General features: G+C 57.1%; 38 protein-coding genes and 2 pseudogenes. 22 read left to right on the top strand and 18 right to left on the bottom strand.

The window, feature by feature from the left end; all coding sequences use genetic code 11:
• Nucleotides 1–737 (top strand): transporter substrate-binding domain-containing protein (locus AUK77_RS12520; RefSeq protein WP_296130223.1); only part of this gene is annotated, 737 nt, incomplete at its 5' end.
• A 1-nt stretch (nucleotide 738) separates the two neighbouring features.
• Here the strand turns inward: AUK77_RS12520 and AUK77_RS12525 are convergent.
• Nucleotides 739–1,923: an NAD(P)/FAD-dependent oxidoreductase gene (locus AUK77_RS12525; protein ID WP_296130225.1), complete on the bottom strand. Its 1,185-nt coding sequence runs from the start codon at nucleotides 1,921–1,923 to the stop codon at nucleotides 739–741.
• A gap of 127 nt (nucleotides 1,924–2,050) precedes the next feature.
• On the opposite strand from AUK77_RS12525, the gene AUK77_RS12530 reads away from it, so the two are divergent.
• Complete coding sequence (locus AUK77_RS12530) at nucleotides 2,051–2,788, top strand: transporter substrate-binding domain-containing protein (RefSeq protein ID WP_296130226.1); 738 nt, start codon at nucleotides 2,051–2,053, stop codon at nucleotides 2,786–2,788.
• Here AUK77_RS12530 and AUK77_RS12535 read toward each other — a convergent pair whose 3' ends face one another.
• From AUK77_RS12535 to AUK77_RS12545, 3 genes and pseudogenes are all read right to left on the bottom strand, one after another.
• Nucleotides 2,789–4,024, bottom strand: a complete 1,236-nt coding sequence (locus tag AUK77_RS12535) for a diguanylate cyclase (protein ID WP_296130228.1) — start codon at nucleotides 4,022–4,024, stop codon at nucleotides 2,789–2,791.
• A gap of 66 nt (nucleotides 4,025–4,090) precedes the next feature.
• Nucleotides 4,091–5,470 carry an ATP-dependent RNA helicase DbpA gene (gene dbpA, locus AUK77_RS12540; RefSeq protein ID WP_296130230.1) on the bottom strand — a complete coding sequence of 460 codons (1,380 nt, stop codon included), beginning with the start codon at nucleotides 5,468–5,470 and terminating at the stop codon, nucleotides 4,091–4,093.
• A 97-nt stretch (nucleotides 5,471–5,567) separates the two neighbouring features.
• Nucleotides 5,568–7,750: pseudogene (locus AUK77_RS12545) on the bottom strand (primosomal protein N').
• A 171-nt stretch (nucleotides 7,751–7,921) separates the two neighbouring features.
• Here AUK77_RS12545 and rpmE point away from each other — a divergent pair.
• The 3 genes from rpmE (at nucleotide 7,922) to AUK77_RS12560 (ending at nucleotide 10,466) form a co-directional block, all read left to right on the top strand.
• Nucleotides 7,922–8,137 carry a 50S ribosomal protein L31 gene (gene rpmE / locus AUK77_RS12550; RefSeq protein ID WP_296130233.1) on the top strand — a complete coding sequence of 72 codons (216 nt, stop codon included), beginning with the start codon at nucleotides 7,922–7,924 and terminating at the stop codon, nucleotides 8,135–8,137.
• Between the two features lie 26 nt (nucleotides 8,138–8,163).
• Nucleotides 8,164–8,964, top strand: a complete 801-nt coding sequence (locus AUK77_RS12555) for a thermonuclease family protein (RefSeq protein ID WP_296130235.1) — start codon at nucleotides 8,164–8,166, stop codon at nucleotides 8,962–8,964.
• A gap of 233 nt (nucleotides 8,965–9,197) precedes the next feature.
• Nucleotides 9,198–10,466, top strand: a complete 1,269-nt coding sequence (locus tag AUK77_RS12560; RefSeq protein WP_296130236.1) for a malic enzyme-like NAD(P)-binding protein — start codon at nucleotides 9,198–9,200, stop codon at nucleotides 10,464–10,466.
• 114 nt (nucleotides 10,467–10,580) lie between these two features.
• Here AUK77_RS12560 and AUK77_RS12565 read toward each other — a convergent pair whose 3' ends face one another.
• Nucleotides 10,581–12,989 (bottom strand): penicillin-binding protein 1A, encoded by a 2,409-nt coding sequence (locus AUK77_RS12565; protein ID WP_296130237.1) that lies wholly within the window; start codon nucleotides 12,987–12,989, stop codon nucleotides 10,581–10,583.
• A 181-nt stretch (nucleotides 12,990–13,170) separates the two neighbouring features.
• Between AUK77_RS12565 and AUK77_RS12570 the strand changes: the two genes are divergently transcribed.
• The 12 genes from AUK77_RS12570 (at nucleotide 13,171) to AUK77_RS12625 (ending at nucleotide 29,667) form a co-directional block, all read left to right on the top strand.
• Nucleotides 13,171–14,235 (top strand): pilus assembly protein PilM, encoded by a 1,065-nt coding sequence (locus tag AUK77_RS12570; protein ID WP_296130238.1) that lies wholly within the window; start codon nucleotides 13,171–13,173, stop codon nucleotides 14,233–14,235.
• Entirely contained in the window at nucleotides 14,235–14,807 is a 573-nt protein-coding gene (locus tag AUK77_RS12575) for a PilN domain-containing protein (RefSeq protein WP_296130240.1), read from the top strand. Before AUK77_RS12570 ends, AUK77_RS12575 begins: the two co-directional genes overlap by 1 nt.
• On the top strand, nucleotides 14,804–15,427 hold the full coding sequence (gene pilO / locus AUK77_RS12580; RefSeq protein ID WP_296130242.1) for a type 4a pilus biogenesis protein PilO: 624 nt from the start codon (nucleotides 14,804–14,806) through the stop codon (nucleotides 15,425–15,427). The genes AUK77_RS12575 and pilO overlap by 4 nt, the downstream gene beginning before the upstream one ends.
• Entirely contained in the window at nucleotides 15,424–15,948 is a 525-nt protein-coding gene (gene pilP / locus AUK77_RS12585) for a type 4a pilus biogenesis lipoprotein PilP (RefSeq protein WP_296130243.1), read from the top strand. Before pilO ends, pilP begins: the two co-directional genes overlap by 4 nt.
• A 55-nt stretch (nucleotides 15,949–16,003) precedes the next feature.
• Nucleotides 16,004–18,079 carry a type IV pilus secretin PilQ family protein gene (locus tag AUK77_RS12590; RefSeq protein ID WP_296130245.1) on the top strand — a complete coding sequence of 692 codons (2,076 nt, stop codon included), beginning with the start codon at nucleotides 16,004–16,006 and terminating at the stop codon, nucleotides 18,077–18,079.
• A 4-nt stretch (nucleotides 18,080–18,083) separates the two neighbouring features.
• On the top strand, nucleotides 18,084–18,602 hold the full coding sequence (gene aroK / locus AUK77_RS12595; protein ID WP_296130247.1) for a shikimate kinase AroK: 519 nt from the start codon (nucleotides 18,084–18,086) through the stop codon (nucleotides 18,600–18,602).
• A 51-nt stretch (nucleotides 18,603–18,653) separates the two neighbouring features.
• A complete protein-coding gene (aroB, locus tag AUK77_RS12600) occupies nucleotides 18,654–19,757 on the top strand; it encodes a 3-dehydroquinate synthase (protein ID WP_296130248.1) in 1,104 nt (367 codons plus the stop codon).
• A 10-nt stretch (nucleotides 19,758–19,767) separates the two neighbouring features.
• The gene (locus AUK77_RS12605; RefSeq protein ID WP_296130250.1) at nucleotides 19,768–21,375 is read left to right on the top strand and encodes an AAA family ATPase; all 1,608 of its coding nucleotides are present in this window, start codon (nucleotides 19,768–19,770) and stop codon (nucleotides 21,373–21,375) included.
• Nucleotides 21,376–21,612: 237 nt separating this feature from the next.
• Nucleotides 21,613–26,061 (top strand): glutamate synthase large subunit, encoded by a 4,449-nt coding sequence (gene gltB / locus AUK77_RS12610; protein WP_296130251.1) that lies wholly within the window; start codon nucleotides 21,613–21,615, stop codon nucleotides 26,059–26,061.
• A 120-nt stretch (nucleotides 26,062–26,181) separates the two neighbouring features.
• Nucleotides 26,182–27,600: an FAD-dependent oxidoreductase gene (locus tag AUK77_RS12615; RefSeq protein ID WP_296130253.1), complete on the top strand. Its 1,419-nt coding sequence runs from the start codon at nucleotides 26,182–26,184 to the stop codon at nucleotides 27,598–27,600.
• Between the two features lie 143 nt (nucleotides 27,601–27,743).
• A complete protein-coding gene (gene hemE, locus AUK77_RS12620) occupies nucleotides 27,744–28,811 on the top strand; it encodes a uroporphyrinogen decarboxylase (RefSeq protein ID WP_296130255.1) in 1,068 nt (355 codons plus the stop codon).
• An 82-nt stretch (nucleotides 28,812–28,893) separates the two neighbouring features.
• Nucleotides 28,894–29,667 carry a ParA family protein gene (locus AUK77_RS12625; RefSeq protein WP_296130257.1) on the top strand — a complete coding sequence of 258 codons (774 nt, stop codon included), beginning with the start codon at nucleotides 28,894–28,896 and terminating at the stop codon, nucleotides 29,665–29,667.
• Between the two features lie 183 nt (nucleotides 29,668–29,850).
• On the opposite strand, the gene AUK77_RS12630 is transcribed toward AUK77_RS12625, so the two are convergent.
• The 10 genes from AUK77_RS12630 to AUK77_RS12675 form a co-directional block, all read right to left on the bottom strand.
• A complete protein-coding gene (locus tag AUK77_RS12630) occupies nucleotides 29,851–30,651 on the bottom strand; it encodes a universal stress protein (protein WP_296130259.1) in 801 nt (266 codons plus the stop codon).
• Between the two features lie 87 nt (nucleotides 30,652–30,738).
• Nucleotides 30,739–31,182, bottom strand: a complete 444-nt coding sequence (locus AUK77_RS12635) for a YiiD C-terminal domain-containing protein (RefSeq protein ID WP_296130261.1) — start codon at nucleotides 31,180–31,182, stop codon at nucleotides 30,739–30,741.
• A gap of 201 nt (nucleotides 31,183–31,383) precedes the next feature.
• Nucleotides 31,384–31,818: a thioredoxin TrxC gene (gene trxC / locus AUK77_RS12640; RefSeq protein WP_296130263.1), complete on the bottom strand. Its 435-nt coding sequence runs from the start codon at nucleotides 31,816–31,818 to the stop codon at nucleotides 31,384–31,386.
• A gap of 60 nt (nucleotides 31,819–31,878) precedes the next feature.
• Nucleotides 31,879–33,156, bottom strand: a complete 1,278-nt coding sequence (locus tag AUK77_RS12645; protein ID WP_296130264.1) for a bifunctional O-acetylhomoserine aminocarboxypropyltransferase/cysteine synthase — start codon at nucleotides 33,154–33,156, stop codon at nucleotides 31,879–31,881.
• Between the two features lie 129 nt (nucleotides 33,157–33,285).
• Nucleotides 33,286–34,266: a sulfite exporter TauE/SafE family protein gene (locus AUK77_RS12650; protein WP_296130266.1), complete on the bottom strand. Its 981-nt coding sequence runs from the start codon at nucleotides 34,264–34,266 to the stop codon at nucleotides 33,286–33,288.
• A 487-nt stretch (nucleotides 34,267–34,753) separates the two neighbouring features.
• Nucleotides 34,754–36,214 carry a protein adenylyltransferase SelO gene (gene selO / locus AUK77_RS12655; protein WP_296130268.1) on the bottom strand — a complete coding sequence of 487 codons (1,461 nt, stop codon included), beginning with the start codon at nucleotides 36,212–36,214 and terminating at the stop codon, nucleotides 34,754–34,756.
• Nucleotides 36,215–36,289: 75 nt separating this feature from the next.
• Nucleotides 36,290–39,646 (bottom strand): mechanosensitive channel MscK, encoded by a 3,357-nt coding sequence (gene mscK, locus AUK77_RS12660; protein ID WP_296130270.1) that lies wholly within the window; start codon nucleotides 39,644–39,646, stop codon nucleotides 36,290–36,292.
• Between the two features lie 177 nt (nucleotides 39,647–39,823).
• Nucleotides 39,824–41,569, bottom strand: coding sequence for a potassium/proton antiporter (locus tag AUK77_RS12665; RefSeq protein ID WP_296130288.1), 1,746 nt, complete (start codon nucleotides 41,567–41,569; stop codon nucleotides 39,824–39,826).
• 280 nt (nucleotides 41,570–41,849) lie between these two features.
• Complete coding sequence (locus AUK77_RS12670) at nucleotides 41,850–43,652, bottom strand: acyl-CoA dehydrogenase (RefSeq protein ID WP_296130272.1); 1,803 nt, start codon at nucleotides 43,650–43,652, stop codon at nucleotides 41,850–41,852.
• A gap of 294 nt (nucleotides 43,653–43,946) precedes the next feature.
• The gene (locus AUK77_RS12675) at nucleotides 43,947–44,990 is read right to left on the bottom strand and encodes a nitronate monooxygenase (protein WP_296130274.1); all 1,044 of its coding nucleotides are present in this window, start codon (nucleotides 44,988–44,990) and stop codon (nucleotides 43,947–43,949) included.
• 96 nt (nucleotides 44,991–45,086) lie between these two features.
• Between AUK77_RS12675 and rlmJ the strand changes: the two genes are divergently transcribed.
• Nucleotides 45,087–45,935: a 23S rRNA (adenine(2030)-N(6))-methyltransferase RlmJ gene (gene rlmJ, locus AUK77_RS12680; protein WP_296130276.1), complete on the top strand. Its 849-nt coding sequence runs from the start codon at nucleotides 45,087–45,089 to the stop codon at nucleotides 45,933–45,935.
• On the opposite strand, the gene AUK77_RS12685 is transcribed toward rlmJ, so the two are convergent.
• The gene (locus AUK77_RS12685; protein ID WP_296130278.1) at nucleotides 45,932–47,185 is read right to left on the bottom strand and encodes an HD domain-containing phosphohydrolase; all 1,254 of its coding nucleotides are present in this window, start codon (nucleotides 47,183–47,185) and stop codon (nucleotides 45,932–45,934) included. The genes rlmJ and AUK77_RS12685 overlap by 4 nt on opposite strands.
• 35 nt (nucleotides 47,186–47,220) lie before the next feature.
• On the bottom strand, nucleotides 47,221–47,787 hold the full coding sequence (locus AUK77_RS12690) for a PadR family transcriptional regulator (protein ID WP_296130279.1): 567 nt from the start codon (nucleotides 47,785–47,787) through the stop codon (nucleotides 47,221–47,223).
• Between the two features lie 127 nt (nucleotides 47,788–47,914).
• On the opposite strand from AUK77_RS12690, the gene AUK77_RS12695 reads away from it, so the two are divergent.
• Complete coding sequence (locus AUK77_RS12695; protein ID WP_296130281.1) at nucleotides 47,915–49,561, top strand: NAD(P)/FAD-dependent oxidoreductase; 1,647 nt, start codon at nucleotides 47,915–47,917, stop codon at nucleotides 49,559–49,561.
• A 12-nt stretch (nucleotides 49,562–49,573) separates the two neighbouring features.
• Here AUK77_RS12695 and AUK77_RS12700 read toward each other — a convergent pair.
• Nucleotides 49,574–49,837 (bottom strand): annotated as a pseudogene (locus AUK77_RS12700) (peptide-methionine (S)-S-oxide reductase); the annotation flags it as partial.
• A 270-nt stretch (nucleotides 49,838–50,107) separates the two neighbouring features.
• On the opposite strand from AUK77_RS12700, the gene AUK77_RS12705 reads away from it, so the two are divergent.
• From AUK77_RS12705 to AUK77_RS12715, 3 genes are read left to right on the top strand one after another with little or no spacing between them, the layout of a single operon-like run.
• Nucleotides 50,108–51,229 (top strand): site-specific integrase, encoded by a 1,122-nt coding sequence (locus AUK77_RS12705; protein ID WP_296130284.1) that lies wholly within the window; start codon nucleotides 50,108–50,110, stop codon nucleotides 51,227–51,229.
• Entirely contained in the window at nucleotides 51,222–53,282 is a 2,061-nt protein-coding gene (locus tag AUK77_RS12710) for a hypothetical protein (protein ID WP_296130285.1), read from the top strand. The genes AUK77_RS12705 and AUK77_RS12710 overlap by 8 nt, the downstream gene beginning before the upstream one ends.
• Entirely contained in the window at nucleotides 53,275–55,155 is a 1,881-nt protein-coding gene (locus tag AUK77_RS12715; protein ID WP_296130287.1) for a site-specific integrase, read from the top strand. Before AUK77_RS12710 ends, AUK77_RS12715 begins: the two co-directional genes overlap by 8 nt.
• Nucleotides 55,156–55,239: the final 84 nt, after the last annotated feature.

The raw sequence follows: 55,239 nt of genomic DNA on the forward strand, positions 1-55,239 counted from the left end.
TGGTCAGTGCATGGGGCGCTGCGCCGCAGGCCGAGCCGTTGCGGTTTTTTACCGAAGAATACCCGCCGATCAATTTTAGCCAGAACGGCAAACCCACCGGTTTGGCCACCGAAGTGGTCGAGGCCATCATGCAGCGCACCGGCCAGCAGGCCTCGATTAGCGTGGTGCCCTGGGCGCGTGGCTATCAGCAGGCGCTAAGCCGGGCCAATACCGGACTGTTTGTGACCATGCGCACCCGTGAGCGTGAGCCGCTGTTCAAATGGGTGGGGCCGATTACCCGCAACGTCACCGGCTTCTACGCCCTGCGCAGCTCTTATCTCTCGATCAGTCGGCTTGAGGACGCGCGCGAGTATGGAGAGATCGCCGTGCCGCGCGATTGGTACAGCCATCAACGCCTGTTGGCCGATGGGTTTTCCAGCCTGACGCCGGTCACCGGGCCGACACAAATGGTCAGCATGCTCAAGCGTGGACGGGTCAAGCTGATGGTGCTGGATAACCTCAGCCTGAACGCGCTACTGGCTCAGGGCGATATCCAGCCTGATGAGGTGCAGTTGCTGTTCGACTACATGCACAGCGACAGCTACATCGCTTTTTCCCTGCAGACCGACGATGCCTTGGTGCATCGCTGGCAACATGAGTTGGAACGCATGAAAGGCGATGGCAGCTTTGCCACCATTCATAACACCTGGTTGCCCGGTGAGCCCTTGCCACCACTGGAGCCTGCGCGAGCAGAGTGACTCAGGCGAATTGCGCCGCCGCATAGCCCGAGGCCCAGGCCCACTGGAAGTTGAAACCGCCCAGGTGGCCCGTCACATCCAGCACTTCACCGACAAAATACAGCCCCGGCGATTTCAGCGACTCCATGGTTTTTGACGACACCTCGCGGGTGTCCACACCGCCCAGGGTCACTTCCGCCGTGCGGTAGCCTTCTGTGCCCGCTGGCACCAGTTGCCAATCACCGAGCTGCTCGGCAATCGCCTTGAGCTCGGCATGGGTGTACTGCTTCATCGGTTTGGAGACAAACCAGTTATCGGCCAGCAGGCCAGCCATCTTCTTGGTGAACAACTCGGCCAGCAGGGTTTTCAGCTCGCTGTTGGGCCGCTCGCGCTGCTGCTCGGCCAGCCATTCGGGCAGGTCGATGTGCGGCAGCAGGTTGATGCTGATGGCATCGCCCGGTTGCCAGAAGGAAGAAATTTGCAAAATCGCCGGTCCGCTCAGTCCACGGTGGGTGAACAGAATGTTTTCCTTGAAGCTCTGCCCATTGCAGCTCACCACGCAGTCTTCCACCGAGGTGCCGGACAACTCCGTGCACAGCGCCTTGAGCGCCGGGTCGGTGAGGGTGAACGGCACCAGACCGGCGCGGGTTGGCAGCAGTTCATGGCCGAACTGCTTGGCCACTTGATAGCCAAAACCTGTAGCGCCCAGTGTCGGGATGGACAGGCCGCCAGTGGCGATCACCAGCGATTCACAGCGCACCGTGCCTGCACTGGTCTGCAATTGATAGCCGTTGGCGCTTTTGCTGATCTCGCTCACCGACGTATTCAGGCGTAACTCAACGCCAGCCTCGGCGCACTCGTTGAGCAGCATGTCGAGGATGTCGCTGGCCTTGTGATCGCAGAACAACTGGCCGAGTTTCTTCTCGTGGTACGGCACGCCGTGTTTGGTCACCAAGCCGATAAAATCCCACTGGCTGTAGCGCGCCAGCGCCGATTTGCAGAAATGCGGGTTTTCCGAGAGAAAGTTGCTCGGTTCGCAATACATATTGGTGAAATTGCAGCGCCCGCCGCCCGACATAAGGATTTTCTTGCCAGCTTTGTTGGCGTGATCCAGCAGCAGCACCTGACGCCCGCGCCCAGCAGCCGTCAGCGCGCACATAAGCCCGGCCGCACCGGCACCAATAATCACGACATGGGGCGTCAACACAGTTCAATCCTCAACACGGCTGCGCCAGCGGTGGCGCGAAGTGCGCGCATCTTAACTGATGGGTATACGGCTGTGGTTCGTCCGCTGATCGTCTAGGCTTACGGCTTGGGTTTTTGGACACTCAACGATGAATAGGCTGCGTTTCTTGCTGCTGCTCTGGGTGCTGCTACATCCCTTGAGTAGCCCCGCCGAGCAGGCCCTGCGTCTGGTGGCTGACCCGTGGCCGCCGTTCACCGATAAAAGCCTGCTCAACAACGGCGTGGCCTCCGATCTGGTGGTCAATGCACTGGCGCGCGCGGGTTACACCACTGTTTATGCTCAGGTGCCATGGGAGCGGGCCGTGCGGGGTTTGCAGCAAGGCACCTACGATGTGCTGATCAACGCCTGGTACAAAGAGGACCGCAAGGAATTTGGCTATTACTCGCAGTCCTATCTGATTAACCGCGTGCGTTTCTTGCAGCGCAAGGGCAGTGGCATTGCGTTCCGGCAGTTGCCTGACTTGTACCCTTACAGCATCGCTGTGGTGCGCGGCTATGCCTACGCTGATGCGTTTGATCAGGACGCGCGCCTGAGTAAGGTTGGTGTGGTGAGTTTTGAAGGCGCTGCGCGCATGTTGGCGGCGCAGCGTGTGCAGCTAACCTTGGAGGACGAACTGGTCGCGCGCCATCACCTGAGCCGCAGCCTGGCCGGAGTGCGCGACCAGTTGGAGTTTCTCCCGCAGCCGCTCAGTGAGAATGGGCTGCACATTTTGATCAGCCTGCGCCATCCCCGGCACAAGCAGATCGCTGACGACTTCAATCGAGAGATTGCCGCCATGCGTGCCGATGGCAGCTATGAACAGATATTGCGGCACCACGGCCTTTGACTACTGCCAGTAGTTGCGCCCACGGCCTTGGGTTTTGGCCTGATACAAGCGCTTATCCGCCAGGTGCAGAAGGTTTTCCAGGTCATCTGGGGTGCCGTAATAGATGCCCGCACTGAAAGACAGCGGCGTTGCACCGGTGGCGTAACGAATGCTGGCGCATTGCGTGCGCAACTGGTCGAGCGCCGCATTCAGGGTGTGGGCGTCCTGCTGGCTGACCATGGCAAATTCTTCGCCGCCCAAACGTCCCAGTAAGGCGTCCGGGAAAGCAGCGGCCAGAGCGCGGGCAAACCCCACCAGCGCGGCATCACCGCTGGCATGGCCGTGTTCGTCGTTAATCCGCTTGAAGAAATCCAGGTCGAGCATGGCCACGCTCAACTCGTGACCGCCGGAACGTGCTTTTACAAACAACTGCTGGCCGTGTTCATAAAATGCGCGGCGGTTGTTCAGGCCAGTCAGGGCGTCGTATTGCGCGGCTTTTTTCAGCGCGCGCATTAAATCGCGGCGCTCCAGAGTGGACATCACCCGGCAGTTAAGCTCTTCCGGGTAGAAGGGCTTGCGCAGGAAGTCATCGGCGCCGTGTTTGATGAACTTGGCGCTGAGCGAGCCTTTGGTGTCGGCAGACAAGCCCAGGATGATCAACTCATGGCGTTTCATTTTTTGCCGTAACAGCTTGACCAGATCGAAACCCGATAGGCCGGGCATGCTGTGGTCGACCACCAGTAAGTCAATGTCGTGCTGCTCTTGCAGCAGGCGCAGGGCGTCGTCCCCGTCGCAGGCTTCGAGAATCTGGTAGCGGTGGGGCGTCAGTACGTGGCGGATGTAATTGCGCGTGGCTTCCGAATCATCGGCAATCAGGATTTTTACCGCGCTATTACTTTCCAATCGGTGTAACAGACGGAAGGCGTATTCGTAAGAGTGCTGACTTTCTTTGAGAACGTAGTCCACCACGCCTTTGAGCAGCATCTGATCACGGCGTTGCTCGTCGTAGGTGCCGCTGAGCACGATGCAGGGCAGGTAATAGCTCATCACCAGATCGACGATCTCACCGTCGGGGGCATCGGGCAGGTTGAGGTCGACAAAGGCGGCAAAGAACAGCGAGGCCGAGGTTTCCAGCATCACCTGCGCCTCAGCATAGGAGGCGCAGAAGACGGGCTGAAAGCCGCTTTCCTTGCGAAACAGATGGTCGAGAATTTTCAGCACCAGTGGGCTGTCTTCGATCACCAGGATATTGCGCAAGTGAAACACTCCTCTACCGCTTGCCGCGCAGTCGCAACGGCTGATGTTATTGAGCAGGTTGTGGGTTTAAAGGGTGCGTACGCGCAGTGAACGGCCCTTGATCTTGCCTTCACTCAGGCATTTGAGCGCCTGCATGGCCACGACGCGCTCAACGGCGACATACGCTTGAAAATCGAAGATGGCGATCTTACCGACCTGTGCGCCCGGGATACCAGCGGCACCTGTGAGCGCACCGAGAATGTCGCCGGGACGCAATTTGTCTTTGCGCCCCGCACCGATGCACAGCGTGATCATCGTCGGTTGCAGCGGCGCGCCGCCTTGGTGCTTCAGGCTGCTCAGTGGATGCCAGTTGAGCGGTGCCCTTTGCAGGGTTTCGATGGCTTGCGCGCGATGGGCTTCGGCCGGAGCGACCAGGCTCATGGCCAGGCCTTTTTCGCCCGCACGACCGGTACGGCCGACGCGGTGAATGTGAATTTCCGAGTCGCGCGCCAGTTCGACGTTGATCACCATGTCCAGCGCGTCGATATCCAGACCGCGAGCGGCCACATCGGTGGCGACCAGTACCGAGAGGCTGCGGTTGGCAAACATGGCCAGCACTTGATCGCGATCACGCTGTTCCAGATCGCCGTGCAGGGCGGCGGCCGAGATGCCTTTGGCAGTCAGGTGGTCGACCACTTCCTGGCATTGCTGCTTGGTAAAGCAGAAAGCTACGCAGGACTGCGGGCGGTAGCAGTTGAGCAACTTGACCACCGCCTCCATGCGCTCTTCCGGGGCGATTTCGTAGAAGCGCTGTTCGATCTGCGTGTCGTCGTGAAAAGCCTCGGCTTTGACCTGCTGCGGATCGCGCATGAACTTCGCGGACAGCTGTTTGATGCTGCTCGGGTAGGTGGCGGAGAACAGCAGGGTTTGCCGGCGGCTCGGCGTCTGCTCAATGATCTCGGCGATGCTGTCGTAAAAACCCATGTCGAGCATGCGGTCGGCTTCGTCGAGTACCAGCGTATTGAGGCCGTCGAGTTTCAGCGTGCCCTTGCTCAGGTGCTGCTGGATACGTCCCGGCGTGCCGACGATGATCTGCGCGCCGTGCTCCAGCGAACCGATCTGCGGGCCAAATGGCACGCCGCCGCACAGGGTCAGAATTTTGATGTTGTCAGCCGAGCGCGCCAGGCGGCGCAGTTCTTTGGCCACCTGATCAGCCAGCTCGCGGGTCGGGCAGATCACCAATGCCTGGCAGCCAAAGTAGCGCGGGTTGAGCGGGTTCAGCAGGCCAATGCCAAAGGCTGCTGTCTTGCCGCTGCCGGTTTTGGCTTGAGCGATCAGGTCCATGCCCTTGAGCATGACAGGTAGGCTTTGTGCCTGAATCGGCGTCATCTCGCTGTAACCGAGGGATTCGAGGTTAGCCAGCATGGCGGCAGACAGTGGCAGCGAAGAAAAAGCGGTTTGAGTCACGGTACAGGCCTGCTAAACGAAATGGCGCGCAGTGTAACAGCCTGCACGTGGCGATTTGTTTGTAAAGCTTGACTGTCCGTCAGGGCGCGAGGGCCGCTTAGAACAGATCAATCGGGTCAACATCCAGCGACCAACGCACCGCACGCCCACTGGGCATCTGCTCCAGGCTCTGCATCCAGCGGTGCAGCAGGCGGTGCAGCGGCGCGCGTGCATTGGCTTGCACCAGCAGTTGCGCACTGGGCCGAGCAATTCGATGCCGTTGAGGTTCAGTTCAGCCAATAACGTCTCGGCTTCGCTGCAGGCATCGTCCAGAAATCCTTCAGCCTGCCCCGGTTTATGCGCTTCGGCGCGCAGCAGGGCGAGGTGACAGAAGGGCGGCAAGCCAGCGCTGCGTCGTTCGCTCAGGGCTTGTTCGGCAAAGGCGAAATAGCCTTGTTCTGTGAGCTGCACCAATAAAGGATGGTCGGCGAGGTGGCTTTGGATGATCACCTTACCTGGCTCTTCAGCGCGCCCGGCACGTCCGGCCACCTGCACAATCAACTGGGCCATGCGCTCACTGGCGCGGAAATCTGCAGAAAACAGCCCGCCATCAGCATCGAGAATGGCCACCAGCGTCACGCGCGGGAAATGGTGGCCTTTGGCGAGCATCTGTGTGCCGACCAGAATGCACGGTTCACCTTTTTGCACGGTGTTGAACAGGGTGGTCATGGCTTCTTTGCGCGAGGTGCTGTCGCGGTCGACGCGCAGCACCGGTACGTCGGGGAAGAGAATTTCCAGGCGTTCTTCAGCGCGCTCGGTGCCGGCGCCGACCGGTCGCAGGTCGACGTTGTTGCACTTCGGGCAGTTGCTCGGCTGGCGCTCGACGTGGCCGCAGTGGTGGCAGCGCAGCTCGCGTGAGCGCTGGTGCACGGTCATGCGTGCATCGCAGCGCGGGCACTCGGACAACCAGCCGCAGTCGTGGCAGAGCAGGGTCGGGGCGAAGCCGCGGCGGTTGAGGAACACCAACACTTGCTGCCCGGCCTGCAAAGTCTGGGCGATGGCCTGCTGCATAGGGCCGGAGATGCCGGAATCCAGCGGTCGGCTTTTCACGTCCAAGCGCAGAAAACGCGGCTGTTTGGCACCACCGGCGCGCTCACGCAGGTGCAGCAGGGCGTAGCGGCCATTGTGGGCGTTGTGCAGGCTTTCCAGCGACGGCGTAGCCGAGCCGAGCACAATCGGAATGTTGTCCTGCCGCGCGCGTACCACAGCCAGGTCGCGGGCGTGATAACGCAAGCCTTCCTGCTGTTTATAAGAGGCGTCGTGCTCTTCGTCGATGATGATCAGCCCCGGATTCTGCATCGGGGTGAACAGTGCTGAGCGCGTGCCAATGATAATGTCGGCCTCGCCATCGCGCGCCGCCAGCCATGCATCCAGGCGTTCGCGGTCATTCACTGCCGAATGCAGCAGGGCAATGCGCGCGTTAAAGCGTTGCTCGAAGCGCGCCAGGGTTTGCGGGCCGAGGTTGATCTCCGGGATCAGCACCAGGGCCTGCTTGCCGGCTTCCAGGGTTTCACGGATCAGCTGCAGGTACACCTCGGTCTTGCCGCTGCCGGTCACCCCTGCAAGTAGAAATGCATTGAAGCTGCCGAAGCCTGAGCGGATGGCTTCGGCGGCGGCGCGCTGCTCAGCATTCAGCGGCAACTCCGGCTGAGCCAGCCAGTTGGCGTGGCGTTTACTCGGTGCGTGGCGACGAACCTCGACCTGGACCAGGCCTTTTTCCAGCAGCAGGTCGAGGCTGTCTTTATTCAGCAGCAGTTTGCTTAGCAGTTGATGTGCGACGCCATGCGGGTGCTGAGCGAGGGTCTTCAGTGCGTCGCGCTGACGGGGCGCGCGGGATAGGCGTGGGTCATCCGGCTTGGCCCCGTCCGTCACCGACCAGAAGCGCTCCTGCCGCGCTTCAGCCGGTTCGCCTTGGCGCAGCAGCACCGGCAACGCCCAACTTAGGGTGTCGCCAAGGCTGTGCTGGTAATACTGGGCGGTCCACAGGCACAGCTTGAACAGTGATGTGGGCAGCGGCGACTGAGCGTCGAGCAGTTGCAAGGCCGGTTTGAGTTTATCCGCCGGCACCTCGCTGTGGTCTGCCACTTCAATCAAAATGCCGATCATCTCGCGGCGGCCAAAGGGTACACGCAGGCGTGCGCCCGGTTGCAGTGCGCTGCGGGGAATGCCGGGCGGCGCGCGGTAATCGAACAGGCGGCGCAGTGGTGAAGGCAGGGCGAGGCGCAGAATAACGTCGGGCAAGCGGGTGGCTCCTGATAGCGGCTGCGTGCTCAGCGAGGCGCGATCTTAGCATGTGACCGGTCGACGGCTGGTCTTGCTTCGCCGTGATGCTCTGGTATCATCGCCGGCCTAATTCCGTGCGGTACCTGACAATAGTGTCTGGTGGCGGCGCGATAGCCCTGAGGAATCACCATGAAAGCCGATATCCACCCGAACTATGTAGCCATCACCGCCACCTGCAGCTGTGGCAACGTGATCGAAACTCGCTCCACAATGGGCAAGCCGCTGGCTCTGGACGTGTGCAACGAGTGTCACCCGTTCTACACCGGCAAGCAGAAAATGCTGGATACCGGCGGCCGTGTTGATCGCTTCAAGCAGCGTTTCGGCATGTTCGGCGCCAAGCAGTAAGCTTGCGCGCAGCGACGCAGACCCCAATGGCTTGTATCGCACTGCTGAAAAAGGCGTCCCTAGTGGGCGCCTTTTTCGTTCTTGGCTTTGAGGCAAACCTGGCCTGGGCTTTTTGCCCTGTGCCAAAGGGCTTGCCAGAGGTCAAGGTGCAGCGGGTGGTCGACGGCGACACCTTGCGTCTGAACGACGGCCGCAGCGTGCGGCTGATCGGTTTGAATACGCCTGAGCTGGGGCGTCAGGGGCGCTCTGCCGAGCCATTTGCCGAGGCCGCGCGCGCTCGTCTGCAGGCCTTAGTGGATCAGGGCAATGGCCGTGTGCTGTTGCAGGTTGGTGAGCAAGGTAAAGATCACTATGGCCGTACACTTGCGCATGCTTATGGACGTGACGGCCGTAATCTTGAAGCGCAGCTTTTGAGCGAGGGCTTGGCTCACTTCGTCGCGGTTGCGCCGAACCTAGCGCTGGTGCAGTGCCAGCAAGTCGCCGAGCGGCAAGCACGCGAAGCACGTGCCGGCGTGTGGCAGCGGCCAGCCATCAAAACGCCCAAGCAGCTTAAAAGCGGTAGCTTCACCTTGCTCCAGGGGCGCGTTGAACGTGTGGAGCGCAACCGCGGGGGCGTATGGCTTGAGATGGCGGACGGTGTGGTGCTGCATATTGCCGCACGCACGTTAGCGCGATTTGACGCGTCAGCCCTGCAGGCACTTGAAGGTCGCCAGGTTGAGGCGCGCGGTTGGGTGATTGATCGCGCGAGGCGCGGCGGACTGCGCGAGGGACAGGCCCGTTGGATGCTTCCGCTCACAGCTCCGGCTATGTTGCAGGTTATGCCTTAAGCGTCCTCCACGCGATCATCTGCGTGAGCGGCAGCCTTGCTAATTTGCGTCGGTGGGCAGGCCTTAGGTTGATCACAAGTGCGGCTGCACTTGGTTTGCAATTGTCCACTCGTCCAATTGACGAGAACCAGCACGGGCGTTTCGCTACGGACTCACCAGTCTTGTGTAGCTGTGGGCAACTTGCGTATCCTCGGCCGCCTGCCTGTTCAACAGCCCAAAGCGGAAATGCCACTATGTCTGATTTTAAAACAGCCGCTCTCTACTATCACGCCTATCCCCGCCCAGGGAAACTGAGTGTCGAGCTCACAAAACCTACCGCAACCGCACGCGACCTGTCCTTGGCTTACAGCCCAGGTGTGGCTGAGCCCGTGCGCGAAATCGCGCGTGATCCAGAGCTGGCGTACCGCTACACAGGTAAAGGCAACCTGGTCGCCGTTATTTCTGATGGCACTGCCATTCTGGGCTTGGGCGACCTCGGCCCGCTGGCCTCCAAGCCGGTTATGGAAGGTAAAGGCGTGTTGTTCAAGCGCTTTGCTGGCATCGATGTGTTTGACATTGAGGTCGAGTCTGAGAGCCCGCAGGCTTTTATCGACACTGTGCGTCGTATCTCCATCACCTTCGGTGGCATCAACCTGGAAGACATCAAAGCACCAGAATGCTTTGAAATTGAACGCACGCTGATCGAACAGTGCGACATTCCGGTGTTCCACGATGACCAGCACGGCACCGCTATCGTGACTGCTGCCGGCATGCTTAACGCCCTGGAAATTGCCGGCAAGAACTTGTCGGAAGCCAAGATCGTTTGCTTGGGTGCTGGCGCAGCTGCCATCTCCTGCATGAAGTTGCTGGTGAGCATGGGCGCTAAGGTCGAGAACATCTTTATGATCGACCGCAAAGGCGTCATCCACGCCGGCCGCGACGACCTGAACCAGTACAAGGCTGTGTTCGCCAGCGAGACCAGTAAACGCACCCTGTCCGATGCTCTGGATGGTGCTGATGTGTTCGTCGGCCTGTCGGGTGCCAACCTGCTGGCGCCTGAAGACCTCAAGCGCATGGCGCCTAATCCAATCGTGTTCGCATGCTCCAACCCTGACCCGGAAATCAAGCCGGAGTTGGCTCGCGAAGTACGCAGCGACGTGATCATGGCCACTGGCCGTTCGGATTACCCGAACCAGGTTAACAACGTGTTGGGTTTCCCGTTCATCTTCCGTGGTGCGCTGGACGTTCGCGCTACCCGCATCAACGAAGAGATGAAAATCGCTGCAGCCCTGGCCCTGCGTGACTTGGCCAAGCTGCCAGTGCCCCAGGAAGTCTGTGACGCTTACGGCGGCATCAGTCTGTCGTTTGGCCCGGAATACATCATTCCAAAGCCGATGGATCCGCGTCTGATCACCGTGGTTTGCGATGCTGTTGCCAAGGCCGCCATCGAGAGCGGCGTGGCCACTCTGCCGTATCCGAAGCACTATCCGTTGCAGTCGGTTAACGACGTGTTCAACGGCTAAACTGATCAGCAATAAAAAACCCGCTTCGGCGGGTTTTTTATTTGGCGTTCAATTAATGCTTTTGTTGCCTGTTACCGCGTCACTCTGGGAATAACGGCGGTACGAATGTATCCGTCAGAACAGATCGATGGGTGCTGCTTCATCTGCCGGCAATGGGCTGCCGGGTATGTTCATGCCGGGGTCAAATTCGCCCATTGGCGGTGGCGAATCCTCGCTTTTGAATAACTCAAAGTAGGCATCTGGTGTGTCGGCCGTCGCTGCGCGTCCGCTGTGTGGATCAATGCGCAAGGTCAGCAGGCCGTCAGGCTCGGCAAGTAAATGGCTGGGCTTGTCCTTGAGTGCGACAGCCATGTAACTCATCCAGATGGGCAGGGCCACCGTTCCGCCATATTCATTGCGGCCCAGACTTTCCGGCTGATCAAAGCCAGCCCATACCGTGGTGATGTAATCAGCGTTGTAGCCGGAGAACCAGCTGTCTTTGGACTCGTTGGTGGTGCCGGTCTTGCCCGCCAGGTCGTCACGTCCCAGTGCCAATGCGCGTCGGCCGGTTCCTCGCTTGATAACGTCTTGCAGCATGCTGGTCATGATGAAGGCGGTGCGCTCGTCAATAATGCGCTCGGCTGCAATCGGTGCGTCGGTCAATGCCAAAGGCTCAGGTGATTCGACGAAGGTTTGTGCGCGCTTTTCAATGCCGGCCGGGGTTTGGGCAGGGTTGGCGTTGAATACCGTATTGCCGTTGCGGTCTTGAATGCGCTCAATCAGGTAGGGTTCGATTTTGTATCCGCCATTGGCAAATGTACTCCAGCCTTCGGTGATTTCCATCGGCGTCAGGCTGGCCGTACCCAGTGCCAACGAGAGGTTGGGCGGCAAGTCCTTGCGCTCAAAGCCGAACTTCTGGATGTAGCTAAGCGTGTTTTCAATGCCCAGATCTTGAAGCAAGCGGATCGAAACTAGGTTACGTGAGCGATACAGGGCCTCGCGCAGGCGAATCGGCCCGAGAAAGGTGTTGTTGTCATTTTTGGGTCGCCAAACTTGAGACAAGTCGTCTTCGGCAAATACGATCGGGGCGTCGTTGACCAGTGTTGCGGCGGTGTAGCCTTGATCCAATGCGGCACTGTAGATGAAGGGTTTAAAGCTGGAGCCTGGCTGGCGCTTGGCCTGAATGGCACGGTTGTAGTTGCTCTGCTCAAAGGAGAAGCCACCTACCAGTGCACGGATAGCGCCATCGTTCGGGTCGAGTGAAACAAGCGCGCTTTGCGCGGTTGGTATCTGGACAAATCGCAGGCTGCCATCTTCCAGGCGCTGCACACGAATCAGGTCGCCGACTTGGGTTACATCTGCAGGTTTTTGTGGTCGCGCGCCTTGGCTGTTGGTGTTGAGGAACGGACGTGCCCACTTCATGCTGTCCCACGCCACGGCCAGCTCTTCAGCATTTTTGAGTAAAACCAGAATGGCGCTTTTTTCGACGGCGGTGACAACTGCTGGCTCCAGGCCCCCTCGGGTCGTCAGCTTGCTGAGTTCAACGAGCCAGGAGTCTTTGTTCATGTCAGGGAAGCGGTTCTCTGGGCCGCGATAGCCATGACGCTGATCGTACGTAATCAGCCCGTCGCGCACGGCAGTGTTTGCAGCGGTCTGCAGGTCGCTGATTGCAGTGGTGGTGACATTGAATCCTTCGGTGTATGCGTCACTGCCAAATCGACCGACCATTTCAGCCCGGGCCATTTCAGCAACATAAGGGGCGATCAGCTCAGGTGGTGGAACGTGAAAACTCACATTAATCGGTTCAGCCAACGCCTGTTCATAACGACTTTTATCAATGCGGCCGAGGCCATACATGCGTCCCAAAATCCAGTCGCGGCGCTCAAGGGCGCGTTTAGGGTTGGCCAGTGGGTTAAAGCGTGAGGGCGCTTTGGGCAGGCCGGCAATCATGGCCATTTCAGCCAAGCTTACGTCACGGATTGACTTGCCATAATAGACTTGGGCCGCCGCCTCAATGCCATAGGCACGGTTACCGAGGTAAATCTTGTTCACATAAAGTTCAAGAATTTCGTTCTTGCTGAGTTCGCGCTCAATTTGTAGTGCCAGAAGTATCTCGTTGATCTTGCGTGAGAAACTTCTCTCGCTGGTCAAAAAGAAGTTCTTTGCGACCTGCATCGTAATGGTGCTGCCGCCGGTTTGAATTTGACCGCTCTTCAATAATTGCGTTGCAGCACGCATCAGGCTCTTGACGTCAACGCCATAATGATTGGCAAAGTTATCGTCTTCTGCCGCCAAAAGTGCGCTGATGAAGTCTTCCGGGATGTCGGCAAACGCGATGGGCGAACGCCTCATCTCGCCGAATTCAGCGATTAGTTTGGCATCGCTGCTGTAAACGCGCAGCGGTATCTGCAGTTGAACACTGCGTAAGGATTCGACGGATGGAAGGCTGGGGCTAAGATAGAGGAACGCCCCGCTGAAACTGAGCACCACGCCACAAAAAACGGCTAGGCAAGACCAGCAGAAAAAACGCAAAAGACGCATCAAGATTTTTGGATTTCCAGATAAAAGAACGAGTTAAGCAAGGCGTAAGGTTAAAAGAGAAAAACTGATCACATTATAAGCGTTTTTTTTGCCAGGTAGCCATTTGCGCTTCTGTCAAGACTGTTATTTAATGTGAAAAAACATAAATAGTCCGTAAGTCGCGGATGCCAATAGGAAATCGGTCGTGCTAGGGCTCTTCAACAAGAAAGCGAATACGCTACTGGGGATCGATATCAGCTCGACCTCCGTCAAGCTCCTCGAATTGAGTCGCTCAGGAAGCCGCTACAAGGTAGAGGCCTACGCTGTTGAGCCGCTCCCGCCAAACGCAGTTGTCGAAAAGAACATCGCCGAGCTCGAAGGGGTTGGGCAGGCGCTGTCGCGGGTACTGGCCAAGGCCAAGAGCGGCGTCAAAGTCGCTGCGGTGGCGGTGGCCGGTTCAGCAGTGATCACCAAGACAATTGAGATGGAGGCCGGCCTTTCAGATGATGAGCTGGAAAATCAGCTCAAGATCGAGGCCGACCAGTACATTCCCTACCCACTTGAAGAAGTGGCGATCGATTTTGAAGTCCAGGGCGTGTCTCCCCGCAATTCAGAGCGTGTCGAGGTTCTGCTTGCCGCCTGCCGTAAAGAAAACGTCGAGGTGCGCGAAGCCGCTCTTGCTTTAGCAGGGCTCACCGCCAAAGTGGTTGATGTGGAGGCGTACGCCCTTGAACGGGCATACAGCCTGCTGGTTGATCAGCTTGGCGGTGATCGCGATGAGCTGACCGTGGCAGTCGTCGACATCGGCGCAACCATGACCACTCTTAGCGTCTTGCACAACGGCCGCACTATTTACACCCGCGAGCAGCTATTCGGTGGTAAGCAACTGACCGAAGAAATTCAGCGTCGATATGGTTTGTCTTCCGAAGAGGCAGGCTTGGCCAAAAAACAGGGCGGCCTCCCTGATGACTACGATGCTGAAGTGCTGCAGCCTTTTAAAGAAGCCGTCGTTCAGCAAGTGGCGCGCTCTCTGCAATTCTTCTTTGCAGCCGGTCAGTTTAACGACGTTGACTATATTCTGCTGGCTGGCGGAACCGCATCTATTGCGGATCTCGACCGGCTGATTCAGCAGAAGATTGGTACGCAGACGTTGGTTGCTAACCCGTTCGCAGAAATGGCGCTAAGCAGCAAAGTCAATGCTGGTGCGCTGGCCAGTGATGCGCCTGCATTGATGATCGCGTGCGGTCTGGCGATGAGGAGTTTCGACTAATGGCACGTATCAACCTTCTTCCCTGGCGCGAGCAGTTACGTGAAGAGCGAAAGCAGCGTTTTCTGGTCACACTCTTTGGCGTATTCGTTGTAGCAGCGGGCGCGATTTTACTAGGTGATCAATACCTGAACGGCGCAATTGAGCAGCAGAACGCACGCAATCAGTTCATCAGCAAGGAGATTGCTGTACTGGATGCGCGGATCAAAGAGATCAGCGAACTCAAGACACGCCGCCAGCAACTTCTGGAACGTATGAAGATCATTCAGGATCTGCAAGGCAATCGGCCTATTATCGGTCGTGTCTTCGATCAGTTGGTCAGAACCCTGCCGGACGGTGTGCATTTTACCGGCGTCAAGATGACTGCTAAGAACATCGCCATTGTCGGTGCTGCTGAGTCGAACAATCGCGTTTCGAATCTGATGCGTAATCTGGACTCTTCGGAGTGGCTGACAGCGCCCAACCTGACAGAAGTTAAATCTGTTACTGCGGGGGCGGTCGATCAAGCCAACGTATTCCAGTTGACCGTACAGCAAACCCAGCCTGAGGTAGACGTTGTGGAGGGTAAGCAATGAACCTCAATGAATCCTTGGAAGGGTTGCGCAAGATAGACTTTAATAATCTTGATCTTAACAATATCGGCTCGTGGCCTGCTGCTGTCAAAGCCATAGCAGGCGTTATCATGTTTATTGTTGTTATTGCGCTGGGTTATAACTTTCACCTAAAGGACTTGCAGGTGCAGTTAGAGTCCCAGCAAGCTCAAGAGCTAACACTTAAAGAGCAATTTTCAAGTAAGGCTTTCCAAGCTGCTAATCTTGAGGCCTATAAAGAACAAATGCAGGAGATGGAAGTTTCATTTGGTGCGCTTTTGAAACAGTTGCCAAGTGATACTGAAGTTCCGGGTTTGTTGGAAGATATCACTCGCACCGGATTGGGCAGTGGTCTCGAATTTGAAGAAATTAAGCTGATGCCTGAGGCTATCCAGCAGTTTTATATTGAGCTACCAATTCAAATAAAGGTTGTCGGCTCTTACCATGACTTAGCAAGCTTTGTAAGTGGGGTTGCAAGTTTGCCGAGAATTGTAACCCTGCACGACTTTGATCTTGTTCCAATGAATGTTGACGGTGCTAGCTCTCTGCGGATGAGTATTCTGGCTAAGACCTATCGGTATAACGATAAGGGGCTTTCTAAGTGAAAAAGAATATCCTAGGTTTTAGTCTTGTCGTGGTTGTCACGAGCGGATGCGGTGCTTCTAATAACTTCAGCGACCTTCAGTCTTATATGGACGAAGTGCGCGCAAGGCCGAAGGGTTCTATTGAACCTTTACCAAAATTTCAGCCTTACGAAAGCTTTACGTACGGTGCAGCATCCCTGCGTAATCCTTTTCAGCCACCAATAACACTGGAATTGACTGCCCGTCAAAAGGGCTCAGTTGATGTTAAGCCAGACGAGTCGAGGGTGAGGCAGTTTCTGGAGGATTTCAATATTGAAACCTTCCAGATGGTTGGTACTCTCTCAAACAGTGGTGGCGTGTTTGCTCTGATAAGTGGCGCAAATGGTGTGCACCGCGTACGTGTAGGTGATTATCTCGGTCGTAACCATGGAAAAATTCAGTCCATTGACGATGGTAAAGTTGATGTGCTTGAGATTGTTCCCGATGGTGAAGGTGGCTGGTTGGAGCGTCCGCGCAGTCTCTCTCTCAAGGAGCGCTCTTAACGGAGCTCATCAGATTATGAAAATAAATAATTGGCCAGTACTTCGGGATAGCTCAATGAACCACTTTCTTGTACGTCTTACTATTTGTTTTGCCAGCGTGATAGCCGGTTCAGATATCTATGCTGCTAACCTCAACTCTTTGGATGTTGCAGCTTTGCCAGGCGATAGGGTTGAGTTGAAGCTGACTTTTGATGAGCCAGTCCTAGCTCCTCGCGGGTACACAATTGACCAGCCAGCCCGAATCGCTCTAGATCTACCTAGTGTTTCTAATAAGCTTGGGATTAAAAACAAGGAGCTTGGTGTTGGAAATGCTCGAAGTGTTACCGTTGTTGAGGCTAAGGATCGAACTCGCTTAATTGTTAATTTGACTAACTTGTCCCCCTACACTACCCGCACAGAGGGTAATGCTCTGTATGTTGTTGTAGGTGAGGGTGCAGCTGTAGCCCCAGGCTTTGCTAGCCCTGCTTCTGTAAAGCCATCGCCTATTCAGGCTTTTGCTCCTCAAGAGCGAGCGATTCGAAATATTGATTTTCAGCGTGGTGATCAAGGCGAGGGCAATGTTGTTATTACCTTGTCTGATGCTGCTTTGAGCCCTGATATTCAGGATCAAGGTGGCAAAATCAGGCTCAACTTCCCCAAAACATTGCTGCCCGAATCGCTTCGCGTGAAGCTTGATGTTAAAGATTTTGCCACGCCCGTTCAGCTCGTAAGTGCGACAGATATTAATGGTCAGGCGAGTATAGTTATTGAGCCAGTTGGTAGTTATGATTATTTGGCCTACCAGGCAGATGATAAGCTTACGCTGAGTGTTAAGCCTTTGACGCAGGACGAAGTTGATAAGAGGAAAAATGATGTGTTTGCCTATACGGGTGAAAAGCTATCATTAAATTTCCAAGATATCGATGTTCGTTCTGTGTTGCAGCTTATTGCTGATTTTACTGACCTTAATCTTGTGGCCAGTGATACTGTTAGCGGCAATATAACCCTTCGGTTGCAAAATGTTCCGTGGGATCAGGCGCTTGACTTGGTGCTTAAGACTAAGGGTTTGGATAAGCGTAAGGTGGGCAATGTTCTACTTGTGGCACCCGCTGATGAAATTGCAGCAAGAGAGCGGCAGGAGTTGGAAGCTCAAAAGCAGATCGCGGAACTCGCGCCCTTGCGTCGTGAATTGATTCAGGTTAATTACGCCAAGGCATCAGATATGGCCAAGTTGTTCCAGTCTGTTACCGGTACCGAAGGCAGTGCCGATGATCGGGGATCAATTACAGTAGACGATAGGACTAATAGTATTATCGCCTACCAGACTCAGGTGCGTTTGGATGAGCTCCGTCGAATCGTGACTCAGTTGGATATTCCTGTGCGTCAGGTCATGATTGAGGCCCGAATCGTTGAGGCCAATGTCGGCTATGATAAGGCTTTGGGTGTCAATTGGCGCGGCGCGCGCGTTGGTGATGGGAATCTTGTTGTAGGTGGTCAGGGGGGGGATCGCCCCGGTGCACCCGGTTATGGCCAGAATCTAGGCGTACAGAATCCGGAACCGTCACTTGGTAACTTTGTGGATATGGGAGTTGCGGGCTCTACAGGTATAGGTATCGGCTTTATTACAAATAACACTATTCTTGATCTTGAACTTTCTGCTTTGGAGGCATCGAATAATGGTGAAGTGGTTTCTCAACCAAAGGTTGTAACGTCAGATAAAGAAACCGCTAAAATTATTAAGGGTACCGAAATTCCTTATCAGGAGGCTAGCTCTAGCGGCGCAACGAGCACCTCGTTTAAGGAAGCGGCATTGTCCCTAGAGGTGACGCCGCAGATTACACCTGATAATCGTATACTGATGGAGGTTAAAGTTACAAAGGATGCACCTATAGGTGCGGGGGATGGTGTTCCGTCCATTGATAAAAATGAGGTGAATGCCAAAGTTTTGGTCAGTGATGGTGAAACTATCGTGTTGGGTGGTGTGTTCAGCAACACCCAGATTAAGGAAACTAACAAGGTGCCTTTCTTGGGAGACTTGCCTTTTGCTGGGCGACTTTTCCGTAGCGATGTTGTGCGGGATAACAAGTCTGAGCTGCTTATTTTTCTTACTCCTCGCATCATGGACAACAAAGCCGTTTCGGTGAGTCGCTGATTCAGTGCGAAATTTGATCTTGGTTGGCCCGATGGGGGCTGGTAAAAGCACCATCGGGCGGTTGCTGGCTAAAGAACTGCGCTTGCCGTTCAAAGACTCCGATAAGGAAATCGAGCAGCGAACCGGCGCAGATATCCCTTGGATCTTTGATGTTGAGGGTGAGCAGGGTTTTCGTGAGCGTGAGCAGGCTGTTATCGAAGACCTTTGTACTTCCGATGGGGTCGTATTGGCCACTGGCGGCGGTGCGGTAATGCGTTCGGAGAATCGAACTGCGCTTAGGGCAGGTGGTCGAGTGGTTTATTTGCATGCGTCTGTTGAGCAGCAGATAGACCGTACGTCACGTGATCGCAACCGTCCGCTTTTGCGCTCGGCCAACCCAGGTAAGGTTTTGGCTGATCTCTTTGCTCTGCGTGATCCGCTGTACAGAGAAATAGCCGATGTAGTGATTGAAACCGACGAGCGTCCGCCGCGTCTAGTGGTTCAGGAAATCCTCGATCGGCTTGCGGCACTATCTCCTCGTTAAAGCGCGGGCTGTTCTGCGCTATCCTAGCCTCCTTTGTTTTCTGGGGGCCTTATGCAGACTATTCATGTCGATCTTGCTGAGCGCAGCTATCCGATTTACATAGGTGCTGATTTGTTGGCGCGCGCCGACCTGCTGGCTGCGCATATTGCCGGTCGGCAAGTCGCAATCATTACCAATGAAACGGTCGCGCCATTCTATTTAGCTGGCCTTGAGCGACTTCTTGCAGGCTCAAGCGTCACCACTGTGATATTGCCTGACGGTGAACGTTTCAAGACGTGGGAAACACTGCAGCTCATTTTTGATGGTCTCCTCGGTGCTCGTCACGATCGCGGCACAACGGTCATAGCGCTTGGTGGTGGTGTTATCGGTGACATGGCGGGATTTGCTGCTGCCTGCTACCAGCGCGGGGTGAATTTCATTCAGGTGCCAACCACATTGCTCTCTCAGGTTGACTCCTCGGTGGGTGGCAAAACAGGCATCAATCACCCTCTGGGCAAGAACATGATTGGTGCGTTTTATCAGCCCCAGGCGGTGCTGATTGATACAGCAACGCTCTTGACCTTGCCCGCCCGAGAGCTTTCCGCGGGTTTGGCTGAGGTTATCAAGTATGGCTTGATATGCGATGAGCCTTTTTTGACTTGGCTTGAAGAGCATATGTCGGCATTGCGAGCGCTCGATCAGGTTGTTCTCGCTCAAGCTATTGAGCGCTCCTGCGCTGCCAAGGCGCGTGTGGTTGCAACCGATGAGCGTGAGTCAGGTGTGCGTGCCACGCTCAATCTGGGTCATACGTTTGGTCATGCGATTGAAACCCATCAGGGCTACGGCAACTGGCTGCATGGCGAGGCTGTTGCGGCGGGTACGGTCATGGCTTTGGATATGTCGGAGCGACTTGGTTGGATCACCACAGCAGAGCGTGAGCGCGTAGTACGCCTGTTTATCTCCGCAGGTTTACCTGTTGTACCGCCTCAGGATATGACTGCTGAGGACTTTATGGAGCACATGGCGGTCGATAAAAAGGTGATGAACGGAAAGTTACGCCTAGTGCTGTTGCAGGGTTTGGGTGAGGCCGTTGTTACGGGTGACTTCCCGCGTGAAATTTTGGATGCCACGCTAAGCGCTGATTACGCCGCGCAGTTGGCTTTGCTTAAAAACTAATGAGTGCCCCATGACCAGTTTGCATGCTGACGAGTCTTTTCTCGATCACTACCAGTTTACTCATGACCCTTTTGCAGCGCGCGTTCCGGGTTTTAAGTTCTTTCCCGCACAGCGAAAGCCGGTGCTCGGCCAACTGCACCATTTGGCTCGCTATAGCCAATTATTGCTTGTGGTCAGTGGGCCGGACGGCAGCGGAAAGACGCTGTTGCGACAGGCTTTGGTGGCCAGCACCAACAAGCAATCAGTGCTCAGTGTGGTTGTCTCGGCTAAAGGTGCATCTGATCCTGCCAGTATTTTGCGACAGGTGGCGCAAGGTCTGCAGGTGCAGCGTCCGGACTTACCGGCAGTTTTAGCCCAGATCGCGCAACTGGCATTGACCGGGCAAGATGTCTATATCCTGATTGATGACGCTGAAGACTTGAGTGATGCCGCGTTGACCATGCTCATGAGTCTGGCGGCGGGAAATGCCGAAGGGCGAGCGCACGTGTTCTTATTTGCTGAGTCGCAGTTGTTGCCAAGACTTGATCATGTATCGGCTGGTGATGAGCGATTTCATGTCATTGAGTTGCAGCCCTATAGCGAAGATGAGGCGCGCGAGTATCTTTCGCAGCGTCTTGAAGGGGCGGGTCAGGGTGTTGAGCTTCTGAGTGAGGAGCAGCTGGAAGAAATCCAAGAGCGTTCAGGTGGCTGGCCTGGCTTAATCAATGAAGTGGCGCGCGATGTTTTGGTCGACGGCATGCTGGCTCAGCGTGCGAAAGGGGCGCGTGGAGGTTTTGCGTTCAGTTTACCTCGCAAGCATCTGCTTGCTTTGTGCGTTGTGATTGTTGGTGTGATGGCCGCTTGGTTTATGCAAGATCGGGTGGCGGATGATGCTGAGGCGCCGGTTATTGCAGAGCTGCCTCTCGGTGAGGCTGCGCCTGTTGAAGTGCAGGCCGAGACTCCAGCGTCAGGCGCGCCTGCCATTCAATTCGAGGGGGCTAATCAGCCTCTGCCGCTTCCTTTGGTGGGGGAGGCGCAACCGGTTATTCGCGAGCCCTTGGCACAGGCGGCTGGGTTGGGCGGAGTCGAAGAGTCGGAGGGCGTAGGCGCAGCCGTTGCGCGCGGTATGACTGCTGATGCGGTTCCTGTTGTTCCTGTCGCACCAGTTGTGCAGGCTGCTCCTGCTCCTGCTCCTGCTCCTGCTCCTGCTCCTGCTCCTGCTCCTGCTGCGGTGCCGGTTGCCCCTGTCCCTAAGCCTGCTGTGCCTGTTGCTAGACCGGTTGCGCCGGCCGTTGCGCCGTCGCAGATCGCCAAGCCGCAAACGCCTGCTGCGCCGGTGAAGAGTGCAACTGCCGGTGGTTGGTATGCGACCCAAGCGGGCTCGCGGTTTACTCTGCAAATTCTGGGTGCGCGCCAGGAGAGCGGAGCGCAAGCTTTTGTTAAGGCGCACGGCTCGGAATACCGTTACTTCAAGAAGTTGCACCAGGGGCAGCCATTGTACGTGGTGACGTATGGCAGCTTTGCGACGCGTGATGCGGCGCAAGCGGCCTTGCGTTCGCTGCCTGCCAAGGTGCAGGCTGGGAAGCCCTGGCCACGAAACTTTGCGGGCATTCAGCAAGAAATTGCTCAGGCCAGGTAGCAGGCTCGTTGGTGCATCGCTGACTGGTTGGTCGCTACCACGACCTTCCAGTCTTATCCTTCGTTTTAGCGACATAAGTTTTCAAGGCTTCGTCACTAAGATTTGTGACCGCCTAGGTGGGTATGTACAATGACCACCCTTTCGCCTGCGCAAAGCTGGGGCACAGCCCTGCGCGATTGGTAAGTGGTTGAATTAGAAAGTAATTGCCTTGTGAAAGGCCGTCTGGTGAGAGTCCCTATGAAAGCAGGTTTGTACCGTCCTGATGAGTTCAAGGATAACTGCGGCTTCGGCCTGATCGCCCATATGCAGGGTGAGGCTAGCCATCACCTGCTGCAGACCGCGATTGAAGCCCTGACATGCATGACCCACCGCGGCGGGATTAACGCCGATGGTAAAACCGGTGACGGTTGCGGTCTGCTGATCCAGAAGCCTGATACTTTCCTGCGGGCCATGGCCCAGCAGCACTTTGCCGTTGAACTGCCTAAGCAGTACGCCGTGGGCATGGTGTTCCTCAACCAAGACCCGGTTAAAGCCGAAGCGGCGCGCGAAAACATGAATCGCGAGATTCTGGCGGCCGGTTTGCAACTGGTCGGCTGGCGCAAGGTACCGATCGACACCAGCGTGCTGGGTCGTCTTGCGCTTGAGCGTTTGCCGCAGATTGAGCAGGTGTTTATCGGGGGCGAAGGCCTTTCCGATCAGGAATTTGCGATCAAGCTGTTCAGTGCGCGGCGCCGTTCGTCGGTGGCCAATGCCGCTGATAGCGATCACTACATCTGCAGTTTTTCGCACAAGACCATCATCTACAAAGGCCTGATGATGCCGGCCGACCTTCAGCAGTTCTACCCAGACTTGGGTGATGAGCGCCTGCAGACCGCCATTTGCGTCTTCCACCAGCGTTTCTCCACCAACACCTTGCCGAAGTGGCCGCTGGCTCAGCCGTTCCGCTTTCTGGCGCACAACGGTGAAATCAACACCATCACCGGTAACCGCAACTGGGCCCAGGCACGTCGCCTGAAGTTCGCCAACGATCAGATCTTTGATTTGGACGAACTCGGTCCGCTGGTTAACCGCGTGGGTTCCGACTCTTCCAGCATGGACAACATGCTCGAGTTGATGGTCACCGGCGGCATCGACCTGTTCCGTGGCGTGCGCATGATTATTCCGCCAGCCTGGCAGAACGTTGAAACCATGGACGCCGACCTGCGTGCGTTCTACGAATACAACTCCATGCACATGGAGCCCTGGGATGGTCCGGCCGGTGTGGTGCTTACCGACGGCCGCCATGCTGTGTGCCTGCTCGACCGTAACGGTCTGCGTCCGGCGCGTTGGGTCACCACCAAAAATGGCTATATCACTCTGGCGTCGGAAATCGGCGTGTGGAACTACGCCCCTGAAGACGTATTGGCCAAAGGCCGCGTAGGCCCGGGGCAGATTCTCGCGGTGGACACCGAAACCGGGCAGATCCTCGGCAGCGATGACATCGATAACCGCCTGAAGTCGCGTCACCCCTACAAGCAGTGGATGCGCAAGAGTGCCCAGCGCATTCAGGCGACCTTGGAAGACCGCGACCATGGCTCGGCGTTCTATGACGTCGGCCAGCTCAAGCAGTACATGAAGATGTACCAGGTCACCTTCGAAGAGCGTGATCAGGTGCTGCGTCCGTTGGGCGAACAAGGCCAGGAAGCGGTCGGCTCCATGGGTGACGATACGCCGATGGCTGTGCTCAGCCAGCGCGTGCGTTCGCCTTATGACTACTTCCGTCAGCAGTTCGCGCAGGTCACCAACCCGCCAATCGACCCGCTGCGCGAAGCCATCGTCATGTCGCTGGAGATCTGCCTCGGTGCCGAGCGCAATATCTTCGAAGAGTCGCCGGAGCACGCCGCTCGGGTGATTCTCAGCAGCCCGGTGATCTCGCCGGCTAAGTGGCGCGCCTTGATGAACCTGGATCGCCCAGGCTTCGAGCGTCAACTGATCGACATGAACTACGACGAGTCGCTCGGTCTGGAAGCCGCTGTGCGCAATATGGCTGATCAGGCTGAAGAAGCCGTGCGCGCCGGTAAGGTGCTGCTGGTTCTGTCTGACCGCCACATTGCGCCAGGCAAACTGCCGGCTCACGCCTCGCTGGTTACCGGTGCGATTCACCACCGCCTGACCGAAAAAGGCCTGCGTTGCGACTGCAACATCTTGGTCGAGACGGCGACTGCCCGCGACCCGCACCACTATGCAGTGCTGCTCGGCTTCGGCGCGTCGGCGGTTTACCCGTTCCTCGCTTATGAGGTGCTGGGCGACCTGATTCGCACCGGCGAAGTGCTGGGCGATTTGTATGAAGTGTTCAAGCACTACCGCAAAGGCATCTCCAAAGGCCTGCTGAAGATCCTGTCGAAGATGGGGATCTCCACCGTGGCGTCCTACCGTGGTGCGCAGTTGTTCGAAGCCGTCGGCCTGGCCGATGACGTCACCGAACTGTGCTTCCGGGGTGTGGCCAGCCGCATCAAGGGCGCGCGCTTCGTCGATATCGAAAACGAGCAGAAGCTGCTCGCGGCCGAAGCCTGGAACGCGCGCAAGTCGATCCAGCAAGGCGGCTTGCTCAAGTTTGTTTACGGCGGCGAGTACCACGCCTACAACCCGGATGTGGTCAACACCCTGCAGGCGGCGGTGCAGCAAGGCAGCTACGAAAAATTCAAGGAATACACCACGCTGGTCGACACCCGTCCGGTCTCGATGCTGCGCGACCTGCTGAAACTGAAGTTGGCCGATCAGCCAATCGCACTGGATCAGGTTGAGCCGCTGGGTGAAATTCTCAAGCGCTTTGACTCTGCCGGGATTTCCCTCGGCGCGTTGTCGCCGGAAGCTCACGAAGCCATCGCCGAGGCGATGAACCGTCTGGGCGCGCGCTCTAACTCCGGTGAGGGCGGCGAAGACCCGGCCCGCTACGGCACCGTGCGCAGCTCGAAAATCAAGCAAGTCGCTACCGGCCGTTTCGGTGTAACCCCGGAATACCTGGTCAACGCCGAAGTGCTGCAGATTAAGGTGGCTCAAGGTGCCAAGCCTGGTGAGGGCGGCCAACTGCCGGGCGGTAAGGTCAACGGTTTGATCGCTAAATTGCGCTACGCCGTGCCGGGCGTGACGCTGATTTCGCCACCGCCGCACCATGACATCTATTCGATTGAAGACTTGGCGCAGCTGATTTTTGACCTTAAGCAGGTCAATCCGCAGGCGTTGGTCTCGGTCAAGCTGGTGGCGGAAGCCGGTGTCGGCACCATTGCCGCCGGCGTGGCCAAGGCCTATGCCGACCTGATCACCATCTCCGGTTACGACGGTGGTACCGGTGCATCGCCGCTGACCTCGATCAAGTATGCGGGCGCGCCGTGGGAGCTCGGCCTCGCTGAAACCCACCAGACCCTGCGCGGCAACGACCTGCGCGGCAAAGTGCGGGTACAGACTGACGGTGGTCTGAAGACCGGCCTCGACGTGATCAAAGCGGCGATCCTCGGTGCCGAAAGCTTTGGCTTTGGTACCGCGCCGATGATCGCGCTGGGCTGCAAATACCTGCGTATTTGCCACCTGAACAACTGCGCCACCGGTGTGGCCACGCAGAACGACAAGCTACGCAAGGACCACTTCATCGGCACCGTCGAAATGGTGATGAATTTCTTCACCTATGTCGCCGAAGAAACCCGTGAGTGGCTGGCCAAGTTGGGCGTGCGCAGCCTGGAAGAGCTGATCGGCCGTACCGATCTGCTGGAAATGCTGCCGGGCGAGACCGCCAAGCAGGGTCATCTGGACCTGACGCCGCTGCTCGGCAGCGACCACATTCCAGCGGACAAGCCGCAGTTCTGTTTGGTCGAGAAGAACCCGCCATTCGATGAAGGCCTGCTGGCCGAGAAGATGGTCGAGTTGGCCAGGTCTGCTATTGATGCGGCCAGCGGTGCCGAGTTTGAGTTGGACATCTGCAACTGCGACCGCTCCATTGGTGCTCGTGTCTCCGGCGAAATCGCCCGCAAGCACGGCAACCAGGGCATGGCCAAGGCGCCGATTACGTTCCGCTTCAAGGGCACGGCTGGCCAGAGCTTCGGCGTGTGGAACGCCGGTGGTCTGAACCTGTATTTGGAAGGCGATGCCAACGATTACGTCGGCAAGGGCATGACCGGTGGCAAGCTAGTGATCACCCCGCCGAAAGGCAGCCCGTTCAAGACGCAGGACAGCGCCATCATCGGTAACACCTGCTTGTACGGTGCCACTGGCGGCAAGCTGTTTGCTGCAGGTACTGCAGGCGAGCGTTTTGCTGTGCGGAACTCCGGCGCGCATACCGTCGTAGAAGGCACGGGCGATCATTGCTGCGAATACATGACTGGCGGCTTTGTCTGCGTGCTGGGTAAAACAGGCTACAACTTCGGCTCTGGCATGACCGGCGGTTTCGCCTATGTGCTTGATCTGGATAACAGCTTCTACGACCGTGTTAACCATGAGCTGGTGGAAATTCAGCGCATTAACAATGAGTCGATGGAGGCTTACCGTAGCCACCTGGAGCGCGTGCTCACTGAGTACGTCCAAGAAACATCGAGCGAGTGGGGCGCTACCCTGCTGGAAAACCTCGACGACTACCTGCGCAAGTTCTGGCTGGTCAAACCGAAGGCGGCAAGCCTGAAGTCGTTGCTCTCCAGCACACGTGCCAACCCGCAATAAAAGCAGTTGCAAGCGGTAAGCCTTAGGCTGCAGTCAGAAGCAACCAGGGCTTACCGGATCAACGTGATTGTCTTGCGGCGCAACGCTTGAAGCGTGCAGCTGCGGTTAAGAGGTAATGCAATGACTGAACGTCTGAATAACGACTTCCAGTTCATCGAAGTCGGGCGCAAAGACCCGAAGAAGAAACTGTTGCGTCAGCGTAAGAAAGAGTTCGTCGAGATCTACGACAACTTCAAGCCTGCCCAAGCGGCTGACCAGGCGCACCGTTGCCTGGGCTGCGGTAACCCCTATTGCGAATGGAAGTGCCCGGTGCACAACTTCATTCCCAACTGGCTCAAGCTGGTGTCCGAGGGCAACATCCTCGCCGCCGCCGAACTGTCGCACCAGACCAACACCCTGCCGGAAGTCTGCGGCCGCGTGTGTCCGCAGGACCGTCTGTGCGAGGGTGCGTGCACCCTGAACGACGGTTTTGGTGCAGTGACCATCGGTTCGGTGGAGAAATACATCACCGACACGGCCTTCGCCATGGGCTGGCGTCCGGATATGTCGGGCGTTGTGCCGACCGGCAAGCGCGTGGCGATTATTGGTTCGGGCCCTGCTGGCCTGGGCTGCGCCGACGTACTGGTGCGCAACGGTGTGACCCCGGTGGTGTTCGACAAGAACCCGGAAATCGGCGGCCTGCTGACCTTTGGTATTCCTGAGTTCAAGCTGGAAAAAACCGTGTTGAGCCACCGCCGTGAAGTTTTCACCGGCATGGGTGTCGAGTTCCGTCTGAACACCGAAATCGGCAAAGACGTGACCATGCAGCAACTGCTGGATGAGTACGACGCCGTGTTTATGGGCATGGGCACCTACACCTACATGAAGGGCGGCTTCCCTGGTGAAGACCTGCCGGGCGTCACCGATGCGCTGGACTTCCTGGTTGCCAACGTGAACCGCAACCTCGGTTTCGAGAAGTCGCCTGAAGACTTTATCGACATGAAAGGCAAGCGCATCGTCGTCCTCGGCGGTGGTGATACGGCGATGGACTGCAACCGTACGTCGATCCGTCAGGGGGCTAAGTCGGTCACCTGCGCTTACCGCCGCGACGAAGAGAACATGCCGGGCTCGCGCAAGGAAGTGAAAAACGCCAAGGAAGAAGGGGTGAAGTTCCTCTTCAACCGCCAACCCATCGCCATCGTCGGTGACGGCAAGGTTGAGGGCGTTAAAGTGGTCGAAACTCGCCTCGGTGAGCCGGATGCCCGTGGCCGTCGCAGCCCTGAGCCGATTCCGGGTTCTGAGGAAATCATCCCGGCGGAAGCCGTGCTGATCGCCTTCGGCTTCCGTCCAAGCCCAGCTGCCTGGTTCCCCGATTTCAAAATCGAAACCGACAACCAGGGCCGCGTCGTTGCGCCTGAGCAGAGCCAATTCAAGCACCAGACCAGCAACCCGAAAATCTTTGCGGGTGGCGATATGGTGCGCGGTTCTGACCTGGTGGTAACGGCGATCTTCGAAGGCCGTAATGCCGCCGAAGGTATCCTCGACTACCTCGGCGTGTAGGTTGGGTTGAGCGCAGCGAAGCCCAACGGCGGCCGCGACAAATTGACCCTATAGACAAAAGGCACGGCACTCGCCGTGCCTTTTGTTTTGCGCTCTGCGAAAATGCCCGCACTTTTTACTGCTGACTTAGATCGGGATCTGCCATGACCGTCTTGAAGAACGACCGCTTCCTTCGTGCCCTGCTCAAGCAACCGGTGGACGTTACCCCCGTGTGGATGATGCGTCAGGCTGGTCGTTACCTGCCGGAGTACCGCGCGACCCGCGCTAAAGCCGGTGATTTCGTCAAGCTGATGAAGAACCCGGAACTGGCCTGTGAAGTCACGATCCAGCCGCTGGACCGTTACCCGCAACTGGATGCGGCAATCCTCTTCTCCGACATCCTGACCATCCCTGATGCCATGGGCCAAGGCCTGTACTTTGAAACCGGCGAAGGCCCGCGCTTCAAGAAAGTGATCAGTTCGATGGCCGATATCGAGGCGCTACCCATTCCCGATCCCGAGCAGGACCTGGGTTATGTGATGGAGGCCGTACGCACCATTCGCCGCGAGCTAAACGGCCGTGTGCCGCTGATCGGCTTCTCCGGCAGCCCTTGGACGCTGGCCACGTATATGGTCGAAGGCGGCTCAAGCAAAGACTTCCGCAAATCCAAGGCCATGCTCTACGACAACCCGCAGGCCATGCATGCACTCCTCGATAAACTGGCGCAGTCAGTGACCAGTTACCTCAACGGGCAGATCAGAGCGGGTGCGCAAGCGGTGCAGATCTTCGACTCCTGGGGTGGCTCACTGTCGTCGGCGGCCTACCAAGAGTTTTCGCTGGCCTACATGAAGAAAATCGTCGATGGCCTGATTCGTGAGCACGACGGCCGCCGTGTACCGGTCATTCTGTTCACCAAGGGTGGCGGTCTGTGGTTGGAGTCCATGGCTGAAACCGGCGTTGAGGCACTGGGTTTGGACTGGACCTGCGACATCGGCAGCGCCCGCGCCCGCGTCGGCAACAAGGTGGCACTGCAAGGCAACATGGACCCTAGCGTGCTGTATGCCAACCCGGCAGCGATCCGCGCCGAAGTAGGGCGCATCCTCGCGGCGTATGGTCATGGCAGCGGCCATGTCTTCAACCTCGGCCACGGCATCACCCCGGAAGTGAACCCGGAGCACGCTCGCGCCTTCTTCGAAGCGGTGCATGAGTTGTCGGCGCAGTATCACGGCTGATCGGGAGGTTTGCTAAAGCCTCGCCCTTGTCACGTACTTTGCATAGAATCCAAGACCATTTCGGGGCTCAGGGAGGTGTTTCATGCGGCGCGTGATTTTTAACCAGAAGGGCGGGGTGGGTAAGTCCAGCATTGCCTGCAACCTGGCTGCGGTAAGCGCCTCTCAGGGCTATCGCACGCTGCTGATCGACCTTGATGCTCAGGCCAATTCGACCCATTACCTCACCGGTCTTACCGGCGAGGACATCCCCATGGGTATCGCTGAGTTCTTTAAAGGCACGTTGTCGTCAGCGCCGTTCGGTAAGAAGGGCGGCGTGGATATCTACGAAACGCCATTCGACAACCTGCATGTCGTCACCGCCACGGCTGAGCTGGCTGATTTGCAGCCCAAACTTGAGCAAAAGCACAAGATCAACAAGCTGCGCAAACTGCTCGAAGACCTCAGTGAAGATTACGAGCGGATTTATTTAGACACCCCGCCCGCGTTGAACTTCTACACGGTATCGGCATTGATCGCGGCGGATCGGGTGTTGATTCCTTTTGACTGCGACAGCTTTTCGCGTCAGGCGCTGTATGGCTTGTTGCGTGAAATCGAAGAACTCAAGGAAGACCACAATGAGGGCCTGGAAGTCGAAGGCATTGTGGTCAATCAATTCCAGCCGCGTGCCACGCTGCCGCAACAGTTGCTCGATGAGTTGATTGCCGAAGGGTTGCCGGTATTGCCGGTTAACTTGATGAGTTCGGTAAAGATGCGTGAGTCGCATCAAGCCTGCACACCGCTGATTTACCTGGATCGCAACCATAAGTTGACTCAACAGTTTGTTGAGCTGCATGACTTGCTCAACAGCGCTGACTGAGCAGAGCCTGGATAACAAAAAAGCTGCCTAGGCAGCTTTTTTATTTTCTGGTTCAGAGCCTATTGAAGATCTCGCGAGCTAGAGCCATGCAAGGCGAAAACAGGTGAGGAAGCGGAGTGTACTTTTGTACATGAGCATTCCGAACTTGTTTTCAACGCAGCAGGGCCGACGCGCAGCAGATCGTCAGCGGACGACGTAAATGTCACACGGCGCTTTGTGCAGGAAGTGCTGCGCCAAGCTGCCAAGCAGGGCTTGTGAGAGCGCGCTGCGGCCATGGCTGCCGAGCACCAGCAATTCAATGTCGTGGGTTTTCAGGTGGCTCTGCAGGCAGCGCAGGATTCCGCCTTGCTCGACCGAATGGGTCAGGCTGGGGCCAGTCGGTGGCAGGTTTTGAGCCTCATCTTCCAGTAGCTGGCTGATCAGGGCTTTCTGTGTGTCCAGTTGTGCTTCGACCTGTTTAGGTGTGCCTTTGTCCGGCTCAAACACATGCAGGGCGTGCAAGGTGGCGTTTTCTGGCAGCAGGCGGTAAGCCTGGCCCAAGGCGCTGCAGGCGCACAGCGAGAAGTCGATGGCCGAAAGTGCACGCTCGTAGGGGCGTGAATCATTGCGTGCAACCAGCAGCAGCGGCACCGGGCAGTTGCGCGCAATGCGGTCCAAGCTGGTGCCGGAGAAAAAGTCATGACGCTGGTGGTGACCGCCAAGTACCAGCAGGTCGCAGCCCAGTTCGTTAAGTTGTTGCAACACCACTTCCGAGGGTTTGATGCCGCTGCGAACCAGCAATTGTGTGCCGGGTGGCGCATATTGAGTGAGGCTGCGATCGAGCGCCTGTTTGGCGGCATCCTGTTCTTGGCTGGTCTTGTTGGGATCAAGCACATGAAGGATGGTCAGCTTGGCGTTGAATTGCTTGGCCAGTTGCGTGGCGCGGCACAGGGCCATGTCCGCAGTGTCGCGCAGGTCGTGGGCAATAAGGATGTGACTGGGCATGGGCGGCGCTCTCCTGCCGATGCATGTCGGCACATTTTTGTGACCTCGAGTCATAACTGCGCTTTTGACCCAGGGCAAGGTCAGGCGTCAGCGTTTGCGTAACTGGTACAAACCGCGACTCTGAGCCACTACTTCACCACTCTCGTCGATCAGCTGCAACTCTAAAACGTAGTCGGCTTTGCCTTCTTCTGTTGCCTGTTTTTGCAGGGCCTGAATTTGTGCGTCTTCCAGGCGTGCTTCTACGCGAATATCACCGGTTGCCGGGCGACGAAAGCGTAGGTTCATTTCCTTGATGATGGGGTAAAAGTGCTGCGCGTCGAAGCTGGTGAGAAAGAGTGCGCCGCCGGGAATTTCCGCCAGGGTGAACAGTGCGCCTGCGTACATGCTGCCGATGTGATTTTGGTTACCGGCCAGCGGCATCAGCAGGCTGACGTGTCCGGGTTCCAATATCTCGGCCTTGAGCCCGCTGCGTTTAACGAAGGCGATTTGTTCTTCGGTGAGTTGGCGTACCAACTCCAAGGGCATCGACATGAAGGGCTCCACGTTTATTGTTGTGGTGTCAGCCTAAAGGTTGGTTGTGACGGCGGTAATGACGGCGAGCTCAGCGGTCGATTGACCGATTCGCTCACCGGCCGTGCTGCGTAACCCGCGCGTAGCCCGGATGCAATCCAGGAGAAACGCGCGCGGGTTTCCCGGATTTCATCCGGGCTACGTCCTATAGCTTGGGGGATGTCAGATGCCGTGCTGACGCAACCAGCCGAACAACTGTGGCAGGGGCAGCGCGCCGCTTTGTCGGGCCACTTCAACACCGCCTTTGAGCAGGATCAGCGTCGGGATCGAGCGAATGCCCATTTCGCCGGCGAGTTGCGGGTTGGCTTCGCTGTCCAGTTTGCTCAACCGACAGTGGCCTTGCAGCTGGCGAGCGGCTTGTTCGTAGATGGGCGCAAAGCTGCGGCATGGGCCGCACCAGCTGGCCCATACATCGATCAGCAGCGGCAGGTCGCCTTTGTTCTGCGCCGCAAAGTTGGCCTGGGTCAGCTCAAACGGGCTATCGTGCAGCACTTCGCCTTTGCAGCGACCGCAGCGGGGAGAGTCGCTCAGGCGTTCAGCAGGGATGCGATTGAGTCCGTTGCAATGTGGGCAGGGGATGAGCAGGGGATTGGACATGGGCGACTCCAGAGGCGGTTATCCCTTATCTGGAGTCGCTTGCGCGGATATCAAGGGCGATTAGTGTGCCGCGGCGTCCAGCGCCTGCGCCAAGTCGGCGAGGATGTCGTCGCTGTGCTCAATACCAATGGACAGTCGCACCATGTCACGCGGCACGCCGGCGCGCTGCAGCTCTTCGTCATTGAGCTGGCGGTGGGTGGTCGAAGCCGGATGGCAGGCCAGCGATTTGGCATCGCCGATGTTGACCAGGCGCACCACCAACTGCAGCGCATCGATAAAGCGCGCGCCGGCTTCCTGACCGCCGACGATGCCGAACGAGAGGATCGAGGCCGGTTTGCCACCGCAGTAACGTTGCGCCAGTGCATGCTCGGGGTGATCCGGCAGGCCGGCGTATTTCACCCAAGCCACTTGCGGGTGATTTTGCAGGTAATGGGCGACCTTCAGTGCGTTCTCGCAGTGGCGCTCCATGCGCAGCGCCAGGGTTTCCAGGCCTTGCAGAATCAGGAAAGCGTTGAACGGCGAGAGTGCCGCGCCGGTGTTGCGCAGCGGCACTACGCGGCAGCGACCGATAAAGGCCGCCGGGCCGAAGGCTTCGGTGTAGGTCACGCCGTGGTAGGACGGGTCCGGCGTGTTGAGCAGGGGGAAGCGCGCCTTGTTGTCGGCCCAGGGGAATTTGCCGGAATCCACCACGATGCCGCCGATGCTGGTGCCGTGACCGCCGATGTATTTGGTCAGCGAGTGCACGACGATGTCCGCGCCGTGCTCGAACGGGCGGCAGAGGATCGGTGTGGCCACGGTGTTGTCGACGATCAATGGCACACCATGACGGTGTGCGGCGGCGGCCAGCGCGGCCAGGTCAACGATATTGCCCGCCGGGTTACCGATGGATTCGCAGAACACGGCTTTGGTTTTGTCGTCGATCAGCGCTTCGAGGGCGGCGATGTTGTCGTGGGCGGCGAAGCGTGTCTCGATGCCAAAACGCGGCAGGGTGTGGGCCAGCAGGTTATAGGTGCCGCCATACAGCTTGGCCACCGAAACGATGTTGTCGCCCGCTTCGGCGACGGTCTGGATGGCATAGGTGATGGCCGCCATGCCGGAGGCCACCGCCAGCGCACCGACGCCACCTTCCAGCGCCGCCACGCGCTCTTCGAGCACGGCGTTGGTTGGGTTCATGATCCGTGAATAGATATTGCCGGCGACCTTCAGGTCGAACAGATCGGCACCGTGCTGGGTGTCGTCGAAGGCAAAGGAGCTGGTCTGGTAGATCGGCACCGCCACCGCCTTGGTGGTCGGGTCGGGGCTGTAGCCGGCGTGGATGGCCAAGGTTTCCAATTTCATGCGCGCGTTCCTTCAGGGCAGTTTGAAAGACCCGCAGCATGGCCAAAGCAAGAAGGCCCGGTCAATGCGCTGGGGCAATGAAACGGGCCTTTGTTAGAACGTTTATTAGGCTTATGCCGAGTTGACTGTTCAGCTAAGTGCTTTGTAAATGTTATAGGCGCTGATCAGGGTGATGAGGCAGCCAACAATGGTTAACAGGGTGCGCGCAGAAAGCTTTTTGCACAGCAGTGCAGCAAAAGGCGCCGCAAACATGCCGCCAAAGACCAGGCCTGCAACCATCATCCACGTATCCGGTTGGCCCGCCAGCAGGATAAAGGAAGTGGCACTTGCGATGGTCAGGAAGAACTCGGCGAAGTTTACTGAGCCAATGGTGGTGCGAGGATCGCTCCCCGAACCCAGTAAGCTGCTGGTCACGACCGGTCCCCACCCGCCGCCGCCCGCCGCATCCACAAACCCTCCAAAAAGGGCCAGCTTGGCCACATGCTTAGGTTCGCGACGCTGTTGTTTCACATGACGATAGGCTTTGCTGAGGATGTAAAGCCCCATCAACAACAAGTAGGCGGAGATAAAAGGCTTTAAGACATCTCCATCAAAACTGGTGATCAGCAAGGCACCAAGAACGGCGCCAATGATGCCGGGCAACAGCAGGCGCAAGAACAGCGATTTATTCACGTTGCCCAGTTTGGCATGGGAAATCCCCGATAAACCGGTGGTGAATACCTCCGCAATGTGAACGCTTGCGCTCGCCGCGGCCGGAGATGCGCCGGCGCTTAGCAGGAAGGTGGTGGCCGTGATGCCGTAGGCCATCCCCAGAGCACCATCAATGACCTGGGCGAAGAAACCGACCGCCACGGCGCTCCAGAACGTTGGGCTGTGGAGGGTGGTTTCGATGATTTCAAGGCCGCTGTGGCCGTTGTTATCGCCAAAGAACAATCGCCACGCCAAGAACAGCAGCAGGCCGATCAATGTCAGTGCTGCGAACCATACGGCTGCGCGCAATACTGGGTGATTGTCCGGGTGGGTGACGAAGTCTTCTACGGGAGGTAGACCCAACGCTTGGTGCTCATCATTGAGCGTGCTCGGGCTGAGATCGAGATCACGAATTTTCATAACTAAAGTGCGCACCTGACAGCGGGTGGTAGAACAGGGCGTAAGCAGGCCGCGAAGATAATCGGCTTTTCTTAGATAGTCTAAGAATGTTTGGAAAGGTTTATATGCCTTTTCGGTTTAATAGATAAGGCTGTACTGGTCGCTCTGCCGCGCACTGTGTCTGTGCGTTGCCGTGTATCGGGAGCGTCTCGTGGGAGGCGCTTTAGCGGCGATTGTCGCGGTTAAAGCCTCTCCCTCTGTGCGCAACTGGCTACGACGAGCAGCTGATTTCCAAATGCTTGCCCCGCTCTGGGCGTTAGGCGTAGTGAGTAGGGGAGATGGCGCTCTATCCATCTACCGTGGCAGGTTTGGAGGATGAAAAAGGCGTCATCCATCCTATGGCTACCACGCACTGTGTCTGTGCGTTGCTGTGTATCGGGAGTGTCTTGTGGGAGGCGCTTTAGCGGCGAATGTCGCGGCTAAAGCCTCTCCCGCTGTGTGCAACTGGCTACGACGAGCAGCTGATTTCCAAATGCTTGCCCCACTCTGGCGGGCGCTGGGCGTAGCGTTCGAAGCCGGGTTGTTCATCGAAGGGCTGTGACAGCACCTGATGCAGTTCGCGCACGGGGGCGTAGTCGCCTTGTTCGGCGGCTTCAATCGCCTCTTGGGCCAGGTAATTGCGCAGGATGTAGTTGGGGTTGGCCGCGTGCATGCGTGTGCGGCGCTGCGTTTGATCGTTGCTATCCCGTGCGCTGCGCGTTAGGTAGTCGGCGGCCCAAGCGTCGAAGCCGGCGAGGTCAGTGAAGTCGTCGCGCAGGCGCGCCACGGCTTGCGCTGCCGGGCTGTCGCCGAGTTCGCGGAAGAATCGCGTGTAATCCACCGCGCTGCTTTGCATCAGTTGCAGCAGGCGTTGCACCAGGGCTTCGTCGCCGTCATCGGCGCTGAGCAGGCCCAGGCGCTTGCGCATCAGGTCGAGGTAATGCGCCTGATACAACGGCAGAAACAAGCCAAGGCATTCGCGCAGGGCATCAATTTCCACCAGCGGCACCAACGCTTGGCCGAGGGCCGCGAGGTTCCATTGGGCAATGGGCACCTGATTGCTGAAGCTGTAGCGGCCGCTGTCATCGGAGTGATTGCAGATGTGCCGGGCGTCGAAATCATCGAGGAAGGCGTAGGGGCCATAGTCGAAGGTGATGCCGAGGATCGACATGTTGTCGGTGTTCATCACGCCATGACAGAAACCATACGCTTGCCAGTAGGCGATCATGGCCGCGTTGCGCTCAAGGATTTCGCGGAACATGGCCAGGTATGGCTGCTCCTGTTGCGCGCAGTCGGCGTAATGCTGGTGCAGCACATGCTCGGCCAGTTGTTTGAGCTGGTCGTGCTGGCGGGTGTAGTAGAAGTACTCGAAGTGACCAAAGCGGATATGGCTGGGCGCCAGGCGCAGCACCATGGCGGCGCGCTCCTGTTTTTCGCGCCACACCGGGGTGCTGGAGCCGGTTACGCACAGCGCCCGTGAGCTGGGGATGCCGAGTGCATGCAGGTGTTCGCTGGCGAGAAATTCACGGATCGAGGAACGCAGCACCGCGCGGCCATCGCCGGAGCGTGAGTAGGGGGTTGGTCCGGCGCCCTTAAGGTGCAGGTCCCAATACTGGCCCGCGTTGTTGATGACTTCACCCAGCAGCAAACCGCGCCCGTCGCCTAGGCGTGGGCTGTAGCCGCCGAACTGGTGCCCCGAATAGACCATGGCGCGCGGCTCTGCTGTGCTCCACAGTTTATGCCCGGTGAAAATCTGCGCGAACAGTTCGCTGTCGGCTTCACTCGGGGCGAGGTCGAGCAGTGCCATGGCGGCCGGGCTGGCGACGATCAGGCGCGGGTCGGCAATCGGCTCGGGCAAAACGTGGGTGGAGAACGCGTCACCCAGGCGAGCGAAGCGGTTGTCGAAGTGCAGTTCGTTAAGCGATTTCACGATTTGGCTCCGGCCGGGCAGTTGTGCCCGGCAAAACTGAGACGCTAAGGCAACTCCTTCTAGTGGGGTGCCCTGTTACTGCGGATCTACGGCCGGCCCTGCCGGTGGCAATGCGCCTTGCTTGGACTCGGCGGCGGCAGTGGCTGCAACCATTTGCCCGGTGGTGAGGTTAAGCTCCTGGCCGTGCAGATTTTTGATCATCACTTCAACTTGGTTGAAGGCCATTTCAACCTTGTGTTCACGGAATGTAAGGGCAATGCGGGTCAGAATCTCGTCAGTCGCCGCGTTGCGATCAGCCAGTTCGCGTACATGAAAGCGCAGTTCGTAGTCGAACGTGCTGGCGCTGATGTTGAGGAAAAACAGCAGCGGTGCCGGGTCGCGCAGTACCCGTGGATTCTCTTCAGCCGCTTGCATCATCAGCTTACGTGCCAACGGCAGATCGGTTTCGTAGGCCACGCCAATCTTCACAATCACGCGGGTGACGGTGTCGTTGAGCGACCAGTTGATCAGTTGGTCGGTGACGAAGGTTTTGTTCGGCACGATGATTTCTTTGCGATCGAAATCGGTGATGGTGGTGGCGCGGATACGGATCTTGCTGACGGTGCCGGACAGGTTGCCAATGGTGACCACGTCGCCGATGCGCACCGGACGCTCGAACAGGATGATCAAGCCAGAGATAAAGTTGGCGAAGATTTCCTGCAGGCCAAACCCCAGCCCCACTGATAGCGCCGCGACCAGCCATTGCAGCTTGTCCCAGCTAACGCCCAGGGTCGACAGGGTGACGACGAAGCCGATAGCGACGATTGCATAGGACAGCAAGGTGGTGGTGGCATAGGCACTGCCCTGTGCCAGTTTCAGCCGTGACAGCACCAGTACTTCCAGCAGGCCAGGTAGGTTGCGCCCCAGGGCCACGGTAATGCCGACGATAATCAGGGCCCCTAGTACATCGCGCAGGCTGATGGGCACCAGTGTTGCGGTTTCACCCGAGCCGCTGCTGTACTCGTAGAGGGTGATGTTATCGAGGTAGGCCAGCACTGAAATCAGGTCCGCCCAGACCCAATACAGACCGGCGATAAAGGTGCCGAGCAAGGCCAGGCGGATCAGTCGCAAGGACTGTTGGTTGACTTGTTCGATGTCCAGTGTGGGTTCTTCCACCACACTTTCGCTGCCTTCTCCGCCTTCTTTGGCTTGGGCTTGGCGTTTTGTTGTGGCGCGCTGGAAGGCCAGGCGACGGGCCGCGACGCCGAGACCACGAATAAACGTCGCTTCAAGGATGACCCAGGCCACCACCAGATACAGCGTGTCGATAAGGCGCTCGCTGAGTTTCAGCGCGGTGTAGTAGTAGCCAAAGCCCACGGCAACGATCAATGCCAGTGGCAGCACGCAAAGGGCAATGCCGATCAGCATGCGCAGGGCTGAGGCGTGCTCGCGGATGGGGCCGCTGAGCAGCAACTTGTGCAGCAGCCAGACCATCAGTGCATAGCAGCTAAGCACCACGCTCAGGCCAATCACGTCGTCGCCCAACCCGGCGGGTTGATGCTTGGCCACGGTCACTACGGCCACCAGAGCCAACACAACCAAGCCCAGACGGCGCACCTGTTGATGCAGGAAGGCCACTTGTGTGCGGCCCCAGCGGAAGTGCAGTTCAGCTACACCGCCATCAGCAAAGACGCGGTACAGCGTGTAGAACACCAGCCACGCTTGTGCCATTTGGAACAGCGCTTCGCCCAAGTTGGTGTTTTGCCCGCGCGCATCCATTTGCAAGGCAAAACCACACAGCGCCAGAAACAGCGCGCCGGGCAGGGCCAACAGCAGGTTGAGCATGATCGCTAGGGGCGTGTGCAGTTGGCTGTCACGCTTGAAATGGCCGATGTCCTGGTGCAGTTCGCGCAGCTTGCGGTACAGGTAGCCCCGGCGCCACAACAGCACGGCAATCAGCAGCAGCAGCGGTAAAAATAACAACGGTCGTTCGGTCAGGCCGGCAGCCAGTTGGCGCAGGTTGGCCCCCCAGGGCAGCTCGGCTATTTGTCGTTCCAGCAGGCGCGGGACTGATTTAATCCACTCCAGATCGAGTGGCTTGTTGCTGGGGATCCAGAACATTTGCTCGTCAAGGGTAGCGCGCAGGGCTTCGGCCGTGGTTTTCAATTGTCGCTGACTGAGCTGCAGGGTGATGGACTCATTGAGCAGGGTATTGAGCTCACGGTTTAGTCGATCAATCAGCTCGCGACGTGTATCGATAAGGGCCACCAAGTCCGTGCGCAGGGCCTGATCAACGGAGTCGCTGGGCTGGCTGCTGAGCAATGAATCGACATACATGCTGGGATTGTTGATCGCCTCGCGTTGCTGATTCAGTTCGAACTGGTAAAGGCGCAGGTCGGCGATCTGATCAGGCAGATCACTGTCGATTTTCAGTACGGGCAAGGCTTGCTGTTGTTTGTAGAGAATGCGCGAGAGCAGCAGGCTGCCTTGCAGCACACTGATCTGCTCTTCGAGGGCTTGATCGCTCTGGCTCAGGCTGTCGAGCTGCTGTTTGGTTTGCAGATTCAAACGGGTCAGCTCGTTGAGCCGGTCGGTGGCGCGCAGCAGGTAGTCGGAGAGCTTTAGGTTGAGCGCACTTTCCTGCGCGAGCAGGCTGTCGGTGCCGGCTTTTTCAACCTCGCGTGATTGCTGCTCCAGGGTCTGCTCGGAGAGGCTGCGGCGCTTCTCGTTGATCAGGTTCTGCAAATCGAGCAGTTCTTGCTCAAGGCGCTTGATGCGCTCGTCAAGCAAGGTGCGGCGGCTGTTGCCGAGGTCTTGCAGGAGGCTGTTGCCGGCCAGCTCCTGACGGCGCAAGCGCGTTTGCGCCTCCAGCTTGGCTTGTTCGGCGAGCAATTGATTGCGGCGCTCGGTGCTGAGCGATTTATTGGCTTCGCGCCCGCTCTTGAGAATGTTGCTGATTTCAAGGCTGCGAGTCTGGTTGCTGCTGATTTCCGCCTGGGCGCGTTCTGGTCGGGTTTGCGCCGTGATCACCAGGCTGTTGGCGTCGATGATTTGCTTCTGCCACTCGCTCAATTGCGCATTGCGGTCGGCCAGCAGTTGCTCCAGTTGGGCCAAAGAGCTTTTGCCATAACGCTGTGTCACGGGCGTCGGCGTGCTGTTTTTCAGCCGCTCGTAATCGCGCTGCGCCTCACTAATCAGGCGCGGAGCTTGTTGTAGCTGTTTTTCCAGATCGACCAGGCGTTGTTGGCTGTCGGCCGCATCGTTGAGCAGCGTTAGGGTTTTTTCCAAGGTCTGCTTGATGGCCAGCTGTTCGGCTTCCGGCAGTTTGCGGTCGGCCAGTGCATCCAGGCTGTTTTGCACATCCGTGCGGCTGGGTGCATCCGCCGCCTGCAGGGGAGCGTTCAGGCAGAGACCGAACAGGGTGATAAACAGAACGTGACGAAGTAGGGACATGATGACGATCAATGGCTCGAAAAGAAGCTGAGTTTAACAGGCGTCTGGGCGCCTGCCTGTGCTGCGCATAACGGTGTTTGGGCTAACTTAAACTGGGTTTATACCTGCGCTGAACGACTAGCGTGCGCAGATATGCCCGTTGGGCTTTGCGGCGCGCAACGCTAACAGGCAGCCGTGTTAAAGGAACAGCCCGGGGCCTGGGCGACTGCCTTCGGGGAATCTGACGCCCACTTTGCGCACCTTGTTCCCGTCAATCGCGGCCACTGTCCAGGTCAGGCCCTGCCATTCAACCTGGTCACCGATCACCGGCGAGCCGCCAATCTTGTGTGCGATAAAGCGGCCAAGGTGCAACTGGCCTTCGGCCCCTTCCAGCTTGAGGCCATAGAGGGCGGCAATGGCAGCCAGTTCAGCATCGCCTTCGAGTACGAAGTCACCGAAGAAGCGCAAATCCTGACCCCGTGTCGGCGCTTGGCTGAAGAGTTTGCCAAGGGCGGGTAAGTCATGTTCATGGCCCACTACGCAGAGCAAGTCGCCAGCTTTCAGGGTGGTGCTGCCTGAGGGGTGGAGCAGTTGTTTGTCGCGAAACAATGCGCCAATGCGCGTGCCTTCGGGCATTTTAAGTTCGCGCAGCGGTGCGCCAATGCACCACTTTTCCGCGCCGAGGCGATAGATAAACAATTCCCACTGGCTGGTTGGGTGCACGTCCAGGCCCGCGCGTGATACGGGTGCTGGGTCTGGCGGTACGGTGACGCGCAGCAGTTTGGCCGCCCAGGGTAGGCTGGTGCCCTGCAGCACCAGTGACACCAGCACGATAAAGAACGCCACGTTGAAGAACAGTTGGGCATTCGGCAGGCCGGCCATCAGTGGGAACACCGCAAGAATAATCGGCACCGCTCCGCGCAGGCCGACCCAGGCGATAAAGGCGCGCTCGCGGTCATGGAAGGCCTTGAAGGGCAGTAGGCCGATAAAGATCGACAGCGGCCGTGCGAAGAGAATCATCCACAGCGCCAGGCCGAGTGCCGGCAGGGCGATGGGCAGCAGTTCATGTGGCGTGACCAGCAGGCCGAGGACCAGAAACATGCCAATCTGCGCCAGCCAGGTCAGGCCGTCGAGCATGTGCAAAATACTGTGCCGCGAGCGAATTGGCTGATTGCCCAGCAGCAGGCCGCACAGGTAAATCGACAAAATACCGCTGCCACCGACCGCGGTGGTGATGGCAAAGATGATCAAGCCGCCACTGACCACCAGCAGGGGATACAGGCCGTTGGCCAGGTCCATGCGGTTGACCAAATTCAGCAGCAGCCAACCGCCACCGAGGCCGAACAGCGCGCCAATGCCGAATTGTTGCAGCAACTGCACCAGCAGGTTCCAGCTCATGCCGTCCTGACCGCTGGCGAGCATGGCGATCAGGGTGACGGTAAGGAACACCGCCATCGGGTCGTTACTGCCGGATTCGATTTCCAGCGTCGCGCTGACCCGCTCATTGAGGCCGCGCCCGCCGAGCAGGCTGAACACTGCCGCAGCATCGGTGGAGCCGACGATGGCGCCGATCAGCAGGCCTTCCATCCAGGTCAGGTTGAACAGCCACGCCGCCGCCACGCCCGTTAACCCGGCGGTGATGAGCACGCCCACCGTGGCCAGTGACAGCGACGGCCACAGCGCCACGCGGAAACTCGATACCCGCGTGCGCATGCCGCCGTCGAGCAGGATGATGGCCAGCGCCAAGTTGCCGACCAGATAGGCCAGTGGGTAATTGTCGAACGCGATGCCGCCGGGACCGTCGGTGCCAGCGAGCATGCCGACCAGCAGAAAAACCACCAAGATGGGGATGCCGAAGCGCGAGCCGAACGCGCTGACCAGGATGCTCATTGCCACCAGCACGCCACCGATCAAAAACAGGTTGTTGATGGTGCTGGCATCCAAGGCGCGTACTCCGTGCGGGTTGGGGTGCGTGCCACTATGCATGGCGCGTGCCAGAGAGTCTAACCGCTGACCGGTTTCGCCGCAGGAAAAAAATCACCTCACACTGGTCGGACGTCGTGTAACGGCATGCGGTACGTTTAGAGCCTATTTACGATCTTGCGAGCTAGAGCCATGCAAGGCAAAAACAGGCGAGGAAGCGGAGTGTACGAGTTGTACATGAGCATTCCGAGCCTGTTTTTAACGCAGCAGGGCCGACGCGCAGCTGATCGTATATAGGTTCTTAGAACCAGGCGTCCTGCATGCCCAGACAGGTATCGTCGCGCGCTTCGAGGATGTCCAGATCGTGGTGGCAGCTCGGCACTTCCCAGGTCAGGAAGTAGCGTGCGGCCTGCAGTTTGCCTTGGTAGAAGTCGACATCGGCGGCATTGCCGCGCGCTAAGCCTTCCTCAGCGCGGATTGCTTGTTCCAGCCAGCGCCAGCCGATCACGGTATGGCCGAACACCTTGAGGTACAGCGCCGAGTTGGCCAGGCCTTCGTTGACCTTGCCGCTCATCAAATCGCCCAGCAGGGCAAGAGTCACGGATTGCAGGCGTGCCAGCAGTTGCTCCAGCGGCTGGCGCAGTGCTGTCAGCGAAGTATGTGCCTCGGCGCGCTGGCAGGTGCCGTGGATCAGCTTGAGCAGTTGCTTGAGCGCCGCGCCACCGTTCATCGACACCTTACGCCCGAGCAGGTCGAGCGATTGGATGCCGTGGGTGCCTTCATGGATCGGGTTGAGGCGGTTGTCGCGGTAGTACTGCTCCACCGGGTAATCGCGGGTGTAGCCGTGGCCGCCGAGAATCTGGATGGCCAGCTCGTTGGCCTTGAGGCAGAACTCCGATGGCCAGGATTTGACGATTGGGGTGAGCAGATCGAGCAACTCCAGGGCGATGCGGCGCTCGTCCTCGGTCTCCAGCGTCAGGGTGTCGTCGAACAGCCGTGCGGCGTACAGGCCGAGGTCGAACGAACCTTCCACGTAGGCTTTCTGGGTCAGCAGCATGCGCCGCACGTCAGCGTGCTCAATGATCGCCACTTGATTGGACATCGGGTCTTTGCCATCGGGCAGGCGGCCTTGCGGGCGCTGACGGGCGTAGTCCAGCGAGTACAGGTAGCCGGCGTAGCCGAGCATCACCGCGCCCATGCCGACGCCGATGCGCGCCTCATTCATCATCTGGAACATGTAGCTCAGGCCATGGTGCGGTTTGCCCACTAGGTAGCCGACGCAATCGCCGTTATCACCAAAGTTAAGTGCGGTGGAGGTGGTGCCGCGCCAGCCCATCTTGTGGAACAGACCGGCCAGCACCACGTCGTTGCGTTTGCCCAGGCTGCCGTCATCGTTGACCAGAAACTTCGGCACGATAAACAGGCTGATGCCTTTCACGCCCGGCGGGGCATCCGGCAGCTTGGCCAGCACCATGTGCACGATGTTTTCCGACAGCGGATGGTCGCCGCCGGAAATGAAAATCTTGTTGCCCTTGAGCCGGTAGGTGCCGTCTTCCGCGGGTTCGGCGCGGGTGCGGATGTCCGACAGCGAGGAGCCAGCGTGCGGTTCGGTCAGGGCCATGGTGCCGAAGAAACGGCCATCGATCATCGGCTGCAGAAAGCGCTGCTTCTGCTCGGCACTACCAAAATTTTCGATCAGGTTGGCCGCGCCCATGGTCAGGAACGGGTACGAGGTGGTCGCCGCGTTGGCCGACTGGAAGTGCGCAAAACACGCCTGCGACAGCAGGTTGGGCAACTGCATGCCGCCCACCTCGAACTCGCGGGTGGCGTTGAGGAAGCCCGCTTCGAGGAAGGCGTCCACCGCTGGTTTGACTTCGGGGATCAGCACCGCCGCGCCGTCGACATACTCTGGCTCGTGTTCGTCATTCTTGCGGTTGTGCGGGGCGAACAGGTTTTCCGCGATGCTACGGGCGGTGTCGATGGCCGCGTCAAAGGTTTCGCGGCTGTGTTCAGCGAAACGTTCACGCTGGGTCAGGCCTTCGGCGTCTAGCACTTCATACAGTTCGAAGGCCAGGTTGCGGGAACTGAGCAGAGACTCGGACATGGGGATACCTCCGGTGGCGATAAGCCGAGTCTAAGCAGCTGCTTGCGCGGCTCCCAGCACTATTAATAAGCGTGATAACGGGGCGTTGGCCGGGGCGGGTCGCCCTGAGAAGCCTGACCATAGGACCATGCTCATTGCTCCCCTCTCCCATTTATGGGAGAGGGGCTGGGGGATAGGGCTGAAAACACCGCACATCGGCCAGGTATCCCCTCTCCCTAACCCTCTCCCCGTAGGGGCGAGGGGATTGATCGCGTCCGGTCGCAGTCTAGTGTTTTTTTAGCAGGGCTCTGCTGTTTACCCGGCAAAGCCCAGGGCCAGCTCGCGGGTCAGTTCGGCGGCGCTTATCGCCTTGCAGCCGCTGACATTCTGCCCCGCCCAGAGTGGCGAGAAGTCGCCGCTGCCCTGGCTTTCTGCTTGAGTGCGCAGCGGGGCAATGGCGGCCGTGGCAAGCGGGAAGGCCGGTGCGTGGGGGCTGAGCGGCCCCAACTCGCGCATCACCCGGTTGACGATGCCGCGCGCCGGGCGGCCGCTGAACAGGTTGGTCAGCGCCGTGTGTTGCGCGGCGGTGCTTTGCAGGGCAGCACGGTGAATGGCGCTGGTGCTGGCCTCATCGCAGCACAGGTACGCGGTGCCGACTTGCACCCCCGCCGCCCCCAAAGCCATGGCCGCGCGCACCCCGGCGGCATCGGCAATCCCGCCGGCTGCAATCACCGGTAGCCTGACGGCTTGCACCATCTGCGGCAGCAGGGCAAAGGTGCCGAGCTGGCTGCTCAGCTCATCGGTAAGGAACATACCGCGATGGCCACCGGCTTCCAGCCCTTGGGCGATAATCGCGTCCGCGCCGTTGGCTTCGAGCCACAGCGCTTCGGTCACCGTGGTCGCCGAGCCGAGCACCTTGGCTCCGCAGGCCTTGACCCGTGCCAGCAGTGCAGCTGAAGGCAGGCCGAAGTGGAAGCTCACCACGGCCGGCCGGAACTCCTCCAGAAGATCGGCCATCTCAGCACTGAACGGCTGGCGACCGGGGCCGCTGGCGATGCTCGCCGGATCAATGCCGAACTCGGCGTAGTAAGGGCTCAGCGCCTCGCGCCAGGCTGCTTCGCGAGCGTTGTCTACGATCGGTGGTGTATGGCAGAAAAAGTTCAGGTTGTAGGGTTGGCGGGTTTTTTCGTGCAGCGATTGCAGCTCCTTGCGCAATCCGGCGGCATCAAGCATGGCGCAAGGCAGCGAACCCAGTGCGCCGGCATTCGATACAGCGGCGGCCAAACCATGCAACTGCACACCGGCCATCGGTGCCTGAATCAGCGGCAGCTGGGTGCCCAAGAGCGCGTGCAGTGACATGGCGGTTCTCCCTGGCCAGACGAGTCAGCCGTCACCGTACTGATCCATCCGGCGCCTGGCAAACTGGTAAACTGCCCGGCCACAGGAGCCCGCCCAATGAACTACCGCCACGCCTTCCATGCCGGCAACCATGCCGATGTGCTGAAACACTACGTTTTGAGCCGCCTAATTGCCTTGCTGTCTCGCAAGGAAGCGCCGTTCGCCTACCTCGACAGCCATGCCGGTATCGGCCTGTATGACCTGCGCGGCGATCAAGCCAGCCGCACCGGCGAGTGGCTGCAAGGCATCGCCCGGTTGTGGCAGGCCACCGACGTGCCGGACCCGCTGCTGGATTATCTGGAAGTGATCCGCGCCATGAACCCCGATGATGAGCTGCGCCACTACCCCGGCTCCCCCGAACTGGCGCGCCTGCTGACGCGCGAGCAAGACCGCCTGCACCTGAACGAAAAACACCCCGAAGACGGCCGCCTGCTCAAGGAAAACATGCACGGCGACCGCCGCGTGGCTGTGCACTTGGGCGAGGGCTGGTATGTGCCGCGCGCCCTGCTGCCGACCCGCGAAAAGCGCGCCCTAATGCTGATTGACCCGCCGTTTGAGCAAGTCGATGAAATGGAGCGCTGCGCCCAATCGCTGAGCGAAGCCATCAGCCGCATGCGTCAGGCGGTGGTGGCCATCTGGTACCCGATCAAAGACCTGCGCCAGCTCAAGCGCTTCTACAGCGATCTGCAAAAAAGCAAAGCGCCCAAGTTGCTGCGCGTTGAACTCTACGTCCACCCCACCGACGAAGCCGCGCGGCTTAACGGCTCCGGCCTGGTGATCAGCAACCCGCCGTGGGGTCTGGAAGATGAACTCAAGCAAATCCTGCCGTGGCTGGCGCAGCTGCTCGGGCAAAGCCAGGGCGGCTGGCGACTGGATTGGTTGATTGAGGAGAACAGCGGCGCTTAACGGCCCTGCGCCGGCTCGACGAAATAGCTCACCTGCTGACGCGGGTTGAGGTATTCCAGTGCAGCGGGCGGCAGTTGGGTGGGGCGCATGCAGGCGGCGATGCTCAGCGTGGGCTCTTGTTCAAGGTCGACGATCAGGGCTTCGGCTTTGGGGATGGTTTCGTCGTAGACGATCAGCGTCGGTTTGAGCGGAGTGTTGGGGTTCATGCCCAGCACCAGGCCGAAGCGCTCATCATCCAGCGCGACCAGGCTGCCGGGCGGGTAAACACCCATCACGCGAATAAAGGCTTTCAGGGCTACAGCATCGAAGCGAGATTGCTGGTGCTTGAACATTAACCCCAGGGCTTCGTGTGGTGTCAGTGCGTTGCGTGGGTTGAGCGGGTTGCACAGGTTGTCGAAGTGGTTGGTGATGCATACCAGCCGGCTCAGGCGGGCGATGCCGGCTTCGTGCAACTGGCGCGGGTAGCCGCTGCCGTCACAGTATTCGTGGTGCTCGTGGATGATGCGCAGCACCTCATCATCGAACATCAGTTTTTGCCCGATGCGCAGGCCGAATTCACAGTGCAGTTGCAGCAACTGTTGCTCCGGGCGGGTCAGTGGCTCGTTTTTCAGCAGCACTTTGCTGGGGATTTGCAGCTTGCCGATGTCGTGCAGCAGGGCGCCAAGCCCGAGGGTGTGGCAGTCCTCGCTATTCAGGCCGAGTTGCCGGCCCAGCAACAGGCTCAGCGTGGTGACATTCAGGGCGTGGTAGTAGTGCTCTTCGGCGGCTTTGCTGTTGATGCTGTGCAGCACGGCGCCGCTGCCCGTGAGCAGGGTGTCGACCATGTCGCCGACAATTTCGCCAGCCTGTTTTAGCGCCTCTTCGGGGCGGCTGCGCAGGGTCTGGTTGAGGGCTTTGATCTGCTGGCCGGCCTGAATAAAGCGACGATCCACCTGCGCCAGTCGCTTGCGCAACGCTTTGAGCTTTTCCGCACGCACAGCGGCGGCTTGTTGCTGCGGCGTCAGGTTGGCTGGCGCGCTCGGCTCGATGATCGGCGTGTGGCCATTGAGCGGCAATGGCTCGCAGTCGCTGCGCTCGGGGTCATAGCGCAAGCGCTGCAGGCCGAGGGCGCGCAGCGATTTGATTTGCCCCGAGTCTTTAATCTTGAAGTTGTTGAAGGCGAAGTTGTGCTCCCACCAGGCCAGATCCAGCTGGATATACAGGCCGACACACAGCTGGTCGGGGGATACATAGGCGTTAGGCTCTGACATGCGGGTGGCGGCGGTGGTGGCGAAAGGCCTGCAGTCTAACCCGTTGCAGCGTCGCTGGCAGCCGGCTGTTCGTTGTGCAGGGCGTGCTCGACTTCAGCGGCCCATTGCAACCAGGACTGCTCACCGAGAATGCCACGGCGCAGTGTCAGGTAGGGCATGCGCAGGGCGTGGCGCTGCTCGGCGGGCAGCGCGTGGTAGTCGCGTTCGATGGCCAGCAGGCTGTCCAGGGTTTTGCGGTGCACGACGACATGCCGCTGCATCTCATCGCGCAGGTTATCGGCACTGGTGTGCGCCCCGGCAAACAGCTTGACCAGCAACGCGTCGTTGATCGTATTGGGCTGCACCGGCTCGCTCAGCCAGCGCAGCAGTTCGGCATGTCCGGCAGGCGTGAGGCGGTAGATTTTTTTATCCGGACGGGTGCTTTGCTCGTGCGCCTCGAAAGCCAGCCAGCCGGCCTCGCTGAGTTTTTTCAGCTCCTGATACACCTGCTGATGCTTGGCATTCCAGAAGTAGCCCAGGCCCTCTTTGAAGCGTTTGAACAAGTCATACCCACTGCCGGGTTCGCTTTCCAGCAAGATCAGAATGGCGTGCTTGAGCGACATGGATGGGCTTCACCGGCAGTGTTTTGAGAGGGACGGCAGTATACGGCTTATGCAAACACTTGCAGGTCGTCGAATGCCTGCCTAGTATGCAAAAAATTGCATAACAAACATAACCCCGGAGCTGTCCATGAAACGCACAGGTACCCGCTTTCGTCCGCGTCTGGCGCGTAACGATTACGACGTCATCATCATCGGCTCCGGTATTGGTGGCCTCACCACGGCCGCGCTGCTGGCCAAACTCGGCAAGCGCGTGTGCGTGCTGGAGCAGCATTACACCGCCGGTGGCTACACCCACAGCTACGAGCGCGAAGGCTACGAATGGGACGTGGGCGTGCACTACATCGGTGAAGTGCATAAACCTTGGTCGACCATCCGCCGGGTGTTTGATGTGATCAGCGACGGGCAATTGCAGTGGGCACCGATGGATGCGCACTACGACCGCATCGTCATTGGCGAGCAAACCTACGACTACGTAGCTGGGCGCGAGGAATTCAAGGCCGAGATGCGCCGCCACTTCCCTGATGAGGGCGTCGCGCTGGATCGTTATGTCGATTTGCTCAGTGAGGTCAGCGCCAAGGTGCCGCGCTTCTTCGCCGGGCAAGCGCTGCCACGTTCAGTGGGTGTGCTGTACAGCAAGCTGCGCCGGTTGTGGCTGCCGGATTACTTCTTCAAAACCACCCGTGAAGTGCTCGAGGGGCTGACCTCTAATCAACAGTTGATCGGCGTACTCACCGCGCAGTGGGGCGACTATGGTTTGCCGCCCGCCGAAGCCGCGTTTGTCATGCATGCCATGGTGGCCAAGCACTACATCACCGGAGGCAATTACCCGGTAGGCGGCGCGAGCAAGATGGCTGAAACCATCATCCCGGTGATTGAGGCCGCGGGCGGGCATGTCTTCACCTATGCCGGGGTCGACAAGGTGCTGGTGGAGAACGATCGCGCCGTCGGTGTGCGCTTGCAAAAAGACGGCATCGAGATTCGCGCGCCGCAGATTGTCAGCTGCGCTGGCTTGGTGCCGACCTACACACGCCTGCTGGAGCCGCAGGTGGCCGAGCGCCACGGGCTGCTGACGCAACTGCCCAAGGCCAAACTGTCGGCCGCAACGCTGTGTCTGTATGCCGGCTTCAAAGGCAGTGCGGCCGAGCTGAAATTGCCGAAGACCAACTACTGGGTTTATCCGACCCACGACCACGACCACAACGTCAGCAGCTTTATGGCCAGGCAGAACCCGGCGATGCCGCTGATTTACATCAGCTTCCCGTCGGCCAAAGACCCGGCCTGGGATGCGCAGTACCCGAACAAGGCCACGGTGGAGATCGTCGCCCCGACGCAGCCCGATTGGTTTGCTAAATGGAAGGGCACCACCTGGGGCAAGCGCGGCGCGGACTATGACGCTTTCAAGGCCGAATTGACGGCGCAACTGCTGGAAACCCTCTACCAGCACCAACCGCAATTACGCGGTGCGCTGGACTTCTGCGAGTTGGGCACGCCTCTCTCCACTGAGTGGTTCCAGTGGAACGAGCAGGGCGAAATCTACGGCATAGATCACACGGTCGAGCGCTTTGAGCAGCACTGGATCCACACCCAGACGCCGATCAAAGGGCTGTACCTGACCGGTGCCGACACGGTGACGGCCGGGGTCGGCGGTGCGCTGATGGCCGGTGTGCTGACCGCGTCACGCCTGCTCGGCTGGCGCGGTTATCAGGTGGGTCAGTTACTGAAAAGCTGGAAACCAACGACCAGCGGGCAGGGCGCCGTGGCCGTTGAGTCCTGAACCTATCACCCGTTACTGCGGCAGGCAGACACCGGTGCCGCCCAGACCGCAGTAACCGCCGGGGTTTTTCGCCAGGTATTGCTGGTGATACGCCTCGGCGTAATAAAACGGCGGGGCCGGGCGTATTTCCGTGGTGATCGGGCCGAAGCCGGCCTGCTCCAGTGCGGCCTGGAACTGTGCCTGACTGGCCTGTGCGGCGGTCAGTTGCGCATCGCCGTAGCAGTAGATTGCCGAGCGGTATTGGGTGCCGATGTCGTTGCCCTGGCGCATGCCCTGTTAGTATGACTTGGCCTGGCAGCTATCTATGTAAACTGATATCACCGCCAGCCTAGCTTCTACGAATGGTCTGAGAAGGCCCTTTCTCGAAATATGCAGCCCAGCAACCATGAGTGTTGCAGATTAGCTATTTCGCGATACCGAGGGGTATTCGGCGTTTCCGCAAAGTTCCGAAGTTTTGTTTCTTAAAAAATTGAGTAACTGGATTTAGTCGCTCCGGGCTTATCTTTGTTTTGTACTGACTTTGCGACAGGTCACAGAGGAGAGTACATGGTTCTGGTTGTCAATGTTGACTTTCGCAGTAGTCACGATTCGAGGCTCTCACAGCTCTCACATAAAATTCCGCAATTTTTCAATAATTCAGCTGAACCATATAGCGAGGCAAATGCCTACATGCGGTTTTTGTCCCGCCGATTAATGCCGAAAAGTATGAAAACTATCGCGGAACATATTAAAGAGTTTTTGGTTTGGTCGGAAAACTCCGGGATTGAACTTATAGATATTACGGATGATGTCTTTGATAGCTACGTAGATGCGCTCTGTGGTTATCGAAAGGCATCTGGAGTGCCGCTTAGCTGGAATACTGTAAATGCAAGAGCTACAGGTGTTTATCGCTATCTTGTATGGTGTTATGAGAAAAGGCTATGCCCCGATTTGAATCCAGTTGAGGTCGCTAGCTCATACGGCGGGTTGCGGAAAAAATATAACACCAAAGGACATCACTCAAGAAAAATAAACGATCATACAAAATTTCTTATCTTGGAAACTGCCGTTAAGTTCATTGATACCCTTTCCGAGGTTTCGGGGTTCGCAAATTCAGAAGTAAGGCTAAGGAATAAGTTGATTGGAGCGTTTATGCTTCAGTCGGGCCTTAGGATATCTGAAGTAGTAGGATTTCCTTTAAAAGATCTGCCCGAGGTTAATCTAAGAGGGCACTCGACCCCAGCGAGGCTTATCGGCAAGGGTGAGAAAGCAAGACTGGTTTTGATACCCAATAAGCTGCTTGTTAAATTTTGGCAGTACGTAGATTTTGACAGGCAAAGAGTTGTAGAAAAAATAGAATCAATCGCTGGAAATGATGTTGTGGATGATGTGCTCTTCTTAAGTGAAAAAGGTCGAAGGTTGACAGCGAACTGGATAGAAAAGTTGTTTACCAGGGCAAGTGAGAGGCTTGGGGTTAAGACCGTACCTCATGTGTTAAGGCATACATACGGTACTTACCATTACCTTTTGAATAAAGATCTGGCGGGGCTGGCCAATTTAATGGGGCACTCCAATGAGAACACGACTCGGAATTTCTATGTCCATACGGCTTTACTGATTTCCTACGCTGGGACATATAGAGCTCTACAGGATGAGATTGATAGATTGATAGGGGCTGCTAATGGATGAAAACAGGTCTAGCTCTCTTCATTTCCTTACTGTAGCTGAGGAGCGTGCTGAAACAGAGCTTAAATTCACTGCAGAATGTAAGAACACGGCGAAAATATATGCATATGACTTAAGTGGCAAGCCATACTCTGATTCGTTTCGGGATGTGCTCGGAGTAGTGGTTTGGGCTATTTACCGGCGAAGAAATATGATGGGGCATTTAAGTCGGTTGGCGATCATCGAGATACTTCCAAGGTTCTTTAAATTTCTTGAAAATGTTCTGATATATAGGGCAGAGCAACTGTCAGGGGATACGCTGCGTTACTTTGCGGAATGGCTAAAAAAGGATAAGAGTTTAAGCTATTCAACTGCGGCCTCTATGTATCGAAAAATTTCACCCGTATTTTTGCAAATGAGTAACCATTATAAGGTTAGCGATAGTTTTGTTCCCGTTCGTAATGCCTTTCCCAAGTCAAGCTCGCTTGTCTCGTCCTGTGTTGGATATGATCAGAAAGAGTTGAAAAGTATTCTCAATACGGCTGTGCGCGGGATGCGTGAAAGTGCGTCTAGGTTTGAGAAGGCGTATCAGCCTAGATGGATAGGAATAGCTCCGCCATTAGAAGATGTGGCTCCTATTGGTCCGGGTGGCAATAGGTCATATTGGGCCAGTGAAGAATATAGAATCTGGTGGTGGGAGAATAATTGTGGATGTATGAGGCTTAATAGTAATGCACTGTACAAGCTGCCAAAAGGGCAGACTTTTTTTCAGTCTACGGCACTAGACGGTAAAAAAGGTACTGTTGAGTATTTAAACGAATTTTATGACCGCATAGGTGCTGGCCCTGATTATCAACCAAAGTATTTGGGGTTGCCTTGTCCTATCAATTACCGTACGCCATGGAAAAAGAAAGATTATCTTGTCTGGTACTGGGAAAACAAATTAGGTTGCAGAGCTCTATCTGGCGGTGAATTGAAGAAGATTGCGCCAGAGTTCTGGGGTGCCTTGAAAGAATATTTTGGGGGAAGGATAAAGGATTTTTACAAGGAGTTGGGTGTATATCGCTGGGTTCAAGCAGAGGATTTGATTCCATATTATTTGTTGCTCTTGATTAGAACGCAGCTGAATCCATCTACTATTCAGCGCCTGACATTAGACTGCCTAGTTCCTGACCCGTTGGATGATGGTCGTGTCATGATTGACTGGAAAAAGTATCGGTCTTTTAAGAAAGGAATGACCATTCCTGCTGATAAAGGCAGCGATGGCTGGCCTGCGATGATAATTAAACGGGTGATTGCTATTACTGAGTCTATTAGGGAAGACGGCCAAGAGGAGTTGTGGGTTGCAAACGCCAATCGTTTCAAAATTAGCCAGCCTCTAGGTGGCTCTGCATTTAAAAGGGCTCTTCAAGCGTTTTCAAAAAAACATGCATTAACAAGCTCTGATGGTAAGCCTTTATCTATTCAGGCGCGACTGATTCGTCCAGCAATGGCTTGGAGTGAATACTTAAGAACTGAAGATATGAACTATCTTCAGGCGTTATTAGGGCATGCTAGGCTTTCAACAACTGCTGATTATTTGAGGCGGTTAGATGATCCTATCTTTCTGACTCGACGGGCAGTTCATCAGGATGCAGTTTTTGTTCGGCTTTCTTCTGCTGAAGATGGCTCTTTAATTAGCGAATCTCTGGAAGTAAGTGAGAGTGCTCAAGGAATGCACGAGGCTCTTTTAAATCACTGCAAGAATCCGTTGAAGTCTCCTGTTTCTGGTCAAAAAACTGGGTCCTTCTGTAGTGCTAGTAGTGAGGTGTGTTTGGGGTGTCAGAATTTAATCATAACCTTTGTTGATATAAAGAAATATTTCTGCTTTATTGGCTTTTATGATTATCTTTTGCAAGTTGGTGATGTGACTGATTTGGAGCACAGGAAGGCTGTTTCTGAGAAGCGCTTCATTTGGGAGAATTATATACTTGTAAAGTATGACTCAGGCGTTGTTGAGAGAATAAGGTCTGAGGCTTTGGCTTCTCCAATTCCGGAGTGGGATATTTCCCTGTATGAGGAGAGAAAGCATGGGTGATCGTTTTGGCTCTCCTCTGTATTTATTAGCGAGAGACATTGTTCAGGAGTTGAATCATGAACTAGATTTTTATCCTAACCTCAAGGGTGTGTCGGAGTCGGCTAGAGCAAAAATTAAGATATCGGCGTTATCTTTCTATAGGGATAATGTCTGGGATTTTTCTACTGAGTATCCAAGTTTACGTTCAAGGGACGTTGTTCTTAAATTTAGCCAAATTCATTTTGGGGATGGCAGTGACATAACCATGTCGGGTTATGAAAATTATTTGAATTCGGTTAAGGAGTATTGCTATTCGTTATTGGTCGATCCTCCGTCGACATACCCTAAATGGTCGACTATTTGTGTTGCCATGAACAAGGGGGTTAGGACTCTTTTAAGGTTCATGAGAGAGTCTGGCATCGTTAGGTTTTCTGATGTTTTCGATATTGATTTTCAAGGTTTTCAAGACTGGGTGGCGGAGTCTGAGAATAAATATGGGGAGTTGATTACCAATAGAACACTTAACTCAAGGATCTATGGCCTTTCGTGGCTCTACGAACAGTCTGGAAAGCTTACTGATGGGTTAGTTGCTTGGCCTTTTGGAGATAGTCGCAGTGAGACTGAGTGGGCGAAGGATCGCGCACAAAAGAAACTGCCTAGAAAATATCAAACTACCCCTGAGATGCCGGACTCGGTAGCGAAGAAGTTAATTTTATGTGCGATTGATGATTTGTCTATTGCTGAAAAGCTGCAGGATTTAAGGGAGAAGCGTAAGGAATATAAGTCTAGGAAATCTGTTTCAAGGAAATTACTGCCATCTGGTGAGTATAGGTATTCTGTTGAGGTTCTGAATCCATTTCCATGGCATAGATATGGGGTTTCCTCGGCTAATCAAGTAAGAACGTTGGAGTCAAGGCTTCTTATAGCTGGTTATATTTTGATATCGATGTTTTCAGGTATGCGATTTCATGAGGTGGCTCATATTAAGTTTGGTCGTATTAATAATTGGAGTGTCCGGCAGGTAAGCGTTGACGGTGGCGTTAGGGATTTTTATTTTTTGGTGTCAAAGACCAATAAGTTGCAGCATGATGCTACCCGCTATCTCTGGCAAACGATTCCCTTTGTTGAGCGTGTTTTAGACGCGCTTGAGCAGGGTTTGGCTCATCGTTATACGCGAGGTAATTCTTTTCTTTTTTCAGGCTATGTAAATAATGGCGAAAGAATTGCGCTTTCTACTATAAATTGTGCCTTAAAAAAATATGCCGAATTTCATCATGTAGAGTTTAATGGTGAAGTGTGGTCAGTTGCGACACATCAGTTTAGAAAGAAGTTCTCACGACTTATGATTAGGAGTGGTCTTGGTTTGGTTGCGCTTCAAGATCAATTGAAGCACTTTGATATTGAGATGACGAAGAATTATGGTGACTTAAATCTCTACTCTGAATTGCAGCAGGAGAAATTTACCCTGTCTAGAGAGAAGTACGACGAAATTATGCTGACTCAGGTCCCTATTATTGGTGGTGGTGCTGATGAGGTTGAGGGGTATAGGAAGGCTTTTATGGGTATGCCTGCCGATGATAGAGAGCAGCTCTTGGATAATCTATCCAAGAAAGCGCTTATTGAGCAAATGGATGATGGCTTGTGTATGTTTAGAGCCAAGAAGGCGCTTTGTGGGGGAGATAGTGCAAACTGTCGACCGGCAGATTGTAATAACTCTATTATTCCTGCTGAAGGTATGAGGCGAACCTTGACCTGGCGTAAGAGCGAGAATCAAAGAATGAGAGACTTCTTTTCTGGTCAGCCATTAAAGGTGGCCCATTTAGATGACAGGATCTCTGAAATTGATAAATTGCTCAGTCAAATGGATGGCTTAAATTGTGACCTGAATTCATAGAATAAGTGCAACGCTTGAAACGATAGGCAGAGGGCCAGCCACCGGTAGAATCCAGGCTCTCACACCAAAGGATTCAAGCGCAGA

This window comes from Pseudomonas sp. Ga0074129, assembly GCA_001465025.1.
Classification (GTDB): Bacteria; Pseudomonadota; Gammaproteobacteria; order Pseudomonadales; family Pseudomonadaceae; genus Aquipseudomonas.

Coding starts and splice junctions, on each gene's coding strand:
- AUK77_RS12530 (WP_296130226.1), top strand. CDS start 2,051: ATGAATAGGCTGCGTTTCTTGCTGCTGCTCTGGGTGCTGCTACATCCC.
- rpmE (WP_296130233.1), top strand. CDS start 7,922: ATGAAAGCCGATATCCACCCGAACTATGTAGCCATCACCGCCACCTGC.
- AUK77_RS12555 (WP_296130235.1), top strand. CDS start 8,164: ATGGCTTGTATCGCACTGCTGAAAAAGGCGTCCCTAGTGGGCGCCTTT.
- AUK77_RS12560 (WP_296130236.1), top strand. CDS start 9,198: ATGTCTGATTTTAAAACAGCCGCTCTCTACTATCACGCCTATCCCCGC.
- AUK77_RS12575 (WP_296130240.1), top strand. CDS start 14,235: ATGGCACGTATCAACCTTCTTCCCTGGCGCGAGCAGTTACGTGAAGAG.
- pilO (WP_296130242.1), top strand. CDS start 14,804: ATGAACCTCAATGAATCCTTGGAAGGGTTGCGCAAGATAGACTTTAAT.
- AUK77_RS12590 (WP_296130245.1), top strand. CDS start 16,004: ATGAACCACTTTCTTGTACGTCTTACTATTTGTTTTGCCAGCGTGATA.
- aroB (WP_296130248.1), top strand. CDS start 18,654: ATGCAGACTATTCATGTCGATCTTGCTGAGCGCAGCTATCCGATTTAC.
- AUK77_RS12605 (WP_296130250.1), top strand. CDS start 19,768: ATGACCAGTTTGCATGCTGACGAGTCTTTTCTCGATCACTACCAGTTT.
- gltB (WP_296130251.1), top strand. CDS start 21,613: ATGAAAGCAGGTTTGTACCGTCCTGATGAGTTCAAGGATAACTGCGGC.
- AUK77_RS12615 (WP_296130253.1), top strand. CDS start 26,182: ATGACTGAACGTCTGAATAACGACTTCCAGTTCATCGAAGTCGGGCGC.
- hemE (WP_296130255.1), top strand. CDS start 27,744: ATGACCGTCTTGAAGAACGACCGCTTCCTTCGTGCCCTGCTCAAGCAA.
- AUK77_RS12625 (WP_296130257.1), top strand. CDS start 28,894: ATGCGGCGCGTGATTTTTAACCAGAAGGGCGGGGTGGGTAAGTCCAGC.
- AUK77_RS12630 (WP_296130259.1), bottom strand. CDS start 30,651: ATGCCCAGTCACATCCTTATTGCCCACGACCTGCGCGACACTGCGGAC.
- AUK77_RS12635 (WP_296130261.1), bottom strand. CDS start 31,182: ATGTCGATGCCCTTGGAGTTGGTACGCCAACTCACCGAAGAACAAATC.
- trxC (WP_296130263.1), bottom strand. CDS start 31,818: ATGTCCAATCCCCTGCTCATCCCCTGCCCACATTGCAACGGACTCAAT.
- AUK77_RS12645 (WP_296130264.1), bottom strand. CDS start 33,156: ATGAAATTGGAAACCTTGGCCATCCACGCCGGCTACAGCCCCGACCCG.
- AUK77_RS12650 (WP_296130266.1), bottom strand. CDS start 34,266: ATGAAAATTCGTGATCTCGATCTCAGCCCGAGCACGCTCAATGATGAG.
- mscK (WP_296130270.1), bottom strand. CDS start 39,646: ATGTCCCTACTTCGTCACGTTCTGTTTATCACCCTGTTCGGTCTCTGC.
- AUK77_RS12670 (WP_296130272.1), bottom strand. CDS start 43,652: ATGTCCGAGTCTCTGCTCAGTTCCCGCAACCTGGCCTTCGAACTGTAT.
- AUK77_RS12675 (WP_296130274.1), bottom strand. CDS start 44,990: ATGTCACTGCACGCGCTCTTGGGCACCCAGCTGCCGCTGATTCAGGCA.
- rlmJ (WP_296130276.1), top strand. CDS start 45,087: ATGAACTACCGCCACGCCTTCCATGCCGGCAACCATGCCGATGTGCTG.
- AUK77_RS12685 (WP_296130278.1), bottom strand. CDS start 47,185: ATGTCAGAGCCTAACGCCTATGTATCCCCCGACCAGCTGTGTGTCGGC.
- AUK77_RS12690 (WP_296130279.1), bottom strand. CDS start 47,787: ATGTCGCTCAAGCACGCCATTCTGATCTTGCTGGAAAGCGAACCCGGC.
- AUK77_RS12695 (WP_296130281.1), top strand. CDS start 47,915: ATGAAACGCACAGGTACCCGCTTTCGTCCGCGTCTGGCGCGTAACGAT.
- AUK77_RS12705 (WP_296130284.1), top strand. CDS start 50,108: ATGGTTCTGGTTGTCAATGTTGACTTTCGCAGTAGTCACGATTCGAGG.
- AUK77_RS12710 (WP_296130285.1), top strand. CDS start 51,222: ATGGATGAAAACAGGTCTAGCTCTCTTCATTTCCTTACTGTAGCTGAG.
- AUK77_RS12715 (WP_296130287.1), top strand. CDS start 53,275: ATGGGTGATCGTTTTGGCTCTCCTCTGTATTTATTAGCGAGAGACATT.